General features: G+C 66.5%; 38 protein-coding genes (1 of these 38 cut by a window edge). 11 read left to right on the top strand and 27 right to left on the bottom strand.

All coding sequences use genetic code 11. The features are described from left to right. Positions 1-457: 457 nt before the first annotated feature. Complete coding sequence (rodA, locus tag HFK18_RS07975) at positions 458-1,534, bottom strand: rod shape-determining protein RodA (protein WP_180165642.1); 1,077 nt, start codon at positions 1,532-1,534, stop codon at positions 458-460. Between the two features lie 423 nt (positions 1,535-1,957). Between rodA (HFK18_RS07975) and HFK18_RS07970 the strand changes: the two genes are divergently transcribed. After that, positions 1,958-2,368, top strand: a complete 411-nt coding sequence (locus HFK18_RS07970; RefSeq protein WP_180165600.1) for a hypothetical protein — start codon at positions 1,958-1,960, stop codon at positions 2,366-2,368. Between the two features lie 269 nt (positions 2,369-2,637). Here the strand turns inward: HFK18_RS07970 and rodA (HFK18_RS07965) are convergent, their stop codons facing one another. From rodA (HFK18_RS07965) to HFK18_RS07945, 5 genes are all read right to left on the bottom strand, one after another. Next, positions 2,638-3,750, bottom strand: a complete 1,113-nt coding sequence (gene rodA / locus HFK18_RS07965) for a rod shape-determining protein RodA (protein WP_180165598.1) — start codon at positions 3,748-3,750, stop codon at positions 2,638-2,640. Further along, a complete protein-coding gene (gene mrdA / locus HFK18_RS07960; RefSeq protein WP_180165596.1) occupies positions 3,747-5,837 on the bottom strand; it encodes a penicillin-binding protein 2 in 2,091 nt (696 codons plus the stop codon). Before mrdA ends, rodA (HFK18_RS07965) begins: the two co-directional genes overlap by 4 nt. 3 nt (positions 5,838-5,840) lie before the next feature. After that, positions 5,841-6,326 (bottom strand): rod shape-determining protein MreD, encoded by a 486-nt coding sequence (gene mreD, locus HFK18_RS07955; RefSeq protein ID WP_099820622.1) that lies wholly within the window; start codon positions 6,324-6,326, stop codon positions 5,841-5,843. Then, positions 6,323-7,588: a rod shape-determining protein MreC gene (gene mreC / locus HFK18_RS07950; protein ID WP_180165594.1), complete on the bottom strand. Its 1,266-nt coding sequence runs from the start codon at positions 7,586-7,588 to the stop codon at positions 6,323-6,325. Before mreC ends, mreD begins: the two co-directional genes overlap by 4 nt. Before the next feature lie 121 nt (positions 7,589-7,709). After that, a complete protein-coding gene (locus HFK18_RS07945; protein WP_025877255.1) occupies positions 7,710-8,756 on the bottom strand; it encodes a rod shape-determining protein in 1,047 nt (348 codons plus the stop codon). Positions 8,757-9,038: 282 nt separating this feature from the next. Here HFK18_RS07945 and HFK18_RS07940 point away from each other — a divergent pair, with 282 nt between their 5' ends. Continuing rightward, entirely contained in the window at positions 9,039-9,977 is a 939-nt protein-coding gene (locus tag HFK18_RS07940) for a carbohydrate kinase family protein (protein ID WP_049463859.1), read from the top strand. A 178-nt stretch (positions 9,978-10,155) separates the two neighbouring features. Here the strand turns inward: HFK18_RS07940 and HFK18_RS07935 are convergent, their stop codons facing one another. From HFK18_RS07935 to ubiE, 5 genes are all read right to left on the bottom strand, one after another. Beyond that, positions 10,156-12,129 carry an LTA synthase family protein gene (locus HFK18_RS07935; protein WP_180165592.1) on the bottom strand — a complete coding sequence of 658 codons (1,974 nt, stop codon included), beginning with the start codon at positions 12,127-12,129 and terminating at the stop codon, positions 10,156-10,158. Between the two features lie 310 nt (positions 12,130-12,439). Next, complete coding sequence (locus HFK18_RS07930; RefSeq protein ID WP_343202952.1) at positions 12,440-13,069, bottom strand: HAD family hydrolase; 630 nt, start codon at positions 13,067-13,069, stop codon at positions 12,440-12,442. Further along, positions 13,057-13,788, bottom strand: coding sequence for a hypothetical protein (locus HFK18_RS07925; RefSeq protein ID WP_100553586.1), 732 nt, complete (start codon positions 13,786-13,788; stop codon positions 13,057-13,059). The genes HFK18_RS07930 and HFK18_RS07925 overlap by 13 nt, the downstream gene beginning before the upstream one ends. Positions 13,789-13,915: 127 nt before the next feature. Then, the gene (locus HFK18_RS07920) at positions 13,916-15,844 is read right to left on the bottom strand and encodes a M1 family metallopeptidase (RefSeq protein ID WP_100553587.1); all 1,929 of its coding nucleotides are present in this window, start codon (positions 15,842-15,844) and stop codon (positions 13,916-13,918) included. 215 nt (positions 15,845-16,059) lie between these two features. Continuing rightward, the gene (gene ubiE, locus HFK18_RS07915; protein WP_032976541.1) at positions 16,060-16,821 is read right to left on the bottom strand and encodes a bifunctional demethylmenaquinone methyltransferase/2-methoxy-6-polyprenyl-1,4-benzoquinol methylase UbiE; all 762 of its coding nucleotides are present in this window, start codon (positions 16,819-16,821) and stop codon (positions 16,060-16,062) included. A gap of 80 nt (positions 16,822-16,901) precedes the next feature. Here ubiE and HFK18_RS07910 point away from each other — a divergent pair, with 80 nt between their 5' ends. From HFK18_RS07910 to HFK18_RS07890, 5 genes are all read left to right on the top strand, one after another. Further along, entirely contained in the window at positions 16,902-17,354 is a 453-nt protein-coding gene (locus HFK18_RS07910; RefSeq protein ID WP_005411083.1) for a nucleoside deaminase, read from the top strand. Positions 17,355-17,554: 200 nt separating this feature from the next. Next, entirely contained in the window at positions 17,555-17,815 is a 261-nt protein-coding gene (locus tag HFK18_RS07905; protein ID WP_180165590.1) for a hypothetical protein, read from the top strand. A 74-nt stretch (positions 17,816-17,889) separates the two neighbouring features. After that, positions 17,890-18,216, top strand: a complete 327-nt coding sequence (locus tag HFK18_RS07900) for a hypothetical protein (RefSeq protein ID WP_099820615.1) — start codon at positions 17,890-17,892, stop codon at positions 18,214-18,216. A gap of 73 nt (positions 18,217-18,289) precedes the next feature. Further along, positions 18,290-18,712 (top strand): low affinity iron permease family protein, encoded by a 423-nt coding sequence (locus HFK18_RS07895; protein ID WP_099820614.1) that lies wholly within the window; start codon positions 18,290-18,292, stop codon positions 18,710-18,712. 267 nt (positions 18,713-18,979) lie between these two features. Further along, complete coding sequence (locus HFK18_RS07890; RefSeq protein ID WP_180165588.1) at positions 18,980-19,432, top strand: transposase; 453 nt, start codon at positions 18,980-18,982, stop codon at positions 19,430-19,432. 107 nt (positions 19,433-19,539) lie between these two features. Here the strand turns inward: HFK18_RS07890 and smeF are convergent, their stop codons facing one another. The 3 genes from smeF to smeD all read right to left on the bottom strand — a co-directional run bounded on the left by smeF (position 19,540) and on the right by smeD (position 25,342). Then, on the bottom strand, positions 19,540-20,925 hold the full coding sequence (gene smeF, locus HFK18_RS07885) for a multidrug efflux RND transporter outer membrane subunit SmeF (RefSeq protein WP_180165586.1): 1,386 nt from the start codon (positions 20,923-20,925) through the stop codon (positions 19,540-19,542). A gap of 97 nt (positions 20,926-21,022) precedes the next feature. Next, positions 21,023-24,148: a multidrug efflux RND transporter permease subunit SmeE gene (gene smeE, locus HFK18_RS07880; protein ID WP_032976546.1), complete on the bottom strand. Its 3,126-nt coding sequence runs from the start codon at positions 24,146-24,148 to the stop codon at positions 21,023-21,025. 12 nt (positions 24,149-24,160) lie between these two features. Further along, a complete protein-coding gene (gene smeD, locus HFK18_RS07875) occupies positions 24,161-25,342 on the bottom strand; it encodes a multidrug efflux RND transporter periplasmic adaptor subunit SmeD (protein WP_099820612.1) in 1,182 nt (393 codons plus the stop codon). Between the two features lie 227 nt (positions 25,343-25,569). Between smeD and smeT the strand changes: the two genes are divergently transcribed. Then, on the top strand, positions 25,570-26,229 hold the full coding sequence (gene smeT / locus HFK18_RS07870) for an efflux transporter SmeDEF transcriptional repressor SmeT (protein ID WP_180165584.1): 660 nt from the start codon (positions 25,570-25,572) through the stop codon (positions 26,227-26,229). A gap of 110 nt (positions 26,230-26,339) precedes the next feature. Here smeT and hslU read toward each other — a convergent pair whose 3' ends face one another. From hslU to HFK18_RS07830, 8 genes are all read right to left on the bottom strand, one after another. Further along, on the bottom strand, positions 26,340-27,716 hold the full coding sequence (gene hslU / locus HFK18_RS07865) for an ATP-dependent protease ATPase subunit HslU (protein ID WP_025877282.1): 1,377 nt from the start codon (positions 27,714-27,716) through the stop codon (positions 26,340-26,342). 76 nt (positions 27,717-27,792) lie between these two features. Then, positions 27,793-28,344, bottom strand: a complete 552-nt coding sequence (gene hslV, locus HFK18_RS07860) for an ATP-dependent protease subunit HslV (protein WP_025877284.1) — start codon at positions 28,342-28,344, stop codon at positions 27,793-27,795. 85 nt (positions 28,345-28,429) lie between these two features. Then, positions 28,430-29,326, bottom strand: coding sequence for a tyrosine recombinase XerC (gene xerC / locus HFK18_RS07855; protein WP_180165582.1), 897 nt, complete (start codon positions 29,324-29,326; stop codon positions 28,430-28,432). Between the two features lie 16 nt (positions 29,327-29,342). Further along, entirely contained in the window at positions 29,343-30,017 is a 675-nt protein-coding gene (locus HFK18_RS07850; protein WP_025877290.1) for a DUF484 family protein, read from the bottom strand. Continuing rightward, a complete protein-coding gene (dapF, locus tag HFK18_RS07845; protein ID WP_180165580.1) occupies positions 30,014-30,865 on the bottom strand; it encodes a diaminopimelate epimerase in 852 nt (283 codons plus the stop codon). The genes HFK18_RS07850 and dapF overlap by 4 nt, the downstream gene beginning before the upstream one ends. Continuing rightward, positions 30,858-31,097, bottom strand: a complete 240-nt coding sequence (locus HFK18_RS07840; RefSeq protein WP_100553596.1) for a lipoprotein — start codon at positions 31,095-31,097, stop codon at positions 30,858-30,860. Before HFK18_RS07840 ends, dapF begins: the two co-directional genes overlap by 8 nt. 129 nt (positions 31,098-31,226) lie before the next feature. Continuing rightward, entirely contained in the window at positions 31,227-31,649 is a 423-nt protein-coding gene (locus tag HFK18_RS07835) for a YbaN family protein (RefSeq protein ID WP_180165578.1), read from the bottom strand. A gap of 56 nt (positions 31,650-31,705) precedes the next feature. Continuing rightward, a complete protein-coding gene (locus HFK18_RS07830; protein WP_180165576.1) occupies positions 31,706-33,838 on the bottom strand; it encodes a S9 family peptidase in 2,133 nt (710 codons plus the stop codon). Positions 33,839-34,040: 202 nt separating this feature from the next. On the opposite strand from HFK18_RS07830, the gene HFK18_RS07825 reads away from it, so the two are divergent. After that, positions 34,041-35,234, top strand: a complete 1,194-nt coding sequence (locus tag HFK18_RS07825) for a pyridoxal phosphate-dependent aminotransferase (RefSeq protein WP_180165574.1) — start codon at positions 34,041-34,043, stop codon at positions 35,232-35,234. A gap of 73 nt (positions 35,235-35,307) precedes the next feature. On the opposite strand, the gene HFK18_RS07820 is transcribed toward HFK18_RS07825, so the two are convergent. Together HFK18_RS07820 and HFK18_RS07815 are read right to left on the bottom strand one after the other, a co-directional pair. Continuing rightward, the gene (locus HFK18_RS07820; protein ID WP_180165572.1) at positions 35,308-37,404 is read right to left on the bottom strand and encodes a prolyl oligopeptidase family serine peptidase; all 2,097 of its coding nucleotides are present in this window, start codon (positions 37,402-37,404) and stop codon (positions 35,308-35,310) included. A 69-nt stretch (positions 37,405-37,473) separates the two neighbouring features. Continuing rightward, positions 37,474-37,791, bottom strand: coding sequence for a hypothetical protein (locus tag HFK18_RS07815; protein WP_180165570.1), 318 nt, complete (start codon positions 37,789-37,791; stop codon positions 37,474-37,476). Positions 37,792-37,917: 126 nt separating this feature from the next. Between HFK18_RS07815 and HFK18_RS07810 the strand changes: the two genes are divergently transcribed. Then, positions 37,918-38,517: a lipocalin family protein gene (locus tag HFK18_RS07810; RefSeq protein ID WP_180165568.1), complete on the top strand. Its 600-nt coding sequence runs from the start codon at positions 37,918-37,920 to the stop codon at positions 38,515-38,517. A gap of 37 nt (positions 38,518-38,554) precedes the next feature. On the opposite strand, the gene HFK18_RS07805 is transcribed toward HFK18_RS07810, so the two are convergent. The 3 genes from HFK18_RS07805 to HFK18_RS07795 all read right to left on the bottom strand — a co-directional run bounded on the left by HFK18_RS07805 (position 38,555) and on the right by HFK18_RS07795 (position 41,323). Continuing rightward, positions 38,555-39,244, bottom strand: coding sequence for a methionine ABC transporter permease (locus tag HFK18_RS07805; RefSeq protein WP_100553603.1), 690 nt, complete (start codon positions 39,242-39,244; stop codon positions 38,555-38,557). Then, positions 39,241-40,248 (bottom strand): methionine ABC transporter ATP-binding protein, encoded by a 1,008-nt coding sequence (locus HFK18_RS07800; RefSeq protein WP_089236990.1) that lies wholly within the window; start codon positions 40,246-40,248, stop codon positions 39,241-39,243. The genes HFK18_RS07805 and HFK18_RS07800 overlap by 4 nt, the downstream gene beginning before the upstream one ends. Positions 40,249-40,426: 178 nt before the next feature. Then, positions 40,427-41,323, bottom strand: coding sequence for a DMT family transporter (locus HFK18_RS07795; RefSeq protein ID WP_089236991.1), 897 nt, complete (start codon positions 41,321-41,323; stop codon positions 40,427-40,429). Between the two features lie 83 nt (positions 41,324-41,406). Between HFK18_RS07795 and HFK18_RS07790 the strand changes: the two genes are divergently transcribed. Then, positions 41,407-41,810 carry the 5' portion of a YajQ family cyclic di-GMP-binding protein gene (locus tag HFK18_RS07790; RefSeq protein WP_089236993.1) on the top strand. It continues 79 nt past the right edge of the window, so only the first 404 of its 483 coding nucleotides appear in the window; its start codon is at positions 41,407-41,409; the stop codon falls past the right edge of the window.

The following is a 41,810-nucleotide window of genomic DNA, read 5'->3' as shown; positions in this document are numbered from 1 at the left end:
AAAATGATCCTATCGAGTGTCCAAGTTGATTAGACCACCGCAATCCGTCCATGGAGGCTTGGCCGCGCCATCCATGGCGCGGACACCCCCGCGAACCCAATCCGCCCGGCCTCTGACGGTTTCCTGCGGCGTGCACCCACGCAAGGAGAAAAGAAGAGCTAAGAGCAACAGCGGGTCGCTGCGCTCTGAGCCGAGCGCGGGCTCGGCTCTACTGGAATCGTGGGCAACCGGCCATGCTGCTTTTGCTTTTGATCTTTTTTCTTCTTGCGTGGGTGGACGCCACAGGAACGTGTCCGTGGCCGGGTAGATGGGCTGCGCAGGGGCGTGAGCCGCATGGATGCGGCGACCGAGCTTACAGGGACGTACTTGCAGCGGCCCCTGCGCAGCCCATCTACCCGAGCCTCCTCATGAATTGCTTTGCGGCCACCCGCGAGGGGCTGCGCCGTTGGCTGGAAAGCTACGCGTGTACCGGCCGGTGCCCGCGCACCGCCATCACCAGACCGATGCCGGCCAGCAACGACACCGCCGAGGTGCCGCCGTAGCTGATCAGCGGCATCGGAATGCCCACCACCGGCAGCAAGCCGGAAATCATCCCGCCGTTGACCAGCACGTACACGAAGAACGCCAGGCCCAGGCTGCCGGCCAACAGCCGCGCGTGCGTGTCGCGTGCCTGCACCGCGATCGACAGGCAGCGCCAGACCACGAACAGATACAGTGCGAACACCGTCACCACGCCGATCCAGCCGAATTCCTCGGCCAACACCGAGAACGCGAAATCGGTGGTGTACTCCGGCAGGAAATCCAATGTCGCCTGCGTACCGTGGCCCCAGCCACGCCCCTGCAGGCCACCCGAGCCGATGGCGATGCGCGACTGCAGGATGTTCCAACCGGTGCCCAAGGGATCGGCGGCCGGATCCAGGAAGGTCAGCACACGGTTCTTCTGGTACTGCCGCAGCAGCCCGAACCACGCCAGCGGCGCAGCCACCGACACCGCACTCAGGCCGGCCACCACCCAGCGCCACTGCAGGCCAGCCAGCAGCAACGCAAACACGCCACTGGCCGTCACCAGGGTGGCGGTACCGAGATTGGGCTGCATCAGGATCAGCACCGCTGGCACCCCGATCAATACTGCTGCCGTCAGCACCGTGCGCGGTGACGGCGGCAGCGGCTGACGGTGCAGATACCAGGCCATCATCAACGGCAGGCTGAGTTTGAGCAGCTCCGAGGGCTGCAGGTAGAACACGCCGAGGTTGAGCCAGCGTTGCCCGTATTTACCGGTACCGATCACATACACCGCCATCAACGGAAGCATCGACAGCGCATAGATGGCAGGTGTCCACGCGCGCAGGCGCAGCAGCGAGACCCGCGACAGCAGCCACATCGCTAGCAGACCCATCGCAAAGCGCATCGCCTGCCCTGCCACCGGTCCGTTCACGCTGTGCAGCACCGCAAGGCCCGCACCCATCAGGATCAACAACGCCACCAGCAACGGCAGATCGATCGTGCGCACTGCCTCACAGCAGCCGCCAAGCATTCGTTTCCATTTCACCCGAGGCACGGTAGCAACCGGCGCTTTCGCGAAGCTGTCAGCGCTGTTTGTCGCTATCGGCACCGCGCGTGGCGGATGCCTTTGGCCTGCGGATTTTCCGGGTTTCAAACAATTCTGATTGGAGCCGCAAGGGCCCCGTGCACATCATGTAGTGCCACCGACAACGGGTGGCACGGGACTCCAATCCCGTTGACCCAAGTGTTGTTTACGCTTGCCAGCCGGCGTCGCTTTCTCCTTGTTGAGCGGCGTCGGCTGGCAATCCGTCCGTGCGTCTTTGGCGGACGGTGCGTGGAGGGCCTTGTGCCCGCCGGCGCTTTCACACTTGGTCACCGGTATTGGAGCCACGCATCGTCCGCCACCCTCGCATGCACGTGGGGTGGCCCTTGCCTACCGCACAAGGATGCCGCCATGTCCGCTTCCACCTACCCGCACCTGTTCGCCACGCTGGGCGAGGCCGCCCACCAGCTGCCGGACGACATCGCCCGCGCACTGGAAACCACGCTCACCGCCACGCAGGCCGCCAACAGTCCAGGCAGCCCTACCCTGCTGGACTGCCTGCAGCGCATCCGTCAGGTTGAAGCGGCGGATGGTCAGCCGTGGCCACACAAGGGGCGAACACAGGCGCAGTGCATGGCGATGGCGCGCATCGACCGCGCCAATGCCGGGCTGACCTTCCTGCTGGAACTGCTGCACGCCAGCGAACGCGTGCGCGTGGACGGCGACGACACGCAGCAACTGGGCGACGACGCCCGCGAAGGTCTGCTGCTGGCCTGCCGAGGCCTGTCGGAATATGTGGATGTGCAGTTGCAGGCGGCGTGATGCGTGCATTCCTGAGCCGAGCATGGCTCGGCACTACAAAGAGCGAAGCGACCCGCTTCCGCTCTGTTTTTCTCTTTGCGTGGGTGGCAACCGCAGGAAACTGTCAAAGGCCGGGCGGGGTGGGTTCGCGGGGGTGTCCGCGGCATGGATGCCGCGGCCAAGCCCCCAGGGATGGGTTCACGGCGTCCCCCGCGAATCCACCCCGCCCGGCCAACCACGGCTGTTCCTTTCAGCAACCACCCACGAGGGGCTGCGCCGATGGCTGGAAACTACCCATACCCGCCATGCACCGGATTGTGACGACGCACCGCCATCACCAACCCGAACCCCGCCAGCAGCGACACCGCCGACGTACCGCCGTAACTGATCAACGGCATCGGCACACCCACCACCGGCAGCAGGCCCGAGATCATCCCGCCGTTCACCAGCACGTAGACGAAGAACGCCAGGCCCGTTGCGCCAGCCAGCAACCGCGAGTACGAATCGCGCGACTGGTTGGCGATCCACAGGCAGCGCCCGATCACCACCAGATACAGCGTCAGCACCAGCGCCACGCCGATCCAGCCGAACTCCTCGCTCAGCACCGAGAACGCGAAGTCCGTGGTCTGCTCAGGAATGAAATTCAGGTGCGACTGCGAGCCTTCGCCCCAGCCCTTGCCATCGAAACCGCCGGAACCAATGGCGATCTTCGACTGGATGATGTTCCAGCCCGCGCCCAGCGCATCCATCTCCGGGTCCAGGAACATCATGATGCGGTCCTTCTGGTACGGCCGCAGCAGCCAGAACCAGGCGACGGGTGCGACCGCGGCCACACCGCCCACGCCCAACCCCACCCACCACCACGGGAGGCCGGCCAGCAGCAGCACGAACACACCACTGGCGGCGATCAGCACGCCGGTGCCGAAGTCCGGCTGCAGCATCACCAGCCCGGTCGGTACGCCGATGATCACCATCGCCACCAGCACCGTGTTGAAGCGCGGCGGCAGCGGCATCTTGTGCAGGTACCAGGCCACCATCATCGGCAGGCTGACCTTCAGCAGTTCGGCCGGCTGCAGGTAGAAGAACTTCAGGTCCAGCCACTGCCGGCCGTACTTGCCCGTGCCCAGCGCGAACACCGCCAGCAACGGAATCATCGAAATGGCGTAGATCAGCGGCGTGGCCGAGCGGATGCGCAGGATCGACACCCGCGAGATGCCCCACATCGCCGCCAGGCCCACGGCAAAACGCACGCCCTGTGCCATCACCAGGCCATCGCCGCCAGCGCTCTTCAACGTTGCCAGGCCGATCACCATCAGCGCGCCCAGGGCAAGGCACAGCAGCCAGTCGAGGCTGCTGAAGAACCGCTGCAGCATTTCGCCGGCCCAGCGCAGGAACTCCTTCATCGCGCAGCCTCCGCAGCAGGGGTCGGGCGCGTGCCGGCCGGCACGGTTGCCGCAGAAGGCGCACCGGGCGCAGGTGCCGGCGCAGGTGCCGGCACAGGCTCCGGCGCAGGAATACCGATCAGCACCGGATGCTCGGCCAATTGCGCGGCGGCGATATCGCCGGCCTGGCGTGCGCCCACGTCTTCATTGTCGAAGGCAGTCGCGCCGATAGCAGTAGTGCCGCGCTCGCTGTCCAGCGGCTGCATGCCCTCAGGCATCTTGCCCAGCAGCCAGGCATCGAAGATCTTGCGCGCGATCGGTGCGGCCGCCGCGCCGCCATAACCGCCGCCTTCCACGGCGATGGCCAGCGCGATCACCGGCTGCTCGGCCGGCGCGAAGCCGACGAACAGCGCACGGTGGCGCAGGTGCATCGGCAGGCTTCTGGGATTGACCGCGGCGGTGCCCTTGCGGCTGACGACCTGCGCGGTACCGGTCTTGCCCGCCATCGTGTACGGCGCGCCGGCCGCCATGCGTGCGGCGCTGCCGCCGGGAAGCATGGTGGCCATCATGCCTTCGCGCACGGCCTGAAGATTGTTCGGGTTGGGGCTGACCGGCTTGCTCGGGCCGGGCTCTGTCGCCACCCAGTCGCTGTCGAAACCAGCACGCTGCTGCATCACCAGATGCGGCGTGCGCAGCTGGCCATTGGCCAGGCCGCTGACACCACGGGCCAGCTGCAGCGGGGTGACCTTCCAATCGCCCTGGCCGATGCTGATGTTCACCGTGTCGCCGGGATACCACGCTTCCTTGCGGCTCTTCCGCTTGTAGGCCGGCGACGGCAGGATGCCGGAGATCTCGCCGGTCAGATCGATGCCGGTCGGCTGGCCGAAGCCGTAGTACTCCATGTAGTGGTCGAACCGCTCGATGCCCAGGTCCAATGCCAGCCGGTAGTAGTACGTATTGACCGACTGCGCGATGGACTTGCGCAGATCGGTCCAGCCGTGACCGCCACGGTGCGAATCGCCCCAGCCACGCGAGGTGCCGGGCAGGTAGAACATGCCGGTCGACAGCACCTTGTCCTCCGGACGGCGAACGCCCGAATCGAGGCCGGCCAGGCCGATCAACGGCTTCAGGGTGGAACCGGGAGCGACGCCGCCGAGTACCAGTCGATTGAACTGCGGGCGCGACGGGTTGTCGTTCAGCGCCTTGAAATCAGCATGCGAGATGCCGTTGACGAACAGGTTCGGGTCGTAGGACGGCAGGCTGACCATTGCCAGCACTTCACCGGTTCGCGGGTCCATCGCCACCGCCGAGCCTTCCTGATCGCCGAAGGCGGCCACCATCGCCCGCTGCAGGTCGGCGTCGATCGACAGACGCAGGTCGGCGCCGGACTGCGCGGCGACGCGGCCGATGGTGCGGATCGCACGGCCCTGCACGTTGGTCTCGACCTGCTCGTAGCCGACCTTGCCGCGCAGTTCCTGCTCGTAATAGCGCTCCAGGCCAGACTTGCCGATATGGGTCAGCGCAGCATTGCCTTCGCCGAGGATCTCAAGATCCTTGTCGTCTACGCGGCCGACGTAACCGATGATGTGCGCGAACAGGTCGCCATAGGGATAGCGACGGGTCAGGTACGGTTCCAGCTCGACGCCGGGAAAGCGCCAGCGGTCCACGGCGAAGCGCGCCATTTCCTCATCGCTCATGCGCAGCTTCAGCGTGACCGGCAGGAACTTGCGGCGCGCCTTGCGCGACTTGTTGAACGCTTCCAGTTCTTCCGGGCTGATCTGGATGATCTTCGCCAGCCCTTCCAGGGTGGCATCCATGTCCTTGACCTTGTCCGGGGTGACATCCAGGCGGAACGCCGGCACGTTCTCGGCCAGCAGGCGGCCGTTGCGGTCATAGATCATGCCGCGCCCGGGCACCACCGGCCGCGGCTTGATGCGGTTGGCTTCGGATCGGGTGGCGTAGATGTCGTGGTCCAGCACCTGCAGCTTGAAGTACCAGCCGCCCAGGCCCAGCAGGCAGACCAGCACGCCGAAGAAACCCAGCGCCGCGCGGCGCCGGAACTGTTCGGCTTCGGCGTGCGGATTCTTGACCTGGCGGCGCGGCAGCATGGCTCAGCGCCCGCGCTTGCCGAAGCGCACCGCATCCAGCAGCACGAACACCAGCGGCCACAGGCCCATGCCGAGCAGCGGTGCCCACCAGTACGACCACGGCAGGGTGGGCTCGCCCACCATGATGTGGACCAGCGCGCTGACGATGCGGTCGTTGAACAGCAGGCCGCCGATGGCCAGCATCTGCTGCGACATCGGGAAGAAGCGGATGCGCGCGCGGAAGCGCTGCAGGATGAAGGCCAGCATCACCAGCCGCAGCGCCTGTTCGCCCAGCACCCCGCCATACAGCAGGTCGGCGACGACGCCGCTGGCGAAGGCGATGCCGAGGCCGACGCGTTCGGGCGCTTCGATCACCCAGTAGGCCAGCACCAATGCCAGCCAATACGGACGCAGCGGCTGCAGCAGCGCCGGCAACGGCAGCAGGCCCAGCAGCAGGGCCACCACCACGCTGGCCGGCAGCACCCAGCGGTTGTCGCGAAGGCGGCTCATCGTTGCGCCTCCGGTGTGGCCGGTTGCCGGCCAGCGGCCGGCACTACCGTGGAGCTGCCTGGAGTGGAGCCCCCTTGTTGTTCAAGGGGGTGCGCCAAAGGCGCGGGGTTAAGGGGGGATGCGGGGGCAACCGGCGTCGCCGAAGGCGAGGACGGTTGCCGGCCAGCGGCCGGCACTACCGGGGAGCCGGCTTGGGGAGAGCCCCCCTCTTGTTGAGGGACGCGCGCCGAAGGCGCGGGGGTGAGGTGGGATGCGGGGGCAGCCGGCCTCGTCGCAGACGAGGACGGTTGCTGGCCAGCGGCCGGCACTACCGGGGTGGGCTGCGTACCTGCAGGCGTGGTGCCGCTCGGCAGCGCGGTGGCATCGGCAGGGCCACCGGGAGCACCCTGTTCCATCTGCAGGCGCAGGTTCGGCGGAATGCGGATCGCAGCGCCCGGGCGCAGCAGAAGCACGTCGCGGCCGCGATCAAGCTGCGCGGCCGGCTTCAGTTCCCCCACCAGGAAGGCATGGGTGTCGTCCGGGCGCAGGCCGGTGATGGTGCCCACCGGGAATCCCGCCGGGAAGCGACCGCCAAGACCAGACGTGACGATTTCATCGCCCACTTCCACACCAGCGCTGAGCGGGATGTCGCGCAGTTCCAGCTTGTCGCCGCGGCCGTAGACGATCAGGCGCACGCCGTTGCGGGCCACGGTCACCGGCACCGCGTGGTCGGGGTCGGTCAGCAACAGCACGGTGGAGCTGCCCGCAGTCACGTTGATCACCTGGCCCATCAGGCCGCCGGAATCGATCACCGCCTGGCCGACGTGCACGCCTTCGCGGCTGCCGGCATCCAGCACCAGGCGCTGTTTGACCGGGTCCAGGTCGATGTCCAGGATCGGCGCCAGCTGCACGTCCAGGCCACTGCGCTCGGCCACGTTCAGCAGTTCGCGCAGCTGGGCGTTGTCCAGCGCGGCGGTCTGCAGACGGGTCAGGCGGGCGTTGGCCAGCAGCAGCTGGTTGCGCAGCTCGCGGTTCTCGGTCACCAGCTGGCCGTGGCTGGCCGCGGTGTCGCGCACCTGTCCGCCGAGTTTGCCGGGCAGACCGGCCAGGGCCCACACCGGCTGCACCAGGCTGTTGGCCTGCTCGCGCAGACGCGCCAGCCAGCCGGCCTGGTCGTCGAGGACGATCAAGGTGATTGCCAGTGCGAGATAGGCCAGCAGCCGCAGCGGGCTGGCGGCATCACCGGATCGGGAAGCGACGGGAGGTCCGGCGTAGGGCGGCACGGCAGCGATTCAACTGGCAGAAGGCGGAAGGGAAACACGCGGGCGCCCCGCCGGTGCCGACCCGCCGATGTGGCGGGCCGCACCCCGGAGGGGCGCTGCGGGCGCAGGCAGCCGGGACGGCTTATTCCGGCGCAAAGAACTCGTTGCCGTGCATGTCGACCAGTTCCAGCGCACGACCGCCACCGCGGGCCACGCAGGTCAGCGGGTCGTCAGCCACCTGCACGTGCAGACCGGTTTCCTCGGAAATCAGGCGGTCCATGTCGCGCAGCAGGGCGCCACCACCGGTCAGCACGATGCCGCGCTCGGCGACGTCGGCGCACAGTTCCGGCGGGGTCTGTTCCAGTGCCAGCTTGACCGCGCTGACAATGCCCGACAGCGGCTCGTGCAGCGCTTCAAGCACTTCGTTGGAGCTGATCTTGATCATCTTCGGCACGCCCTCGGCGAGGTTGCGGCCGGAGATTTCCATCTCGATCGCTTCCGCCTGCGGGTAGGCACAGCCCAGTTCGACCTTGATGCGCTCGGCGGTGGCTTCACCGATCAGCATGCCGTGGTTGCGGCGCACGTAGTTGGTGATCGATTCGTCGAAGCGGTCGCCGCCGATGCGTACGGAAGCGGAATAGACGATGCCATTGAGCGAGATCACCGCCACTTCGGTGGTGCCGCCGCCGATGTCGATGACCATCGAGCCACGGGCCTCGGTGACCGGCATGCCGGCGCCGATCGCGGCCGCCATCGGCTCTTCGATCAGGAACACGTCACGGGCACCGGCCTCCTCGGCCGATTCCTTGATCGCGCGGCGCTCGACCTGGGTCGAGCCGGCCGGCACGCAGACCAGCACGCGCGGGCTCGGGCGCAGGAAGCGCGACTTGTGCACCTTCTTGATGAAGTGCTTGAGCATCGCCTCGGTGTAGGTGAAGTCGGCGATGACGCCGTCTTTCATCGGGCGGATGGTGGTGATGTGGCCCGGGGTACGGCCGAGCATCTGCTTGGCCTCGGCGCCAACGGCCGCCACCGACCGGGTACCACCAATGGCGCGATCCTGGCGCACCGCGACCACGGACGGCTCGTTCAGCACGATTCCCTGCCCACGCACATAGATGAGGGTGTTGGCCGTGCCCAGGTCGATGGACAGGTCATTGGAGAACATGCCGCGCAGTTTCTTGAACATCTGGGAGTTGATCCTGAGGGGTGTCGCGCCCAACGCGGGATGGCGAAAAAATGGGCAGAAATCGAGGTCGACAAGCCTAGCAACCTGCCTGCCGCCGAGCAAGGAGAAATCCAGCTGAACCCGCGCCTTCACAGGCTTTCGGCCTGATCGGGCATCACCCGGTTCTGGCCCTGAGCGGCACCAGCGGGTAACCTTTGCGCCGTCGGGCGCCCAAGGGCGCCGTTTGCTTGCCTGCCGAAGTGGGCCGGCCCATCCCAAAATTCACCGCATAGGCTTACATCGATGTCCGCTCTGATCTGTGGTTCTCTTGCCTTCGACACCATCATGGTGTTCCCGGACCAGTTCAAGAATCACATCCTGCCGGACAAGGTGCACATCCTGAACGTGTCGTTCCTGGTGCCGCGCATGCGCCGCGAGTTCGGCGGCTGCGCCGGCAACATCGCCTACAACCTGCACCTGCTGGGTGGCGATCCGATCCCGATGGGCACGGTGGGTTCGGACTTCGGCCCGTACCGCGAGCACTTCGATGCACTGGGCATCGACCTCACCCGCGTGCGCGTGATCGACGAGCTGTTCACCCCGCAGGCGTTCATCACCACCGACCACGACAACAACCAGATCACCGCCTTCCACCCGGGCGCGATGATGCGTTCCTACGAAAACCACGTGCGCGACGTGCCGGGCGTCAGCCTGGGCCTGGTCGGCCCGGACGGCCGCGAAGGCATGATCCAGAACGCGCTGGAATTCCACGAAGACGGCGTGCCGTTCATCTTCGACCCGGGCCAGGCGATGCCGCTGTTCAATGGCCCGGAACTGCGCGAGTTCATCGAGCAGGCCGATTACGTGGTGGTCAACGACTATGAGTCGAACCTGCTGCAGGAACGCACCGGCTGGAACGAAAAAGAGATCGTCAGCCGGGTCAAGGCCTACATCACCACCCGCGGCCCGAAGGGCGCGGTGATCCACACCCCGGAAAAGAGCTACGACATCCCGCCGGCGCACGAGCGCCGCGTGGTCGATCCGACCGGCTGTGGCGACGCCTTCCGCGCCGGCCTGATCTACGGCATCCAGAAGGGCTTCGACTGGCTGACCATCGGCCGCATGGGCAACCTGATGGGCGCGCTGAAGGTCGAGCACCCGGGCACCCAGAACCAGCGCTTCACCTTCGATGAGTTCAACGAGCAGTTCAAGCAGCAGTTCGGTTACGCGTTGAGCGTGTAACCAAACTGCCCGCGCACCCGCTCGGTGGGTGTCGACCTTGGTCGACACTGCCGGCCAGCGGCCGGCACCGCTCTGGTAGCGCCGGGCCATGCCCGGCGGCTTTCCGACCAGACACCTTCGACTCCGGATGCAGCCCGCGCTGCGCGCTCGCCGGGCATGGCCCGGCGCTACCCCCGGCTCAGGGCTTGGCCTTCTCCGGCAAGCGGTACAGCTCTTTTTCGTAGGCCAGCGTGCCCCACATCGCGTAGGCATGTGCGCGTCGTGCCAGTTCCGGCCGCAGCGGCTGCGGCTGCAGCTGGTCGCTGGCCGGGTCATAGCGGAAGCCCTGCGCGGGCTTGTCCGGCTGCAGGATGGCCACATCGTTGCCCTCCATCCACGCCAGGTTGCGGTCGTATTGCATCAGCGCGCGCCCCGGCTGCAGCCGCTGCAGGTCGGTCAGGTCCTGTCCCACCGCCGGCGTGGGATCGGCAATGCCCAGCAGTGACAGCAGGGTCGGCGGCAGATCGATCTGGCTGACGATGCGGGTATCGCGGCGTGCCTCGATGCCGCCGCCGAGGATCAACCCGGGAATATGGAAGTTGCCGATCGGCACCATGTTCTTGCCGAACACCCGCGAATCGTGGTCAGCCACCACCAGGAACACGGTGTCCTCCCAGTACGGTGAGGCCATCGCCTTGCGGAAGAACTCGCCCAGCGCGTAGTCGGCGTACTTGGCAGCGTTGTCGCGGGTCTGTTTCGGCTGCTCGTACAGGTCGATGCGGCCGTCCGGGAACTCGAACGGATCGTGGTTGCTGGAGGTGAACACCAGGCCGAAGAACGGCTTGCCCTGCGCTTTCAGCTGCCGGAACTGCTGGTCGGCGCGGCCGAACAGGTCTTCATCCGATGCGCCCCAGGAGCCGACAAATGCCGGCTTGCGGTAATCCTTGCGGTCCACGATGCGGGTGAAGCCGTTGGCGAGGAAGAACTCGCGCATGTTGTCGAAGTGGCTTTCGCCGCCGTAATAGAAGCCGGTGTCGTAGCCATGCCGCCCCAGCACATCGGCCAGGGTGAAGAATCGCTGGCGGCTGGCGGGCAGCTTGACCACCGATTCGGCCGGCGTCGGCGGAAATCCGGTCAGTACCGCCTCGATGCCGCGTACCGAACGCGTGCCGGTCGCATACAGACGCTCGAACGCCCAGCCCTGTGTGCTCAGGCGGTCGTAATTGGGCGACAACGGCCGTCCGCCAAGACTGCCGATGAACTGCGCGCCCAGGCTTTCTTCCAGCACGATCACCAGATTGCGCGGCTTGCCCTGGTACTGCGGCGGACGCAGCGCCAGGCTCGGCAATGCGTCGGAGACATACGCCGATGCCGGCAGGCCGCTGCTGGCGCGCAGTTCGCTGACCACTTCGGCCAGCGGCAGGTCACCGTAGACGCGCGAGGTTTCGCTGCGGGTCGCCAGCTGCCGCGCGGCATAGCCGACGGTGTACAGCGAATTCAGCGGCAAGGCATTGATGGTCGGGTCGGTCGAGAACGCCACCAGTGCCGGATTCAAGGGCCGATGACCCAGGCTGGAACGCACACCCAGCGCCGCCAGCAGCAGCACCAGGAACGCCAACGGCAGCCGCCACAGCCATCCCGCTTCGACTGCGACCATCGGGCTGTTGCCGACCCAGCGCCGCGACCCGCGAAGCAATGCCCAGAACAGCACGACCACCGCGGCAACTTCGATCACCACCGCCAGCAGATGCCCGCGCAGCAGCGTCATCCCGACTTCTTCGGGATAGATCAGATATTCCAGGAACAGGCGATTGGGACGCAGGCCGTATTCGGCCATGAAGCTCGGCGTGGCCAGCTCCATGAACACCAGCAGCACGCTGGCCAGGACCAGCCACCACCGCAGCAGATGGCGCCACGCGCGTCCCACGCGTCCTTCCAGCGGCAACAGCAGCGCCAGCACTGCCGGGATGCCGTACAGCAGGCACAGGGTCGACACATCCACCCGCAGCCCCTGCAGGAACACCGTGGCCCAGCCGTCAGCAGCACTGACCCGCGCGGCGTGCCACAGCGCCAATCCCAGTCGCGATAACGACAGGGCGACCAGGCCAAACAGGAAGAAGGCGGCAATCGGACACAGACGCCGGTACAGCGACACCCACACAGCTCGGAGCATGAAAGGAATCCAGAAATGGAGCAAAGGACACCCATGCCCCATCCTTGGCAGCGGGCCACACCGTACAACGTGCAACCCGACACAACAGCCGGCGCAGCGAAACCATCCGCCGGCACCTTCAACGCCTACTGCGGCTTCGATCAGGCCTCAGCAGTGAGCGGCGACGGTTCCCCAACCGCCTCCGCTTCACCCCCTGCCGGGCATTCGCAGAACGTCCAGCCGGCCTCGCACAATACACTGTGATGACAGTCGAGAGTTGACCGCCGTGGCGGTCCCCAGGTTCCCGCCACAACGCGTCGAGAGCGCCGCGCTAGCCTCGCCAGCGCTCCAGCACTGCCGCGCAATCGGCCAGGTGCCAACAGGCCATGCCGGGCCACGGGTTGTCCGGAGCATTGACCAGCAGCGTGCGACTGCCCGCCGCGCGGCCGCATTCCAGATCGAAGCGGTAGTCGCCCACCATCACCACCTGCGAAGGTTCCACCTGCCAGCGCCGCAGGAAGTACTGCAGCCCGGCGGGGGACGGCTTCGGCTCGGCCTCGTCACGGCCGATGATGGCGTCTTCGGCAAATACGTCACCCAGCCCGATGGCCTGCAGGGTGACCTGCGCCAGGCTGCGCACGTTGCGGGTCAGGATGCCCAGACGGCAACCGGTGCCCTGCAGCGTGCGCACCAGCGCCACCGCCCCCGTCGCCGGCTGAGACGCAGCGGCCAACGCACGCTCGTGCGCCAGCAGCCAGGCATGCTTGGCGCTGGCCTCCGCGGCCGGCAGCCCGGCCAGGTGGGTGAGGATGTCATCCTCCTGCGGAATCGCCAGTTCGCGCTTGATCCGCGCGAAATCATGCGCTGCCACGGTCAGCGTGCCATCCATGTCGAACACCCAGTGGCGGATCGTCGACAGCGCCGGCGCCGCCACCCGTGCATCCACGGTCAATGCCACCACGCCGGCATGCGGCTGGCATCCACGCCACCGGTCTCGAACACGGCCGTGCGCGTGCCACCGGCTTTGACCGGGAATTCGATGCTGATCGACTTGCCCTTGGCTGCCAGCTTCCACAGCGCCTTCTGGTCGGTGATGAACATGGCTATCGCCTCGTCGGTCTTCGGCCGCCATGCCGCCATGGAGATCGGCTTGCCACCGTCCACCGTGACCTTCACCGTGCACTGCGGGCAGCGGAAATCGCCGGCCTGCAGCACCAGGTAGGCATGACGCTTCCATTCGGGATGATCGCGGAACACCAGCTGCACCGGCTTGGCGCCGCTGCCATCCACATCCACCCGTTCCTTGCTGAAGATCTGTGCCGACACCTGGTTGCCCTTGCTGCCGACCGGAATCTGGTTGTACTGCCACAGCCCCTGCATGCGGCGCAGATCACGCGCGGCATCACCCTTGGCCTTGACCTCGTCGAAGCCGGCGGCGATGCGCTCGGCGGCGGCGGTGTCCTTGTACTGGTCCAGCAGCGAGGCGCCATGCAGGCGCGCGCGCTCCCAGTCCTGCGCGGCCACGGCCATGTCGTACTGCTTGGCAACGTCTTCGGCCTTGGCTTCCTTCTGCGCCTGCACGGCGGCAGCGGCGGCCTCCTGCGCCTTGCGTTCTTCCTCGGGGTTGCTGCAGGCGGCCAGGGCCAGGGTGCAGGCGGTGAGCAGGATCAGTCGTTTCATGGCGGAGTACTTTACGGGTGCATGCCGATTCTATCGGCAGCGAAAAGCGGATACAGCAACGGCGGGTTTCCCCGCCGTTGCTGGTGAAGCAGTGTCTGGGTTGCCGGCCAGCGGCCGGCACTCCCGTTTACTTCGCTTCAGCCTTGGCCAGCATGTCCTGCACCGAGGCGGTGGTGATCGGGTGGTAGCCCGGCTTGGCCTTCTCGAACGCCTGCTTGGCCAGTTCCAGCCCCTTCGGGGTCTTCACCAGTTCGGCGTAGATCGGCAGGATCAGCTTGCGACGACCGACACGCTCGATGAACGCAGCCGCCGCTTCATTGGCCTGCTCGTAACCGCTGCGGATGGTCAGCGGGTACCAGCGCATGGCGATCTCGCCATTCGGGGTGCCGGTGAAGTGGAAGGCCTTGTCCAGCGTGGCCAGCTTGTCCAGCGGCTGGGTGGCGCCCAGGCCGTCGATGAAGCGGACCCACTCCTGGGTGCTCCACTCGGCGATCACCTGGCTGCTCGGCACAGTGCCGGCGCTGGCGAAGGCGATGCGCGCGGTATCCACGCTGCTGAAGTTACGCGACTGCGCCTTGGCCGCGAACGCCGGAATGCCCGGCTCGTCCAGCCACGCCTTCAGTTCGGCTTCGGTGACCGCCGACGGATTCTTCGGCAGCAGGTTCTTCTTCAGGTACTCGACGAACTGGTCGGTGTTGGCGCTCTGGAAGGCGTGGTCATCGAACCAGCCGCGCAGGAACGGATCGAAGGTTTCGCGGCCGAAACGCTGTTCCAGGAATTCCAGGAACCACGAACCCTTGACGTAGGCCACTTGGCTCAGGGCTTCGTCCGGGTCACGCTCGTTCAGCGGCGGCAGCGCCAGTGCCTGGTCGGCCGGGCTCATGTCCTTCACTTCGGCCAGCAGATCGGTCTGGTCGATCTGCTTTTCCATCTCGGCCATCTCCTTGCCGTACAGGGCTTCGGTGATGCGGCCCTGGACGTAGGTGGTGAAGCCTTCGTTGAGCCAGATGTCCTTCCAGCTGGCGTTGGTCACCAGGTTGCCCGACCAGCTGTGTGCCAGTTCATGGGCGACCAGCGAGACCAGCGACTTGTCGCCGACGATCACGGTCGGAGTGGCGAACGTCAGGCGCGGGTTTTCCATGCCGCCGAACGGGAACGACGGCGGCAGCACCAGCATGTCGTAGCGGCCCCAGCGGTATTCGCCGTACAGCTTTTCGGCGGCACCGATCATCTTCTCGGTGTCTTCAAATTCCTTGGCAGCCTTGTTGACCATGGTCGGCTCGGCCCAGACGCCGGAACGGCCGGAGATCGGCTCGAACACCAGGTCGCCGGCCGCGATGGCCAGCAGGTAGGACGGAATCGGCTGCGGCATCTTGAAGGTGTAATCACCGTCACGCGCGGCCTTGGGATCGTTGTCGGCGCTCATCAGCACCATCACGTCCGGGCGCGAGACCACGTGCGCGCTGTAGGTGAAGCGCACGCTCGGGGTGTCCTGCAGCGGCACCCAGGAACGGGCGTGGATCGCCTGCGACTGGCTGAACATGAAGGGCAGCTTCTTGCCCTCGGTCATCGACGGCGCCAGCCACTGCAGGCCCGACGCGGTCGGTGCGGTGTGGTAGGTCACCTCGACCTTGGCCGGCTGGTCCGGGGTTTCGATGGTCAGCTTGCTGCCGAACACCTTGTCCACCGGGGCCAGCACGAACTGCAGCGGGCTGCGCGCGCCGTCGGCGGCGATCGCTTCGACCTTGGCGATGCTCAGCTCGCGGGTGTCCAGCACCAGCTGCTTGGCATCCTTCTGCTTCCATTCCAGGGTGTAGGTGGCGGTGCCGCCGATCTGCTTCTGGTCGAAGTCCAGCTTCAGATCCAGCGCGATGTCCTTGACGACGACCTTGTCCGGCTCGGCGTACGAGCTTTCATCGTGGCTGCGGTTTTCGGCGTTCACGGGGGCGGCGGGAGCCTTCTGGGCAGTCGGGGCGGCGGCGGGTGCGGCCGCCTCCTGGGAGCAGCCGGCGGCCAGGGCCACGGCCAGCGGAAGGAGCATCAGCGGATTGCGCATGAATCGGGACCGTTACGGGGATCAAACCCCAATGGTACCTCTCCCCCGGCCGGGAAGCGTTGCGCGGTGCGGGGTAATGGCGGCGGGCGCGCGGTGGGGGCCCATGCCGACCAAGGTCGGCATCTACAGGTAGGTGCCAACCTTGGTTGGCACGGATACATCATCGCTCGCGGCGGGCGTGTGCCAACCAAGGTTGGCACCTACCAAAGCGAGGCTTACAGCTTGTAGCCGGAGTGGATCGAGACGATGCCGCCGGTCAGGTTCTTGTAGTGGCAGCGCTCGAAGCCCGCCTGCCCCATCATCGCCTTCAGCTCTTCCTGCGGCGGATGCTTGCGGATGCTCTCGGCCAGGTACTGGTAGCTGTCCGAATCGTTGGCGAACAGCTTGCCCAGCTTCGGCAGGATCTTGAACGAGTGGAAGTCGTAGATCGGCTTGAACCAGTCCGCGGTGACTTCGGAGAACTCCAGCACGCGGGCCTGGCCGCCCACCTTCAGCACGCGGTACATCTCGCGCAGGCCGGCGTCCTTGTCGGTCACGTTGCGCAGACCAAAGGCGATGGTCACCAGGTCGAAGCTGTTGTCCGGGAACGGCAGGGCTTCGGCATTGCACTGCACGTAGTCCAGGCCGAGCACCAGGCCGCGGTTGGTCAGGCGGTCACGGCCGACCGACAGCATGCCGGCGTTGATGTCGCCCAGCACCACCGAACCCTCGGCACCGACCCGCTCCTTCAGCAGCGCGGCGATATCGCCGGTGCCTCCGGCCAGGTCGAGCACGCGGTCACCCGGCTTCACCTGCGCGGTGGCTACGTAGTAGCGCTTCCATGCCCGGTGCACGCCCATGCTCATCAGGTCGTTCATCAGGTCGTAGTTGCGCGCGACCGACGTGAACACCTGGCCGACCAGCTTCTGCTTGTCCTTGGCGTCAACGTCGCGGAACCCGAAATGGGTGGTACCGGATTTGTAGGGGGATTCGCTCATGCCCCCGATTATCGCACCGCCGGGCCCCTGCGGGGAACGCTGGCCGTATCATGGCGCCCCACGACCTACCGGAGCCCCGCATGATCACCACGCCCGACTACCAGGCCCTGCTGCAGACCGCCATCGCCGAAGCCCGCCAGGGCTTGGCCGAAGGCGGCGTGCCGATCGGCGCGGCGCTGTACCACAACGACGGCCGCCTGCTCGGCTGCGGCCACAACCGCCGCGTGCAGGAAGGCGACCCGTCCGTGCATGGCGAGACCGATGCCTTCCGCAAGGCCGGCCGCCAGCGCCGCTACCAGGACACCATCATGGTCACCACCCTGGCTCCGTGCTGGTACTGCTCGGGCCTGGTGCGGCAGTTCAACATCGGCACGGTGGTGGTCGGCGAGTCGCGCACCTTCCAGGGCGGCATCGACTGGCTGCGCGAAAACGGCGTCAACGTGATCGACCTGGACAGCCAGGAATGCGTCGACCTGCTGGGCGGTTTCATTGCGCAACATCCGGAAATCTGGAACGAAGACATCGGCGAATGAGCATCCGCCACGGCTGATGAGCCCGCCTTGATGAACGCTTCAGTGCCGGCACAGCCTTGTGCCGGCAGCGTCTGCACGCTTCAACGTGAACTGCTGCGCAGTCAGCTGCGTGTAGTCAACACGCGCCACTAACATCCTGCTGCGCAGCCACGTCTAGGGTGGAATGCAACCGGGGCCCCCGCCCCGGCTTGGAGACGACCATGCAAGCGCATGCCGTACGTCCTCCCAGCGACCCGGCCCTGGCCGTGATCTGGGACCGACTGCAGCAGCAATACGCACTGCACCAGCGCAGTGCCCCGTTCTGGAGCGCCTACCAGGACATGCAGCAGGATCTGCTGCTCGACCATCCCCGCGACCTGGTGCGCCTGTGCAATGCGATGGCCGCCATGGCCGAACGCCTGGGTGCAGTTGAACACGCACAGCTGCTGCGCCATCGCCACGCTGGCTGCACATCGCGCTGACGCGGCATGCACCACCGTCCGGGCCAGACTGTAACGGGCCCCACTCCCTTTCACCTTCAACCGATTGGATCGTCATGCACGCTGAAGTTCCCGCCATTCCCCCGGTCATCAATGTCGATGCGGAGCTGGATTACTGGCGCCGCCAGCACGCCGATGGCGCACTCGCGCACACCTCGTTCGGCACCTATGTGCCGTGGATCAAGTTCGCCTGTGATTCGCTGATCACCCAACCACGCGCCAGCAATGCGCAGCGCGATGAGCTGTTCCAGACCCAGTACGCCCTGCAGATCATGCCGCGCATGACCGAAGCGCAGGCCCGCGAATTCGTCGAACGCTGCTGGCAGCACGTCTACCTGGCCAGCCCGGTGCGCAGCCAGGAAGCACCGCGCCTGCGCGCCTGAGCCCACGCTCGACTGCACGGCACCTGCACGGCCACGTGCCGATGATCGTCATCATTCCAGTGGAACGATGACGATGAGCGCAAGGAACCTGTTCAATACGATCGCCAAGAAGGCCGCGGCCGCCACCGGCTCGCCGTGGACCTTCCTGGCTGCGGTGTCGATCGTCGTGCTGTGGGGCATCAGCGGCCCGATATTCAAGTTCAACGATACCTGGCAGCTGGTGATCAACACCGGCACCACGATCATCACCTTTCTGATGGTGTTCCTGATCCAGCACACGCAGAACTCGGACACGGCGGCAATGCAGATCAAGCTGGATGAACTGATCCGCGCCACCGCCGAAGCCAACAACGAGCTGTTGGACCTAGAAGAGCTGGACGAAGAGCGCCTGGAAGAGATCCGCGCCGAGTACGAGAGGATGGCGCGCGAAGCCGGCGACGCGCTGACCCGGGTACGCTCCTGCCGCAGCGAGCGGCGGGACGACGAAGCGGTGTGACCGGTGGTGCTTGCCGCTGGCCGGCAACTGCACGATCTCCGATGATCGCGACCCTCTGGTAGCGCCGGGCCATGCCCGGCGAGCGCGCAGCGCGGCCTGCTTCAGGCGCCCTGAAAGTCGGGTATAAGAGCCGCCGGGCATGGCCCGGCGCTACCGGAATGCCCACATACGGATGACGCTCCACCTGCGCGCAGACTGGAGGATCCCCACAAGAATCAGTGGCGATTACCGATACGAGGAGACACGCCGTTCCCACAGGCTGGCTTCATGTCCAGTCGTCATCTCGCCCGTGGCCGCGATTCCCGGGTCGATAGCTGCTATGTGCTCACCACTGTCGTACGGCAGCGGCGTCGGGTTTTCGAAGACCCCGACCATGCCGCATGCCTGCTGGAAGCGTTGCGGTTCGTGGAACGTGCAGGCATGAGCCGCTCCTTTGCCTGGGTCATCATGCCCGATCATCTCCACTGGCTGGTACAACTGCGCAGTGGAACGCTTGCCCGACTGATGGGAACGGTGAAGTCACGCAGCAGCCGGCAGTTGGGGCAACAGTTCGGCGTGGATACACCGCTTTGGCAGCCCAGCTACTTTGACCATGCGGTGCGCCATGAGGAAGCCTTGAGGCGTCACGCGCTCTTCATCCTGGGCAATCCCATCCGGGCGGGACTCACCGACCAGTTGGATGAGTATCCATTTGCGTGGTGCCGCTGGCCAACGCGGTAGCGCCGGGCCATGCCCAGCGAGCGCGAAGCGCGGTCTGCTTCAGGCGCCCTGAATATTGGGTGGAAGAGCCGCCGGGCATGGCCCGGCGCTACCGGAATCAGCGCGGCTTACCCGCGCTCGTGCCAGCCGCCGCCCAGCACCTTGTACAGCGTGATGCGGTTGGACTGCTGCGCCAGCTGCGTCTGCAGCTGTGTCTGCTGCGCGTTGTAGGCGGTACGACGTGCATCCAGCAGGGTGACGAAGCTGTCCAGGCCAGCGTCATAGCGTGCCTGCGACAAGCGGTTGGCCTGCTCGGCCGCTTCCACCAGGCGCTGCTGCGAGGCGGCCTGCTCATCCAGGCTGACATTCAATGCCAGCGCATCGGCGGTTTCGCGGAAACCGCTCTGGATCGACTTTTCGTACTGCGCCAGCGCGATATCGCGATCGGCGTTGGCCACTGCCAGGTTCGCGCGCAGCTTGCCGCCCTGGAAGATCGGCAAGGTGATCTTCGGCAGGAAGCTCCACACCCGCGTGCCGCTGTCGAACAGGCCCGACAGTTCACCCGAACCACTGCCGATGCTGCCGGTCAGCGAGATGCTGGGGAAGAACGCAGCGCGTGCGGCACCGATGTTGGCATTGGCGGCCAGCAGCTGATGCTCCGCCGCCATGATGTCCGGCCGCTGCAGCAGCACGTCGCTGGGCAGGCCAGCCGGCGGCGGTGCCAGCGCAAGCACCTGCGGCGCGATGCTGTCCGGCAGCAGCGCCGGATCCAGCTGGCCACCGGCCAGCAGCGCCAGCGCGTTGCGGTCCTGGGCCAGCTGCCCGCGCAGACGCGCCGCATCGGTGCGCGCGGTCTCGACCAGGGTGCGGGTCTGGGTCAGTTCCAGCGCCGAACTGCCACCACGCTCATGGCGTGCTTCGGCCAGCCGCAGCGAATCCTCATAGGTCTTCACCGTGGCTTCGGCGATCGCCAGGCGCTGTTGGTCGGCACCGTAGGTCAACCACGCGGTGGCGGTCTCGGCCACCAGGCTCAGCTGTGCATTGCGACGGTTGGCGGCTACAGCGAAGTACTGCTGCAGCGCGGCTTCACTCAGGTTGCGCACGCGACCGAACAGGTCCAGTTCGAACTCGGCCACGCCGACGCCCGCGCTGAACTGCTCGGTCACCGGCACGTCGCCGCCGCGGCGGTCCATCTGCCCGGTCACGGCCACGCCCGGCACGCGGTCAGCGCGCTGCACACGGTACTGGCCGCGCGCCTTCTCGACGTTGAGCACGGCCACGCGCAGGTCGCGGTTGTTGTCCAGCGCCTGGCCGATCACCTGCTGCAGGCGCTCATCGGTGAAGAAGTCGCGCCAGCCGACCGCGGCCACATCGGCCACTTCGCCCTGCGCGGCTTCCGCCGGCCACTGCGACGGAATGGCCGGGGCCACTGCGGTGTTCTTCGGCGCGAGGGTGCCGCACGCGCTGAGCGCCAGCGCGGTGGCAAGGGATATTGCAAGAGAAGAGAATTTCATAGCGACACCTTGGGGGTCACGGTGGTAGCGCCGGGCCGGGCCCGGCGACTATGCGGTGAGGCATCCGCCGGGCAGGGCCCGGCGCTACCGGTTGTCATCACTCGGTGGCGTTGCGCTTCTTGAACACGCGCTGCACCACGACGAAGAACAGCGGTACGAAGAACACGCCGAGCACGGTGCCGACCACCATGCCGCCGAGCACGCCGGTGCCGATCGCCTGCTTGGCGCCGGAGCCGGCACCGCTGGAGATCGCCAGCGGCAGCACGCCCATGCCGAAGGCCAGCGAGGTCATGATGATCGGACGCAGACGGTCGCGCACTGCATGCATCGTCGCTTCGATCAGCCCCGCGCCCTTCTCCAGATGCTCCTTGGCGAACTCGACGATCAGGATCGCGTTCTTGCTGGTCAGGCCCACCGTGGTCAGCATCGCCACCTGGAAATAGATGTCGCGCTCCATGCCGCGGAAGGTATTGGCCAGCACCGCACCGAGGATGCCCAGCGGCGCCACCAGCAGCACCGAGGTCGGCACGCTCCAGCTTTCGTACAACGCAGCAAGGCACAGGAACACGATCATCAGCGACAGCGTGTACAGCAGCGGCGTCTGCGAGCCCGCCTGGCGTTCCTGGTAGGACATCGCCGTCCACTCGACGCCGAAGCCCGCCGGCAACTGCTTGGCCAGCTGTTCGATCTCGGCCATGGCATCACCGGAGGCCACGCCCGGGGCCGGTTCGCCCTGGATTTCGGTGGCCGACACGCCGTTGTAGCGTTCCAGGCGCGGCGAACCGTAATCCCAATGCTTGCTGGCGAAGGCGCTGAACGGAACCATCTCGCCCTTGTCGTTCTTCACCGACCAGAGATCGAAGTCCTCCGGCACCATGCGGAACGGCTGGTCAGCCTGCACGAACACGCGCTTGACGCGGCCGCGATCGATGAAGTCATCGATGTACGAGCTGCCCCACGCGGTGGCCAGGGTGGTGTTGACCTGATCGATCGACAGGCCCAGCGAGCTGGCCTTGGCCACATCGATATCGATGCGGAACTGCGGGGTGTCTTCCTGGCCGTTCGGACGCACGTTGGCCAGCTTCTTGCTGCCGGCCGCCAGGCCAAGCAGCTGGTTGCGGGCCGCCAGCAGTGCCTCATGGCCCTGGCCGCTGTTGTCCTTCAGGAAGAAGGTGTAGCCCGAAGCCGTACCCAGCTCCGGAATGGCCGGCGGCGGGAAGGCAAAGATGAAGGCATCCTTGATCTGCCCCAGTGCAGCCATCGCACGTCCGGTGATCGGCATCACGCCATTGTCGGCGTCACGATCCTTCCAGTCCTTCAGCTTGACGAAGGCCATGCCCGCGTTCTGGCCCATGCCGGCGAAGCTGAAGCCCTGCACCGAGAACACCGATTCGACGGCACCCTTCTCGTTTTCCATGAAGTGCTTTTCGAGCGCGGCGATCGATTCCAGCGTGCGCTCCTGGGTTGCGCCCACCGGCGCCTGCACCAGCGCCATCAGCACGCCCTGGTCTTCATTGGGCAGGAACGAGCTGGGCAGGCGCACGAACAGCACGCCCATCAGCAGGAACAGCGCAGCGACGATGCCCATGAACCGCCACGGGCGATGCAGGATGCCGCGCACGCCGCGCTGGTAGCTTTCGCTGGTACGGTCGAAGCCGCGGTTGAAGCCGTTGAAGAAGCGACCGGCGAAACCGCGATGGGCGACATGGTGCTCGCCCTTCTTCAGCGGCTTGAGCATGGTCGCGCACAGCGCCGGCGTCAGCACGATCGCCACCAGTACCGACAACGCCATCGCCGACACGATCGTCGCCGAGAACTGCCGGTAGATCACACCGGTGGAGCCACTCATGAAGGCCATCGGCACGAACACCGCCGACAGCACCAGGCCGATACCCACCAGCGCACCGGTGATCTGGCTCATCGACTTGCGGGTGGCTTCCAGCGGCGACAGGCCCTCTTCGGACATGATGCGCTCGACGTTCTCCACCACCACGATGGCATCGTCCACCAGCAGGCCGATGGCCAGCACCATCGCGAACATGGTCAGCATGTTCACCGAGAAGCCCAGCACCGACAGCACGCCGAAGGTACCCAGCAACACCACCGGTACGGCGATGGTCGGGATCAGGGTGGCGCGGAAGTTCTGCAGGAACAGGTACATCACCACGAACACCAGCACGATCGCTTCGAGCAGGGTCTGCACCACGCCCTTGATCGACACGCGCACGAACGGGGTGGTGTCGTACGGGATCTCGGCCTTCAGGCCGGCCGGGAAGAAGCCTTCCAGTTCCTTCAGGGTTTCATCGACACCGGCCGCGGTATCCAGCGCGTTGGCGCCGGTGGCCAGGGTGACCGCCAGGCCGCTGGCCGGCTGGCCGTTGTAGCGGGTGACGAAGTCGTACGACTCGGCGCCCAGCTCGACGCGGGCAACGTCGCCCAGGCGCAGTTCGGCACCGTCCTGCGCGCCGCGCACGATGATGTTGCGGAACTGTTCCGGGGTCTGCAGGCGCGACTGCGCGTTGATGGTGGCGTTGAGCTGCTGGCCCTTCACCGACGGCGCACCACCCAGCTGGCCGATGGCCACCTGCGCGTTCTGTGCCTTCACCGCGGCAACCACTTCCGGCACCGACATGCCGTAGGTGTGCAGCTTGTTCGGGTCCAGCCAGATGCGCATGGCGTACTTGCCACCGAACACCTGGATGTTGCCCACGCCCGGCACGCGGCTGAGACGGTCCACGACATTGGAGCCGACGTAGTCGGCGATGTCGTTGGCATCCATGCTGCCGTCTTCGGACACGAACGCGATGACGTTCAGGAAGCCCGAGCTGGACTTGGCCACGTTGATGCCCTGCCGCTGCACTTCCTGCGGCAGCAGGGGCATCGCCAGCTGCAGCTTGTTCTGCACCTGCACCTGGGCGATGTCGGGGTTGGTACCGCTCTCGAAGGTCAGGGTGATGGTGGCCTGGCCGTTGGACGAGCTGTTGGAGGAGAAGTAGATCAGGCCATCAAGACCCTTCATGTTCTGCTCGATGATCTGCGTCACCGAGTCTTCGACCACCTTGGCCGAAGCACCCGGGTAGCTGGCGCTGATTTCCACCGCCGGCGGTGCGACGTTGGGGTACATCGAGATCGGCAGCTTGAACAGGGCCAGGCCGCCGGCGAGCATGATGATGATCGCGATGACCCACGCGAAGATGGGTCGATCGATGAAGAAACGTGCCATGGGGTTCTCCGCTTACTTCGCGCCTGCGGCCGCAGCTGCAGGTTGGGCGGCGGCCGGCTTGGCCGGGGCGGCGCCCTGTTCGGTGGCATTCACGGGCATGCCCGGGCCGATCTTCTGCAGGCCTTCGACGATGACCTTGTCGCCGGCCTTCAGGCCGTCCTCGACCAGCCACTTGTCGCCGACGGTGCGGCTGACCTTGACCGGGCGCACTTCGACCTTGTTGTCCTTGCCGACCACCATCGCGCTGGTATCACCCTTCGGATCGCGGGCGATGCCCTGCATCGGCACCAGCACCGCGTCGCTGCGCACGCCGCCGCCGATCACCGCGCGCACGTACATGCCCGGCATCAACAGGCCGTCGGGGTTGTCGACCTTGACCCGCAGCGCGAAGCTGCCGGTGGCCGGATCGACGCTGACTTCGGAGAACTCCAGCGTGCCCTTGTGTTCGAAGGTGCTGCCGTCTTCCATCAGGATGCTGACCGGCGTCTGCTGGTTGTCCTGCAGGCGGCCGGCGGCCAGTTCGCGGCGCAGCTGCAGCAGCTCGGCCGAGGACTGGGTGAGGTCGACGTAGATCGGGTCCAGCTGCTGCACGGTCGCCAGCGCAGTTGCCTGGCCGGCGCTGACCAGCGCGCCCTGGGTGACGCTGGACTTGCCGATGCGGCCGCTGATCGGCGCGGTGATGCGCGCATAACCGAGGGTCACGTTGGCGGCATCCAGTGATGCCTTGGCGGCGCCGACATCGGCCTCGGCCTGCTTCTGCGCGGCCACGGCGTTTTCCAGATCCTGCTGGCTGACCGCGTCGACCTTGGCCAGCTCGGTGATGCGCTTGGCGCTCAGGCGCGCCGCATTGGCGGTGGCTTCGGCGCGGGCCAGCTGTGCACGCGCACTGTTGGCCTGGGCGCGATAGCTGGCGTCCTCGATCTGGTACAGCGGCTCGCCGGCCTTGACCATCCCACCCTCGGTGAAGAGGCGCTTGGCGACGATGCCATTGACCTGCGGGCGCACTTCGGCCACCAGGAAGGCATTGGTGCGGCCCGGCAGCTCACGGGTCAGGCCGACGGTTTCGGACTTCAGCGTGACCACGCTGACCTGGCCCGGCCCCTGTTCGGGCGCCTGGGGTTGGCCGCCGCAGGCAGCGACGGTGGCAGCGATCGCCAGCGACAACGCGAAGGGTCGGATTCGGCTCAGCAACATGATGGGAATGGCTCTTGAGGGGAGGGATCTCAGCAGGCGCTGATACGACGGACCCTCCCCTTGCAGGAGCGGAGACCGCGCGGACAGCGCCCACCCGGGTGGAGTGGGAGCCAGGACAGGCCTGCCACGCACACGACGGGAATGATGGGAGGGAAATATACATACATGCGTGTTTGTTTGTAAACCGGTACAATTCAGCCACGTTTCACGCTAACTCGTACCCACTCATGGCCCGAAAGACCAAAGAGGACACCCAGGCGACCCGGGAAGGCATCCTGGACGCCGCCGAAACCTGCTTCCACGAGCATGGCGTCGCCCGCACCACGCTGGAGATGATCGGCGCCCGCGCCGGCTATACCCGCGGTGCGGTGTACTGGCACTTCAAGAACAAGGGCGAAGTGCTGGCGGCGATGATCGAACGGGTACACCTGCCTTTCATGCAGGAACTGGAGCGCACCTCCAGCGACCAGCGCGATACCCCGGTGCACGATCTGCGCGCGGTGATGATCCACTCGTTCATCGAGCTGTCCGAGGACGAGCGCCTGCGCAAGACCATGGAGATCATGCTGCGCAGCGATGCCTCGGCTGATACCAGGGTACTGACCGAACTGCAGCAGGCCGGCTTCCGCGATGCCCTGGACCGGATGGAACGCGCCCTGCGCCGCGCCCAGGACCTCGGCCAGCTGCGCGACGGCGCCGACCCGAAGATCGCCGCGCGCATGCTGCACGCCACCGTGCTCGGCGTGCTGCACGGGGCGATGGTCGAGCCGGACCTGATGGACCTCAAGCGCGATGGCATGCTGGCGCTGGACATGACCCTGGCCGCCTACGTGAAGGAAGGCGTGTTCGTACCGGGTTCGGTTCCGGAGCCGCTGCCGGAGCGGTAGATGCCGACCTTGGTCGGCGAGCCATTTGTATGCCGACCAAGGTCGGCTACTACCAGAGCAACGCACCTCAAAGAAAAGGCCGCCTTTCGGCGGCCTTTTCGCATTCCCGGTTACAGGATGTAACGGCTCAGGTCCGGGTCCTGCACCAGTTCACCCAGGTGCGCATCGACATAGGCACTGTCGATGGCCAGGGTTTCACCATCGCGGTCCGGTGCTTCGTAGCTGAGCGAATCCAGCAGGCGCTCCAGCACGGTATGCAGGCGGCGCGCACCGATGTTCTCCTGGCGTTCGTTCACCTGGAAGGCGATCTCGGCCAGGCGGTCGATGGCATCGGTGGTGAAGCTGACCTTGACGCCTTCGGTGGCCAGCAGCGCTTCGTACTGCTTGGTCAGCGCAGCCTTCGGCTCGGTCAGGATGCGCACGAAATCAGCCTTGCTCAGCGCACCCAGCTCCACGCGGATCGGGAAGCGACCCTGCAGTTCCGGGATCAGGTCGCTGGGCTTGGCCAGGTGGAACGCACCCGATGCGATGAACAGGATGTGGTCGGTCTTTATCGTGCCGTACTTGGTGGACACGTTGGAACCTTCCACCAGCGGCAGCAGATCGCGCTGCACGCCTTCGCGCGAGACATCGCCACCGCCCACGTTGTCACCCCGCTTGGCGACCTTGTCGATCTCGTCGATGAACACGATGCCGTGCTGCTCGCAGGCTTCGATCGCGGCGGTGCGGATATCGTCCTCGTTGACCAGCTTGCCGGCTTCTTCTTCCTGCAGCAGCGGGCGCGCGGCCTTGATGGTCAGCGTGCGCTTGTGCGCCTTGGCGCCACCGCCGAGGTTGGCGAACATCGACTTCAGCTGCTGGCCCATTTCCTCCATGCCCGGCGGGGTCATGATGTCCATGCTGACGTTGGCGGTCAGGTCCAGCTCGATCTCGCGATCGTCCAGCTCGCCGTTGCGCAGCATCTTGCGGAACTTGATGCGGGTCTCGTTGTCCTGCGCCGACGGTTCGTTGCGCGCCGCCTCCGGGTCGAAGCCGATGCCACCGCTGCGGCGCGGCAGCAGCGCATCGAGGATGCGGTCTTCGGCGCGCTCTTCGGCCTGCGTGCGCACGCGCACCTTGGCCTGCTCGCGGTACAGCTTGACGGCGGTATCGGCGAGGTCGCGGATGATCTGCTCGACATCCTTGCCGACGTAGCCGACTTCGGTGAAGCGGGTCGCTTCGACCTTGACGAACGGCGCGTTGGCCAGCGTGGCCAAGCGTCGCGCGATCTCGGTCTTGCCGACGCCGGTCGGGCCGATCATCAGGATGTTCTTGGGCATGACCTCGTTGCGCAGCTCGGGCTGCAGCTGCATGCGGCGCCAACGGTTGCGCAGGGCGATGGCGACCGCGCGCTTGGCGTCATGCTGGCCGACGATGTGCCGGTCCAGTTCCTGCACGATCTCGCGCGGGGTCATGGTGGCGGAGGAAACTTCGATCTTGTGCGGCATGGGTGTGCTCACGAATTCGTTGTCGGTAGCGCCGGGCCATGCCCGGCGGATCGGGAATGCCTGTGACGGTTCCCCGTCACAGCTCCTCGACCACCACGTTGCGGTTGGTGTAGATGCAGATGTCGCCGGCGATGTTGATCGCTTCACTGGCGATGGTGCGTGCGTCCAGTTCGGTGTGCGCCATCAGCGCACGTGCAGCGGACAGTGCATAGGAACCACCGGAGCCGATGGCGATGATGCCGTCCTCCGGCTCGATCACGTCGCCGGTGCCGCTGATGATCAGCGAGGTTTCCTTGTCGGCCACGGCCAGCAGGGCTTCAAGCTTGCCGAGGCGACGCTCGGTGCGCCAATCCTTGGCCAGCTCCACCGCAGCGCGCTGCAGCTGGCCGTGTTTTTCCAGCTTGGCTTCGAACAGCTCGAACAGGGTGAAGGCATCGGCGGCGGCACCGGCGAAGCCGGCCAGCACCTGCCCATCGCGGCCGAGGCGGCGGACCTTGCGTGCGTTGCCCTTCATCACCGTGTGGCCGAGGGTGACCTGGCCGTCGCCGGCAATGGCCACGTGCTCGCCGCGACGAACGCAGACGATGGTGGTGGCGTGGAAAACGGTGGGATTCTGACTGGGGTCCATGATGCCTCCGGGGTGACAGAACCAGAGGTGGGGACTGCCCTGCGCCCTTCAAGCCACCCGCGACCGGCTGCCGCAGGGGCAGCGTTCAGCTTTGTTCGCCGCTGCCGGTGTCACTGCGGCGCTTCGCGCGCGGGTGCGCCGCATCGTAGACCTTGGCCAGGTGCTGGAAATCCAGGTGCGTGTAGATCTGCGTGGTGGCAATGTCGGCATGGCCGAGCAGTTCCTGCACACCGCGCAGGTCGCCGGAGGATTCCAGGATGTGGCTGGCGAAACTGTGCCGCAGCATGTGCGGGTGAACGTGCTTGAACAGGCCTTGGCGCTGCGCCAGCTGGCGGATGCGGATCTGCACCGCGCGCTGGCTGATCGGCCCGTTGCGGCCGGGAAAAACCGGTGCGGCGGCACCACCGCCGCTTTCGCTGCGCCAGGTCAACAGCGCCTCGCGTGCCGGCTTTCCGAAGGGAACGCGACGTTGCCGGTTGCCCTTGCCCATCACGTTGACCAGGCCACTGGCGAAATCCAGGTCGCGCCAGGTAAGCGCGCAGACTTCGCTCAAGCGCAGGCCGGAGGAATAGAACAGTTCCAGCAGCGCGCGGTCACGACGACCCAACTCGCCTTCCGGTTCCAGTTCAACCAGCTGCACGGCTTCGTCGGCGTCGAGTACCTGCGGCAATCGTCTCGGTGCGCGCGGTGCCTTCAGCGTCGCTGCGGGGCTGGCCTCGATACGGCCATGCTTGAGCAGCCAGGCGTAGAAGCTGCGGCAGGCCGACAACCGGCGCTGCAGGCTCTTGGCCGACAGGCCACGGCGGTGTTCGTCGGCAACGAACTGGCGCACCGCGTCGATATCCAGCGCCTCCACGGCCACGCCGCGGGGTTCGGCCCACACCGACAATGCGTCCAGGTCGCGGCGGTAGGCATCGAGCGTATGCGCCGACATCCGCCGCTCCACCTGCAGGTGCTGCAGGAACGCCTGCACCGCGCTCATCGTCGTCGTTTCCCGCTCAATCCGCGAAGCGCTTGAGCCCGGTCACCAGCGCCTCGCCCATCATCCGCAGGAACAGCGTGCCCATGCCGGGATAGAAACGGTTCGGATCATGGCTGCCCACCGCGATCAGGCCAACGCCCGGCAACGGCAGCAGCGCGGTGGTCTGCACTTCCTCGCTGCGCGCGCCGTACAGCACCGCGTTCTTGTCGCTGTGCAGGCGGCCACAGATCGGCTCGCCATCCTTCAGGCAATCGCGGAACGGGCCCAGCTGCGCATCATCGGCAGCCAGCACCTGCAGCCACTCGGCCTGCTCCAGCCCGGCCACCGGCGCATGCACCACCAGCCGCACCAGATCGCCGGCGAAGTCTTCCTGCAGTGATGCCGCCATCGCACGCAGCGTATCGGCGGCGTTGTCCTGCTTCATCAGGGCCAGGGTGAGCTGATGCGTGCGCACCGCCAGCCGCTCGTTGACCTGCGCGGTCGCGCCCAGGTCGGCCAACCGTCGCGCCAGCTCGCGGTTCTTCTCGCGCAGCACTTCCAGCTGGTAGCTGGCCAGCGATGCGGTCGGGCCGTCATCGCGTGGCACCACCAGGGTCAGCGCCAGGTCCGGGAACTGCTTGAGGAAGCCCGGATGACGCCGCAACCAGGCGGCGACTTCATGGGCACCGAGCTTGTCGACGGTCTCAGTCATGCGATCCACTCCCCTTTGAAGACGAATGCGGTCGGGCCCGCCATCACCACCGGCTGGCCATCGCCCGGCCACTGGATGCGCAGGTCGCCACCGGGCAGGCTGATGCGTGCATCGCGCTGCAGGCGGCCGCGATGCATCAGAGTCACCGCAGCCGCGCAGGCGCCACTGCCGCAGGCCAGGGTTTCACCCACGCCGCGCTCGAACACGCGCAGGCGCACATGTTCCGGGCCCATCACCTGGGCGAAGCCCACGTTCACCGACTTCGGGAACGAGGCATGCTGCTGCAGCAGTCCGCCCACGCGCTCGACCGGTGCGGCGTCGACCAGGCCCACCTCGATCACCGCGTGCGGATTGCCCATCGACACCGCCGCGAAGCGCACGGTCTCACCCTGCAGTGGCAGCAGGTATTCCTCGCGCGGGTGGGCGAAGCCGATCAGCGGCACCTGCGCCGGTTCGAACAGCGGCACGCCCATCGCCACCGCGTACTGGCCATCGCCGAGGACTTCCACGGCGTGGCTGGCCAGCGGGCTGTCGATCACGAAGCGATCGCCCTGCGCACTGCCCTCGCGCACCAGCCAGGCCGCGACGCAGCGCGCGCCGTTGCCGCACTGCTCGGAATTGGAACCATCGGCGTTCCAGATGCGGTACGAGGCGACCGAGCCTTCGGCGCGCGGCGGCTCGATGGTCAGGATCTGATCGCAGCCGACGCCGGTATGGCGGTCGGCCAGGCGTGCGGCCAGTTCCGGGGTGGGCGGCGGGGTGCCGTCGCGCAGGTCGATCACTACGAAATCGTTGCCCGCGCCGTGCATCTTGCTGAAGCGCAGGCCATTGCTACCGGCCTTACTCATTCCCGTCGTCCACCTTCTTGGCCGGGTCCGGGGTGACCGACGGACTGCCGTCACCGGTGCTCTGGGTGGCCGCGGGCGTGGTGTCGGCATCAGCGGCCGGTTCGACGGTTTCTTCCACCGGCACCGGCTTCTGCGGCAGCACCAGCGGGCCCTTGTTGCCGCATGCGGCGAGGAACAGCAGCGAGGCCGCTGCCAGCGGAATCAGGATGACATTGCGATGGGGGATGTTCATGCCCCGAGTATAGCCATTGGCGGCTGAGCGGTTGGTGCAGGGTGCCGCGCCACGCATCCGCCGGGCATGGCCCGGCGCTACCGCAATCCGGCACCCGTGGTAGCGCCGGGCCATGCCCGGCGGGAGAGATCAATCGGCCGGCGGCAGCGGCCGGGTCCACAGCCAGATCGCCACCACGGTCATGCTGCCGATGGAGAACCACTTCACCCAGGCCACCGGCACACACCACAGCATGATGCCGGCACACACGGCCATGGTGATCGTGGCCATCCATTTGCCGTAGCGGCTGACCGCACCATGTGCCTGCCAGTTGGCGATGGCCGGGCCAAAGCGCGGGTGCTGCAGCAGCCAGCCGTGCAGGCGCTCGGAGCCGCGCGAGGCGGCCCAGGCCGAGATCAGGATGAATACGGTGGTGGGCAGCCCCGGCACGAAGATGCCGACGATGCCGGTGCCCAGGCTGGCATAGGCCAGCAGCCACCACGCCCAGCGGAACCGCACCGGCCGGGTGGGCGCAGGCAGATCCTGGGTGGCGGGCGGTTCGGGCAGATTCATCGCGCAAGGATACCCAGCGCAGGTGGCGGCGGCGATATCACCGCCGCCACGATGCGTCATTCCGTCGCAGCGCCGGCAGCCGGCGTTTCGATGCCCAGCTGCTGCAGCACGAACGCATACGACTCGGACAGTTCGCGGTAACGCTGGAAGCGCCCGGACTTGCCGCCGTGGCCGGCTTCCATGTTGGTGCGGAACAGGATCGGGAAGTGGCCGGTGTTGTCATCACGCAGCTTGGCCACCCACTTGGCCGGCTCCCAGTACTGCACCTGCGAATCCCACAGGCCGGTACCCACGAACAGCGACGGATAGGCCTGCTTTTTCACGTTGTCATAGGGCGAGTAGGACAGCATGTACTCGTAGTACGGCTTCTGCTCGGGGTTGCCCCACTCGTCGTACTCGTTGGTGGTCAGCGGGATGGTCGGGTCGAGCATGGTGGTGACCACGTCCACGAACGGCACCTGCGCCACCAGTACACGGTAGTCCTGGGGCGCCTGGTTGGCGATGGCGCCCATCAGCAGGCCACCGGCGCTGCCACCGGAGGCGGCGACACGATCCTTCGCCGCCCAGCCCTGTACCACCAGGCCACGGGTGACGTCGATGAAGTCGTTGAAGGTATTCTGCTTGTGCAGCAGCTTGCCGTTCTCGTACCAGTCGCGGCCCATTTCCTGGCCGCCACGGATGTGGGCGATGGCATACACCACGCCACGATCGAGCAGGCTCACCGCGGTCTGGTTGAAGTACGGGTCCATCGACATGCCGTAGCTGCCGTAGGCGTACTGGAACAGCGCGCCGGTGCCATCCTTCTTGTAGCCCTTGCGATAGACCAGCGACACCGGCACCTTCACCCCGTCGCGCGCGGTGATCCACACCCGGTCGGTCTCGTACTTCGAGGCGTCATAGCCGATCACCGGCTGCTGCTTCAGCTGGCGACGCTCGCCGTTGGTGGTGTTCAGTTCGTACACCGTGGTCGGCGTGGTCATCGACGTGTAGACGTAGCGCAGCCACGTGGTGTCAGCCTCGGTGTTGTCGCCCAGGCCCATCGAATAGGCCGGTTCGTCAGCCTTCACGTAGTCGCTGCGACCGTCCTTGAACAGCAGGCGGATGCGCTCCAGGCCTTCGGAACGTTCGGCGATGGCGGTGTAGGTATCGAACAGTTCGAAGCCTTCGATGAACACCGCATCGTCGTGGGCGATCCAGTCCTTCCACTGCGCGCGCGAGGTGGCGTCGGTCGGTGCGGTCACCAGCTTGAAGTTCTTCGCACCATCGTTGGTGCGGATCACCCAGCGGCCATCGTAGTGGTCGGCGTCGTACTCCACGTCGCGCTGGCGCGGGGCGAGCACGGTGAACGTGGTCGGGTCGCTGGCTGGCGCGTAGCGCTCTTCGGAGGACACGGTGCTGTGCACGCCGATGGTGATGAAGCGATCGTCGCGGGTGCGGCCGATGCCCATGTAGAAGCTGTCGTCCTTTTCTTCGTAGACGACGGTGTCGGCGCTGGCCGGGGTGCCCAGCACGTGCTTCTTCACCCGTACGGTCAGCAGGGTTTCCGGATCGTTCTCGACGTACAGCACGGTGCGGTTGTCATCGGCCCAGACCAGGTCGCCGGAGGTGCCGGTGATCGTGTCCGGCAGCACCGCGCCGGTGCGCAGGTCCTTGAAGCGGATGACGTACTGGCGGCGGCCCACGTCATCATCGGCCCAGGCCAGCAGCTGGTTGTCCTGGCTGACCTCCATCGAGCCGACGCTGAAATAGCCCTTGCCGGCAGCCATCGTGTTGACGTTGAGCAGGACTTCCTCCGGTGCGTCCATGCTGGCCTTGCGGCGCGCATGGATGGGATAGTCCTGGCCGGTTTCGTAGCGGCTGTAGTACCAGTAGCCGCGCTCGCGCGCCGGCACACTGGCATCGTCCTGCTTGATGCGGCCGACGATCTCGCCGTAAAGCGCATCCTCCAGCGGCTTCAGCGGTGCCAGCAGCTGGTCGGCGTAGGCGTTCTCGGCCTGCAGGTAGGCCAGCATGGCCTTGTCCTCGCGCTTGTCGTCGCGCAGCCAGTAATAGTCATCGTTGCGGGTCGCGCCGAACGGCGCCTTGACCACGTGCGGACGCTTCTCAACATCCGGCGGAACGGGCGGGGTGGCGGCGGTAGCGGTGCTGGTCATCAGGCTCGCAAGCAACAGGCAGAGAGTGGATTTCATGAAATAAGGCTCCTTGATCGGCAATGCAATGGCGTCCTTGCGCCTGAGTCTGGGTTGCAGGGGGGGCTGCGGGCAACCCTGCGGATCGTCATGGTGCGCGCCGGTAGTGCCGGCCGCTGGCCGGCAACCTCGGGATAAACAGCCCCGTGCGGTTGCCGGCCAGCGGCCGGCACTACCTGGACCGGCGGCGTACCATGTGGGCATGAGTACCCTGCCCCACACGCCGGGCTACAGCCGGCGCAGCCACGAAATCGCTCCCTTCCATGTGATGTCCCTGCTGGCCCGCGCGCAGGCGCTGGAACAGGCCGGTCACGATGTGATCCATCTGGAGATCGGCGAACCGGACTTCACCACCGCCGAGCCGGTCGTGCGGGCCGGCCAGGCGGCGCTGGCCGCCGGCCACACCCGCTACACCGCCGCACGCGGCCTGCCTGCCCTGCGCCAGGCGATCAGCGCCTTCTATCGCAGCCACTACGGCCTGGATATCGACCCCGAACGCATCCTGGTCACGCCGGGCGGCTCCGGCGCGCTGCTGCTGGCCAGCAGCCTGCTGGTCGATCCGGGCCGCCACTGGCTGCTGGCCGATCCCGGCTATCCGTGCAACCGCCACTTCCTGCGACTGGTGGAAGGCGGTGCGCAACTGGTGCCGGTAGGCCCCGAAACGGCCTACCAGCTGACCCCTTCGCTGGTGCAGCAGCACTGGAATGGCGACAGCGTCGGCGCGCTGGTGGCATCACCGGCCAATCCCACCGGCACCGTGCTGTCCGCCGATGAACTGGCGGCACTGTCGGCGTCGCTGCATGCGCGCGGCGGCCACCTGGTGGTCGACGAGATCTATCACGGCCTGACCTACGGCCTGGATGCAGCGAGCGTGCTGCAGGTGGACGACAGCGCGTTCGTGCTGAACAGCTTCTCCAAATACTTCGGCATGACCGGCTGGCGACTGGGTTGGCTGGTGGCGCCGCCGGCGGCAGTACCCGACCTGGAGAAGCTGGCGCAGAACCTGTACATCAGCGCATCGAGCATCGCCCAGCATGCAGCCCTTGCCTGTTTCAGCGAAGAGGCGATGGCGATCTTCGAACAGCGCCGCCAGGCCTTCCAGCAGCGCCGCGACTTCCTGCTGCCGGCATTGCGCGAACTGGACTTCCGCATCGAAGTGGAGCCGCAGGGTGCGTTCTACTTGTACGCCGACGTCAGTGCGTTCACCGATGACGCGCAGGCGTTCTGTGCGCATTTCCTGGAGACCGAGCACGTGGCATTCACCCCGGGCCTGGATTTCGGCTTCCATCGCTCGAACCAGCACGTGCGCCTGGCCTATACCCAGGAAGTGCCGCGGTTGCAGGACGCGGTGGACCGTATCGCGCGTGGGTTGAAAAGCTGGGGCGGGTCGCGCTGACGGCATTGCCGGCCAGCGGCCGGCACTACCCATGAAAAAAAAACGCCGCCCGAGGGCGGCGTTTTTCATTTCATCATTTACCGCCCAACCGCTCCCACAGGAAGCTGTAGGCCAGTGCCGACATGTGCGCGGCCTGCGCGTTGTTGGCCGCACCGCCATGACCGCCTTCGATGTTCTCGTAGTAGGTCACGTCCTTGCCGGCATCGATCATCTTCGCGGCCATCTTGCGGGCGTGGCCCGGATGCACGCGGTCATCGCGGGTGGAGGTGGTGAACAGCACCGGCGGGTAGCTCTTCTTCGCGTCGAACAGGTGGTACGGCGAGAAGGTCTTGATGAACTCCCAGTCGCTGGTGTCCGGGTTGCCGTACTCGGCCATCCACGAAGCACCGGCCAGCAGGTGGCTGTAGCGCTTCATGTCCAGCAGCGGAACCTGCACCACCACCGCACCGAACAGCTCCGGGTACTGGGTCAGCATGTTGCCGGTGAGCAGGCCACCGTTGCTGCCGCCCTGCACGCCCAGGTGCTTGGCCGAGGTGATCTTGCGGGTGACCAGGTCCTGGGCAACCGCGGCCATGTCTTCATAGGCCTTGTGACGGTTCTGCTTCAGCGCCGCCTGGTGCCAGCGCGGGCCGTACTCGCCACCGCCACGGATGTTGGCGACCACGTACACGCCGCCCTTCTCCAGCCAGGCGCGGCCCATGCCACCGGAATACGACGGGGTCAGCGAGATCTCGAAGCCGCCGTAGCCGTACAGCAGGGTCGGGTTGGACCCATCGAGCTTCATCGCCTTGTCGTGCACCACGAAGTACGGCACGCGGGTGCCGTCCTTGCTGGTGGCGAAGTGCTGTTCGATGACCTTGCCGTCGGCATCGAAGAACGCCGGCATGGTCTTCAGCACTTCCGGCGCCTTGCCGATGTCGGCGATGGCCAGGGTGGTCGGGGTCAGGTAGTCGGTGGCGGTCAGCCACACTGCATCGCTGTCATTGCTGTCGACCGCACTGACGCCGAGGGTGCCGAAGGCCGGCGCGCCGACGAAGTCGCTCTTCTGCCAGCCCTTGGCGGTCGGGGTCAGCACCGACAGGCGGTTCTTGACGTCGTCCAGCACGTTCAGCACCAGGTGGTTCCTGGTCCACGAGGCACTGGCCAGCGAGGTGGTCGCGGTCGGGGTGAACAGCACCTCGAAGTCGCGCTTGCCAGCCAGGAAATCATCCAGCTTGGTCACCAGCAGTGCGCCGGAGGCGTAGGTCTTGCCACCCACGGTCCACGGATCGCGCAGTTCCAGGGTCAGCCACTGCTTGTGCAGGCCCTTCTCGGCCGAGTTCGGCGCATCGATCCGGGTCAGCTTGCCATCGTCGCCGCGCAGGTAGATCTCGTTGTTGTAGAAGGCCAGCGTGCGGCTGACCAGGTTGCGCTCGAAGCCCGGGGTGTCATCGTGCATCGCCGCGATGTACATGTCTTCCGGCTTGCCTTCATAGACCAGGCTGGCCGCGGACATCGGCGTGCCACGCTTCCACAGCTTGGCCACGCGCGGGTAACCGGAGGTGGTCATCGAACCGCTGCCGAAGTCGGTGTAGACGAACACGGTGTCGCGGTCGATCCAGCTCAGGCCGCCCTTCGATTCGGGACGGAAGAAGCCGTCCTTGATCCAGCTCTTGCTGGCCAGGTCGAACTCGCGGGTGACATCGGCGTCGGCACCGCCGCGCGACAGCGCGATCAGGCAACGGCTGTAGTCCGGACGCAGGCAGTCGGCGCCGTGCCAGACCCAGTTTTCGTTCTCGGCCTTGTTCAGCGCATCCAGGTCGAGCACGGTCTCCCAGGTCGGCGAGGCCTTGCGGTACTCGGCCAGGGTGGTGCGGCGCCACAGGCCGCGCTCGTGCTGCTTGTCCTTCCAGAAGTTGTAGTAGTAGTCGCCGATCTTCTGCACGCCGGGAATCTTGGCGTCCGAGTCGAGCACCTCGCGGATGCTGGTCTCCATCTGCTTGAAGGCCGGGGTCTGCGCCAGGCGCGCCTCGGACTTGGCGTTCTGTTCCTTGACCCAGGACAACGGCTTGTCGCCGGTGACGTCCTCCAGCCAGGCGTAACGGTCGGTGTCTTCAGCGGCCACGGCGGTACCCACCGAGGCAGCGGTCATCATGCCGGCCAGCAGGCAGGCGGAAGCGAATCGTGACATTGCAGCTCCAGGCAGTCATTAGCCGTGGAACGCTAGCATGGATGACCGGGGCCGCCCCCGTGTCGAAGGTCAGGCCGTGGCGGAGTGCGCCTTGCGCGTCCGTGGTTGGGAGCGACGCCGGGCCTGCCCAGTGTCGCGTCGCAACCAGCGCAGCGCTGCCCGCGTCGGCAACGGGCAGCGCAGCAGGGCCCACCAGGCCGCCAACGGCATGCCGACCAGCCACAGCGGCAACCAACCCAGCCAGGCACTGCTGCCGCGCGCGGCTGGCCACACCAGCACCACGGCCAGCCCGGCCAAGGCGAGCTGCGGCACCACCCGCAGCAGGCGGGGATCAGCACGTTCGCTGACGCGTTCAGCTGGAAGGCGGTGGCGGGGACGTGTGCGCATGCGGATTCTCCGGTGGTCGATGCGGGCCAGCTTGGCTGCGCGGCTTCTCACTGGCTGCGACACCATTGACGGATGGCGTGCACACAGTGACCATGCGCGGGCAAGCCCACTGGAGCCCGCTCCCGCATGACCTCGATCCGCCCGTTCTGCGCTGTGTTGCTGGCCCTGTCCCTGGGCGGTCCGGCAGTGGCTGCCAATTCCCCACCGCCGTCCCGCAACAGCGCCGCGGAAGCCTCTGCAGACGGGGCGATCGACCTGCAGCGCTTCATGGGGACCTGGTACGTGATCGGCCGCGTGCCGAACTTCATCGAACGCGGCCACGTCGCCAGCGTCAACCAGTACGAGCTGCGCGAGGACCACAAGGTCGCCATCACCTATCGCTACCGCGATGGCTTCGGCGAGCCCCTGCAGGAAATCCGCGCGCGTGCCAGTGTCGATCCCGACAGTGGCAACCACGGCTGGCGCACCTGGTTCTACCGGGTCGTGCCGACCCATTCGCGGGTGCTGGAAGTGGCGCCGGATTATTCCTGGGCGCTGATCGGCTACCCGGGGCGCGAGATGGCCTGGATCTTCGCCCGCACGCCTGACATGGACAAGGCCCTGTACAAGGACCTGGCCGAACGCCTGCGCGACGAGTACGGGGTGAACACCGACAAGCTCAAGCGCGTGCCGCAGCACGCCGATCAGGTGGGCAAGCTGGGCTACGAAGTGCCGAACGTGCGTTGATCGAATGCGGTAGTGCCGGGCGCCGCCCGGCATTCTGTTATCTGCGGCTGTAATGCGCGACCAGGCGGTCGCCCAGCATCTGCAGCAGCTGCACCAGCACCAGCAGCAGGACCACGGTGACCAGTGCCACGTCGGTATGTGAGCGCTGGTAGCCATCGCGGAACGCCAGGTCACCGAGGCCACCGGAACCGATCGCACCGCCCATCGCCGTGAAACCGATCAGGGCCACGGTGGTCACCGTCGCACCGGCAATCAGGCCCGGCCGTGCTTCGGGCAACAGCACCCGGGTGACCAGCTGCCAGGTGGTGGCGCCCATGGCCTGGGTCGCCTCGATCACCCCGCGATCCACTTCACGCAGCGCGGTTTCCACCAGGCGCGCATAGAACGGCGCAGCGCCGATGACCAGCGGCACGATCGCGCCACGCACACCCAGCGAGGTACCCATCATGAACAGGGTCACCGGGATCAGCACGATCATCAGGATGATGAAGGGCACCGAGCGCAGCAGGTTCACCACCAGCGCGAGCACGCCGTAGGCGAACGGCCGGCGCTTCAGCTGTGGCGCACCGAACAGGTACAGCAGCACGCCCAGCGGCAGGCCGATGGCCAGGGTCAGTGGCAGCGAACCGGCCAGCATCAGCAGAGTGTCGATGGTGGCCTGGCCGATGTCGGCCCACTTGCCTGCATCCAGGTGGCGGAAGAAGCCGCCGGCAGTGGCGATGATCATCGACGCAGTTCCTCAACGTGCACGCCGGCAGCCACGAACGCGGCCTGCGCGGCGGACTGGTCACCGCCCACCAGGGCGACGATCAGCTGGCCATACGGGGTGTCCTTGATCCGGTCGATACGGCCGGAAAGGATGTTGTAGTCGACCCCGGTCTGCCGCGCGACGCTGCCGAGCAGGGGTTCGTAGGTGTCAGCGCCGAGGAAGGTCAGGCGTACGACACGGCCACCGACAGCGTCGAAATCGCGGTGCAATGTGCCCTCGTCCACCTGCTCCGATTCGCTGACGAAACGGCGGGTGGTCGGGTGCTGCGGATGCAGGAACACCTTGGTCACCGGGCCGGTCTCGACCAGCTGGCCGGCATCGAGCACAGCCACGCGGTCGCAGACGCGACGGATCACGTCCATCTCGTGGGTGATCAGCACGATGGTCAGGCCCAGTTCGCGGTTGATCTTCGACAGCAGCGCCAGCACCGAAGCGGTGGTCTGCGGATCCAGTGCGCTGGTGGCCTCGTCGCACAGCAGGATCTGCGGCCGGGTGGCCAGTGCCCGGGCGATGCCCACACGCTGCTTCTGCCCGCCCGAGAGCTGCGCCGGGTACTTGTCCGCATGCGCCTGCAGGCCGACGGTCTGCAGCAGTTCGGCCACGCGCGCATCGATCTCGGCCCTCGGCGTTCCGGCCAGTTCCAGCGGGAAGGCGACGTTGCCGGCCACCGTGCGCGAGGACAGCAGGTTGAAGTGCTGGAAGATCATGCCGATCCGGCGGCGCAGCGCGCGCAGGCCCTCCGGCTCCAGCGCGGTTACGTCTTCACCGGCGATCAGCAGACGACCACCGCTGGGCTCTTCCAGGCGGTTGATCATGCGGATCAGCGTCGATTTGCCCGCTCCGGAATGGCCGATGATGCCGAACACCTCACCAGCCTCGATGGTCAGGTCCAGCGGCTGCAGCGCGCTGACCGCGCGGCCGGCAACGGCATAGGATTTGTGCAGGCGCTGGAACTCGATCACGGGATCAGCTCACCGGGAGGTCGATGGAAGGGGGCGTGCAGCCTACCAGCGCCGGCGCTCGCGCGCCCGCGCCATGGGCCAGAATGTTATTCCTTTTGGTTCTAAGTCGCTCGCAACGGCGCATTGGCCGGGGCCAGAGCCCCTGCGGGGATCTGACCCATTCCCCGGCCACACCGGTTCAGGGATGGTCCAACGGTTTAGGCGGTTCCTGCCGGTTCACCCGCTCGCGGTGCAGCAGATACAGGCCCGAGGCGACGATGATCGCCGCGCCCGCCCAGGTGTAGCCATCCGGCAGCTGTCCCCAGAACGCCAGATCCCAGCCGATAACCCAGACCAGGCCGCTGTACTCCAGCGGCGCGATCATCGAGGCCTCACCCAGCTGGAAGGCCTTGGTCAGCGCGATCTGGCCCAGCGCTCCGGCCAGGCCCATGCCGGCGATCAACGGCGCATGCGCCATCTGCAGCGGCACCCAGCCGGGGATCGCCAGCAGCCCGGCGCCGATGGCCATGATGACCAGGAACCAGACCACCATCGACTGCGAGGTATCGGTGCGGGTCAGCAGGCTGACGGTGATCGCGGCGATGGCATAGGCGGTGGCAGCGGCCAGCACCATCAGCCCCGGCACCGAGATGAAACCGCCCACGCCCGGCCGCAGCACCACCAGCACGCCGACCAGGCCGATGCCGATGGCGACCCAGCGCCGCGGCCCGACCCGCTCGCCCAGCAGCGGCACCGACAAGGCAGCAATCAGCAGCGGCGCGACGAAATAGATGGTGTAGGCGGTGGACAGCGGCAGGTCGCGCAGGGCGAACACGAAGCAGCCGATCATCGCCATGCCCAGCCCGCCGCGCAGCAGGTGCAGGCCCCAGCGGCGCGGAATGAGCGAGCGTGGCCCGGCACTGGCCAGTACCCAGACCAGCACGAAGGGCAGCGACGCCACACCCCGCAGGAAGGTCACCTCCAGCGAGGGATAGCTGGCCGAAAGCTGCTTCATGCCGGCGTCCATCAGCGAGAAACAGGCGACAGCCGCGACCATCCAGGCCACGGCGCGCGAAGGGGAGCGTTGCAGGTTCATGGCCCATTATCACCGACCGCGGGCGTTGCCGCCGCGACCGGCACGATAGAATGAGCACCACTGATTTCTGCGGAGTAACGCCCATGCCTTCCTTCGACGTTGTGTCCGAAGTCGACACCCACGAACTGACCAATGCGCTCGACCAGGCCAACCGCGAGCTTGCCACCCGCTTCGACTTCAAGGGCGTGGACGCCAGGTTCGAGCGCGAGGGTGAAGTGATCACCCAGTCCGCGCCGAGCGAGTTCCAGCTCAAGCAGATGAACGACATCCTGCGTGCACGCCTGGCCGCCCGCAGCATCGACGTGCTCAGCCTGGAATATGGCGACGTGGAAACCAACCTGGCGCAGGCCCGGCAGAAGATCACCGTCAAGCAGGGCATCGAGCAGAAGATCGCCAAGAAGATCGCTGCGGCGCTGAAGGAAGCCAAGCTGAAGGTGGAAACCCAGATCAACGGCGACAAGCTGCGGGTGATGGGCAAGAAGCGCGA

This window comes from Stenotrophomonas sp. SbOxS2 (assembly GCF_013416715.1).
GTDB lineage: Bacteria > Pseudomonadota > Gammaproteobacteria > Xanthomonadales > Xanthomonadaceae > Stenotrophomonas > Stenotrophomonas lactitubi.
Note: the sequence above shows the minus strand (reverse complement) of the source record. Positions and strands in the feature narration are given on the sequence as shown.

Bases quoted from the DNA above. Each gene is read 5' to 3' on its own strand.
- HFK18_RS07840 (WP_100553596.1), bottom strand. From the start codon at position 31,097: ATGAACATCCCCCATCGCAATGTCATCCTGATTCCGCTGGCAGCGGCC.
- HFK18_RS07925 (WP_100553586.1), bottom strand. From the start codon at position 13,788: ATGAAACGACTGATCCTGCTCACCGCCTGCACCCTGGCCCTGGCCGCC.
- HFK18_RS07920 (WP_100553587.1), bottom strand. From the start codon at position 15,844: ATGCGCAATCCGCTGATGCTCCTTCCGCTGGCCGTGGCCCTGGCCGCC.
- smeF (WP_180165586.1), bottom strand. From the start codon at position 20,925: ATGAAATTCTCTTCTCTTGCAATATCCCTTGCCACCGCGCTGGCGCTC.
- ubiE (WP_032976541.1), bottom strand. From the start codon at position 16,821: ATGAGCGAATCCCCCTACAAATCCGGTACCACCCATTTCGGGTTCCGC.
- HFK18_RS07820 (WP_180165572.1), bottom strand. From the start codon at position 37,404: ATGTCACGATTCGCTTCCGCCTGCCTGCTGGCCGGCATGATGACCGCT.
- HFK18_RS07815 (WP_180165570.1), bottom strand. From the start codon at position 37,791: ATGCGCACACGTCCCCGCCACCGCCTTCCAGCTGAACGCGTCAGCGAA.
- HFK18_RS07835 (WP_180165578.1), bottom strand. From the start codon at position 31,649: ATGAATCTGCCCGAACCGCCCGCCACCCAGGATCTGCCTGCGCCCACC.
- HFK18_RS07905 (WP_180165590.1), top strand. From the start codon at position 17,555: ATGCAAGCGCATGCCGTACGTCCTCCCAGCGACCCGGCCCTGGCCGTG.
- HFK18_RS07935 (WP_180165592.1), bottom strand. From the start codon at position 12,129: ATGCTCCGAGCTGTGTGGGTGTCGCTGTACCGGCGTCTGTGTCCGATT.
- HFK18_RS07945 (WP_025877255.1), bottom strand. From the start codon at position 8,756: ATGTTCAAGAAACTGCGCGGCATGTTCTCCAATGACCTGTCCATCGAC.
- HFK18_RS07830 (WP_180165576.1), bottom strand. From the start codon at position 33,838: ATGAAATCCACTCTCTGCCTGTTGCTTGCGAGCCTGATGACCAGCACC.
- hslV (WP_025877284.1), bottom strand. From the start codon at position 28,344: ATGGACCCCAGTCAGAATCCCACCGTTTTCCACGCCACCACCATCGTC.
- smeD (WP_099820612.1), bottom strand. From the start codon at position 25,342: ATGTTGCTGAGCCGAATCCGACCCTTCGCGTTGTCGCTGGCGATCGCT.
- smeE (WP_032976546.1), bottom strand. From the start codon at position 24,148: ATGGCACGTTTCTTCATCGATCGACCCATCTTCGCGTGGGTCATCGCG.
- HFK18_RS07850 (WP_025877290.1), bottom strand. From the start codon at position 30,017: ATGACTGAGACCGTCGACAAGCTCGGTGCCCATGAAGTCGCCGCCTGG.
- dapF (WP_180165580.1), bottom strand. From the start codon at position 30,865: ATGAGTAAGGCCGGTAGCAATGGCCTGCGCTTCAGCAAGATGCACGGC.
- HFK18_RS07910 (WP_005411083.1), top strand. From the start codon at position 16,902: ATGATCACCACGCCCGACTACCAGGCCCTGCTGCAGACCGCCATCGCC.
- mreD (WP_099820622.1), bottom strand. From the start codon at position 6,326: ATGAGCCGCCTTCGCGACAACCGCTGGGTGCTGCCGGCCAGCGTGGTG.
- rodA (WP_180165642.1), bottom strand. From the start codon at position 1,534: ATGCTTGGCGGCTGCTGTGAGGCAGTGCGCACGATCGATCTGCCGTTG.
- HFK18_RS07795 (WP_089236991.1), bottom strand. From the start codon at position 41,323: ATGAACCTGCAACGCTCCCCTTCGCGCGCCGTGGCCTGGATGGTCGCG.
- HFK18_RS07825 (WP_180165574.1), top strand. From the start codon at position 34,041: ATGAGTACCCTGCCCCACACGCCGGGCTACAGCCGGCGCAGCCACGAA.
- HFK18_RS07900 (WP_099820615.1), top strand. From the start codon at position 17,890: ATGCACGCTGAAGTTCCCGCCATTCCCCCGGTCATCAATGTCGATGCG.
- HFK18_RS07810 (WP_180165568.1), top strand. From the start codon at position 37,918: ATGACCTCGATCCGCCCGTTCTGCGCTGTGTTGCTGGCCCTGTCCCTG.
- HFK18_RS07895 (WP_099820614.1), top strand. From the start codon at position 18,290: ATGAGCGCAAGGAACCTGTTCAATACGATCGCCAAGAAGGCCGCGGCC.
- xerC (WP_180165582.1), bottom strand. From the start codon at position 29,326: ATGAGCGCGGTGCAGGCGTTCCTGCAGCACCTGCAGGTGGAGCGGCGG.
- hslU (WP_025877282.1), bottom strand. From the start codon at position 27,716: ATGCCGCACAAGATCGAAGTTTCCTCCGCCACCATGACCCCGCGCGAG.
- HFK18_RS07970 (WP_180165600.1), top strand. From the start codon at position 1,958: ATGTCCGCTTCCACCTACCCGCACCTGTTCGCCACGCTGGGCGAGGCC.
- mrdA (WP_180165596.1), bottom strand. From the start codon at position 5,837: ATGCTGCCGCGCCGCCAGGTCAAGAATCCGCACGCCGAAGCCGAACAG.
- HFK18_RS07890 (WP_180165588.1), top strand. From the start codon at position 18,980: ATGTCCAGTCGTCATCTCGCCCGTGGCCGCGATTCCCGGGTCGATAGC.
- smeT (WP_180165584.1), top strand. From the start codon at position 25,570: ATGGCCCGAAAGACCAAAGAGGACACCCAGGCGACCCGGGAAGGCATC.
- HFK18_RS07805 (WP_100553603.1), bottom strand. From the start codon at position 39,244: ATGATCATCGCCACTGCCGGCGGCTTCTTCCGCCACCTGGATGCAGGC.
- HFK18_RS07940 (WP_049463859.1), top strand. From the start codon at position 9,039: ATGTCCGCTCTGATCTGTGGTTCTCTTGCCTTCGACACCATCATGGTG.
- rodA (WP_180165598.1), bottom strand. From the start codon at position 3,750: ATGAAGGAGTTCCTGCGCTGGGCCGGCGAAATGCTGCAGCGGTTCTTC.